Annotated in this window: 53 protein-coding genes, 2 tRNA genes and 1 pseudogene; 41 read left to right on the top strand and 15 right to left on the bottom strand. The window is 65.4% G+C overall.

Annotated features, from left to right (window positions below; genetic code table 11):
- Positions 1-150: 150 nt before the first annotated feature.
- The 4 genes from rpoZ to FM113_RS11885 all read left to right on the top strand — a co-directional run bounded on the left by rpoZ (position 151) and on the right by FM113_RS11885 (position 5,694).
- On the top strand, positions 151-417 hold the full coding sequence (gene rpoZ, locus FM113_RS11900; protein ID WP_087014960.1) for a DNA-directed RNA polymerase subunit omega: 267 nt from the start codon (positions 151-153) through the stop codon (positions 415-417).
- 121 nt (positions 418-538) lie between these two features.
- Positions 539-1,729: a methionine adenosyltransferase gene (gene metK, locus FM113_RS11895; RefSeq protein WP_087014958.1), complete on the top strand. Its 1,191-nt coding sequence runs from the start codon at positions 539-541 to the stop codon at positions 1,727-1,729.
- A 6-nt stretch (positions 1,730-1,735) separates the two neighbouring features.
- Complete coding sequence (locus FM113_RS18495) at positions 1,736-4,192, top strand: hypothetical protein (RefSeq protein ID WP_254908991.1); 2,457 nt, start codon at positions 1,736-1,738, stop codon at positions 4,190-4,192.
- A gap of 38 nt (positions 4,193-4,230) precedes the next feature.
- Positions 4,231-5,694, top strand: coding sequence for a sodium:alanine symporter family protein (locus FM113_RS11885; protein WP_087014956.1), 1,464 nt, complete (start codon positions 4,231-4,233; stop codon positions 5,692-5,694).
- A gap of 64 nt (positions 5,695-5,758) precedes the next feature.
- On the opposite strand, the gene trpB (FM113_RS11880) is transcribed toward FM113_RS11885, so the two are convergent.
- Positions 5,759-6,988, bottom strand: a complete 1,230-nt coding sequence (gene trpB / locus FM113_RS11880; protein ID WP_087014954.1) for a tryptophan synthase subunit beta — start codon at positions 6,986-6,988, stop codon at positions 5,759-5,761.
- 178 nt (positions 6,989-7,166) lie between these two features.
- On the opposite strand from trpB (FM113_RS11880), the gene FM113_RS11875 reads away from it, so the two are divergent.
- The 18 genes from FM113_RS11875 to FM113_RS11790 all read left to right on the top strand — a co-directional run bounded on the left by FM113_RS11875 (position 7,167) and on the right by FM113_RS11790 (position 26,933).
- Positions 7,167-8,573, top strand: coding sequence for an SWIM zinc finger family protein (locus tag FM113_RS11875; RefSeq protein WP_254908990.1), 1,407 nt, complete (start codon positions 7,167-7,169; stop codon positions 8,571-8,573).
- Positions 8,570-12,013, top strand: a complete 3,444-nt coding sequence (locus FM113_RS11870) for a hypothetical protein (protein WP_087014952.1) — start codon at positions 8,570-8,572, stop codon at positions 12,011-12,013. The genes FM113_RS11875 and FM113_RS11870 overlap by 4 nt, the downstream gene beginning before the upstream one ends.
- Before the next feature lie 12 nt (positions 12,014-12,025).
- Positions 12,026-12,943, top strand: coding sequence for a methionyl-tRNA formyltransferase (locus FM113_RS11865; protein WP_087014950.1), 918 nt, complete (start codon positions 12,026-12,028; stop codon positions 12,941-12,943).
- Positions 12,940-14,502, top strand: a complete 1,563-nt coding sequence (locus FM113_RS11860; RefSeq protein ID WP_176387198.1) for an RsmB/NOP family class I SAM-dependent RNA methyltransferase — start codon at positions 12,940-12,942, stop codon at positions 14,500-14,502. Before FM113_RS11865 ends, FM113_RS11860 begins: the two co-directional genes overlap by 4 nt.
- Positions 14,503-15,207: 705 nt before the next feature.
- On the top strand, positions 15,208-15,870 hold the full coding sequence (gene rpe / locus FM113_RS11855; RefSeq protein WP_087014948.1) for a ribulose-phosphate 3-epimerase: 663 nt from the start codon (positions 15,208-15,210) through the stop codon (positions 15,868-15,870).
- Between the two features lie 87 nt (positions 15,871-15,957).
- Positions 15,958-16,221 carry a phosphoribosyl-ATP diphosphatase gene (locus FM113_RS11850; RefSeq protein ID WP_087014946.1) on the top strand — a complete coding sequence of 88 codons (264 nt, stop codon included), beginning with the start codon at positions 15,958-15,960 and terminating at the stop codon, positions 16,219-16,221.
- Between the two features lie 98 nt (positions 16,222-16,319).
- Positions 16,320-17,162: an ATP phosphoribosyltransferase gene (gene hisG, locus FM113_RS11845; RefSeq protein ID WP_087014970.1), complete on the top strand. Its 843-nt coding sequence runs from the start codon at positions 16,320-16,322 to the stop codon at positions 17,160-17,162.
- Positions 17,163-17,176: 14 nt separating this feature from the next.
- Entirely contained in the window at positions 17,177-17,965 is a 789-nt protein-coding gene (gene hisF, locus FM113_RS11840; protein WP_087014945.1) for an imidazole glycerol phosphate synthase subunit HisF, read from the top strand.
- A 3-nt stretch (positions 17,966-17,968) separates the two neighbouring features.
- The gene (gene hisI, locus FM113_RS11835) at positions 17,969-18,334 is read left to right on the top strand and encodes a phosphoribosyl-AMP cyclohydrolase (RefSeq protein ID WP_087014943.1); all 366 of its coding nucleotides are present in this window, start codon (positions 17,969-17,971) and stop codon (positions 18,332-18,334) included.
- 59 nt (positions 18,335-18,393) lie between these two features.
- A complete protein-coding gene (locus FM113_RS11830; protein ID WP_087014941.1) occupies positions 18,394-19,977 on the top strand; it encodes an anthranilate synthase component I in 1,584 nt (527 codons plus the stop codon).
- On the top strand, positions 19,967-20,548 hold the full coding sequence (locus tag FM113_RS11825) for a Trp biosynthesis-associated membrane protein (protein ID WP_087014939.1): 582 nt from the start codon (positions 19,967-19,969) through the stop codon (positions 20,546-20,548). Before FM113_RS11830 ends, FM113_RS11825 begins: the two co-directional genes overlap by 11 nt.
- Positions 20,549-20,582: 34 nt before the next feature.
- The gene (locus FM113_RS11820) at positions 20,583-20,816 is read left to right on the top strand and encodes a DUF6704 family protein (protein WP_087014937.1); all 234 of its coding nucleotides are present in this window, start codon (positions 20,583-20,585) and stop codon (positions 20,814-20,816) included.
- 1 nt (position 20,817) lies between these two features.
- The gene (gene trpC / locus FM113_RS11815) at positions 20,818-21,588 is read left to right on the top strand and encodes an indole-3-glycerol phosphate synthase TrpC (protein WP_087014935.1); all 771 of its coding nucleotides are present in this window, start codon (positions 20,818-20,820) and stop codon (positions 21,586-21,588) included.
- 14 nt (positions 21,589-21,602) lie between these two features.
- On the top strand, positions 21,603-22,874 hold the full coding sequence (gene trpB, locus FM113_RS11810) for a tryptophan synthase subunit beta (RefSeq protein ID WP_087014933.1): 1,272 nt from the start codon (positions 21,603-21,605) through the stop codon (positions 22,872-22,874).
- Entirely contained in the window at positions 22,871-23,671 is an 801-nt protein-coding gene (trpA, locus tag FM113_RS11805) for a tryptophan synthase subunit alpha (protein ID WP_087014931.1), read from the top strand. Before trpB (FM113_RS11810) ends, trpA begins: the two co-directional genes overlap by 4 nt.
- Positions 23,672-23,750: 79 nt before the next feature.
- On the top strand, positions 23,751-24,734 hold the full coding sequence (gene lgt / locus FM113_RS11800) for a prolipoprotein diacylglyceryl transferase (RefSeq protein ID WP_087014929.1): 984 nt from the start codon (positions 23,751-23,753) through the stop codon (positions 24,732-24,734).
- A gap of 16 nt (positions 24,735-24,750) precedes the next feature.
- Positions 24,751-26,220 (top strand): pyruvate kinase, encoded by a 1,470-nt coding sequence (gene pyk / locus FM113_RS11795; protein WP_087014927.1) that lies wholly within the window; start codon positions 24,751-24,753, stop codon positions 26,218-26,220.
- Between the two features lie 155 nt (positions 26,221-26,375).
- Positions 26,376-26,933 (top strand): hypothetical protein, encoded by a 558-nt coding sequence (locus FM113_RS11790; protein ID WP_087014925.1) that lies wholly within the window; start codon positions 26,376-26,378, stop codon positions 26,931-26,933.
- An 81-nt stretch (positions 26,934-27,014) separates the two neighbouring features.
- Here the strand turns inward: FM113_RS11790 and FM113_RS11785 are convergent, their stop codons facing one another.
- Positions 27,015-28,127, bottom strand: a complete 1,113-nt coding sequence (locus FM113_RS11785) for an acyl-CoA desaturase (RefSeq protein WP_087014923.1) — start codon at positions 28,125-28,127, stop codon at positions 27,015-27,017.
- A gap of 193 nt (positions 28,128-28,320) precedes the next feature.
- On the opposite strand from FM113_RS11785, the gene FM113_RS11780 reads away from it, so the two are divergent.
- From FM113_RS11780 to FM113_RS11770, 3 genes are all read left to right on the top strand, one after another.
- Positions 28,321-28,554 carry a hypothetical protein gene (locus FM113_RS11780; RefSeq protein WP_087014921.1) on the top strand — a complete coding sequence of 78 codons (234 nt, stop codon included), beginning with the start codon at positions 28,321-28,323 and terminating at the stop codon, positions 28,552-28,554.
- Complete coding sequence (locus FM113_RS11775) at positions 28,547-28,816, top strand: hypothetical protein (protein ID WP_087014919.1); 270 nt, start codon at positions 28,547-28,549, stop codon at positions 28,814-28,816. The genes FM113_RS11780 and FM113_RS11775 overlap by 8 nt, the downstream gene beginning before the upstream one ends.
- 70 nt (positions 28,817-28,886) lie before the next feature.
- A complete protein-coding gene (locus FM113_RS11770) occupies positions 28,887-29,198 on the top strand; it encodes a hypothetical protein (RefSeq protein ID WP_087014916.1) in 312 nt (103 codons plus the stop codon).
- A 90-nt stretch (positions 29,199-29,288) separates the two neighbouring features.
- Here the strand turns inward: FM113_RS11770 and FM113_RS11765 are convergent.
- Positions 29,289-29,373: transfer RNA gene (locus FM113_RS11765), tRNA-Leu, on the bottom strand.
- 171 nt (positions 29,374-29,544) lie between these two features.
- Here FM113_RS11765 and FM113_RS11760 point away from each other — a divergent pair.
- Entirely contained in the window at positions 29,545-30,153 is a 609-nt protein-coding gene (locus tag FM113_RS11760) for an ANTAR domain-containing response regulator (RefSeq protein ID WP_087014914.1), read from the top strand.
- 70 nt (positions 30,154-30,223) lie between these two features.
- Here the strand turns inward: FM113_RS11760 and FM113_RS11755 are convergent, their stop codons facing one another.
- Positions 30,224-30,673, bottom strand: a complete 450-nt coding sequence (locus FM113_RS11755; RefSeq protein WP_087014913.1) for a hotdog fold thioesterase — start codon at positions 30,671-30,673, stop codon at positions 30,224-30,226.
- Positions 30,674-30,798: 125 nt separating this feature from the next.
- Between FM113_RS11755 and polA the strand changes: the two genes are divergently transcribed.
- From polA to rpsA, 3 genes are all read left to right on the top strand, one after another.
- On the top strand, positions 30,799-33,423 hold the full coding sequence (gene polA / locus FM113_RS11750; RefSeq protein ID WP_176387200.1) for a DNA polymerase I: 2,625 nt from the start codon (positions 30,799-30,801) through the stop codon (positions 33,421-33,423).
- Positions 33,424-33,526: 103 nt separating this feature from the next.
- Positions 33,527-34,597 (top strand): helix-turn-helix domain-containing protein, encoded by a 1,071-nt coding sequence (locus tag FM113_RS11745; RefSeq protein ID WP_087014909.1) that lies wholly within the window; start codon positions 33,527-33,529, stop codon positions 34,595-34,597.
- 139 nt (positions 34,598-34,736) lie between these two features.
- Positions 34,737-36,185 carry a 30S ribosomal protein S1 gene (gene rpsA, locus FM113_RS11740; protein ID WP_087014968.1) on the top strand — a complete coding sequence of 483 codons (1,449 nt, stop codon included), beginning with the start codon at positions 34,737-34,739 and terminating at the stop codon, positions 36,183-36,185.
- 133 nt (positions 36,186-36,318) lie between these two features.
- Here the strand turns inward: rpsA and FM113_RS11735 are convergent, their stop codons facing one another.
- Positions 36,319-36,924 (bottom strand): DUF4126 domain-containing protein, encoded by a 606-nt coding sequence (locus FM113_RS11735; RefSeq protein WP_087014907.1) that lies wholly within the window; start codon positions 36,922-36,924, stop codon positions 36,319-36,321.
- Positions 36,925-36,971: 47 nt separating this feature from the next.
- Here FM113_RS11735 and coaE point away from each other — a divergent pair, with 47 nt between their 5' ends.
- The gene (coaE, locus tag FM113_RS11730) at positions 36,972-37,583 is read left to right on the top strand and encodes a dephospho-CoA kinase (protein ID WP_087014905.1); all 612 of its coding nucleotides are present in this window, start codon (positions 36,972-36,974) and stop codon (positions 37,581-37,583) included.
- Between the two features lie 17 nt (positions 37,584-37,600).
- Here coaE and FM113_RS11725 read toward each other — a convergent pair whose 3' ends face one another.
- A complete protein-coding gene (locus FM113_RS11725; RefSeq protein WP_087014903.1) occupies positions 37,601-38,212 on the bottom strand; it encodes a vitamin K epoxide reductase family protein in 612 nt (203 codons plus the stop codon).
- 316 nt (positions 38,213-38,528) lie between these two features.
- Here FM113_RS11725 and FM113_RS11720 point away from each other — a divergent pair, with 316 nt between their 5' ends.
- From FM113_RS11720 to FM113_RS11670, 11 genes are all read left to right on the top strand, one after another.
- On the top strand, positions 38,529-40,940 hold the full coding sequence (locus tag FM113_RS11720; protein ID WP_087014902.1) for an Rne/Rng family ribonuclease: 2,412 nt from the start codon (positions 38,529-38,531) through the stop codon (positions 40,938-40,940).
- Positions 40,941-41,085: 145 nt separating this feature from the next.
- Positions 41,086-41,394, top strand: coding sequence for a 50S ribosomal protein L21 (gene rplU, locus FM113_RS11715; RefSeq protein WP_087014901.1), 309 nt, complete (start codon positions 41,086-41,088; stop codon positions 41,392-41,394).
- 33 nt (positions 41,395-41,427) lie between these two features.
- On the top strand, positions 41,428-41,682 hold the full coding sequence (gene rpmA, locus FM113_RS11710) for a 50S ribosomal protein L27 (RefSeq protein WP_087014899.1): 255 nt from the start codon (positions 41,428-41,430) through the stop codon (positions 41,680-41,682).
- Positions 41,683-41,751: 69 nt separating this feature from the next.
- Positions 41,752-43,257: a GTPase ObgE gene (obgE, locus tag FM113_RS11705; protein ID WP_087014897.1), complete on the top strand. Its 1,506-nt coding sequence runs from the start codon at positions 41,752-41,754 to the stop codon at positions 43,255-43,257.
- Positions 43,254-44,048, top strand: coding sequence for a glutamate 5-kinase (gene proB, locus FM113_RS11700; RefSeq protein WP_087014894.1), 795 nt, complete (start codon positions 43,254-43,256; stop codon positions 44,046-44,048). Before obgE ends, proB begins: the two co-directional genes overlap by 4 nt.
- Before the next feature lie 17 nt (positions 44,049-44,065).
- Positions 44,066-45,319, top strand: a complete 1,254-nt coding sequence (locus FM113_RS11695) for a glutamate-5-semialdehyde dehydrogenase (RefSeq protein WP_087014892.1) — start codon at positions 44,066-44,068, stop codon at positions 45,317-45,319.
- A gap of 57 nt (positions 45,320-45,376) precedes the next feature.
- A complete protein-coding gene (locus tag FM113_RS11690; RefSeq protein WP_087014890.1) occupies positions 45,377-45,586 on the top strand; it encodes a hypothetical protein in 210 nt (69 codons plus the stop codon).
- On the top strand, positions 45,567-46,211 hold the full coding sequence (nadD, locus tag FM113_RS11685) for a nicotinate-nucleotide adenylyltransferase (protein ID WP_087014888.1): 645 nt from the start codon (positions 45,567-45,569) through the stop codon (positions 46,209-46,211). Before FM113_RS11690 ends, nadD begins: the two co-directional genes overlap by 20 nt.
- Positions 46,204-47,793 carry a hypothetical protein gene (locus FM113_RS11680; protein ID WP_087014886.1) on the top strand — a complete coding sequence of 530 codons (1,590 nt, stop codon included), beginning with the start codon at positions 46,204-46,206 and terminating at the stop codon, positions 47,791-47,793. The genes nadD and FM113_RS11680 overlap by 8 nt, the downstream gene beginning before the upstream one ends.
- Positions 47,794-47,819: 26 nt before the next feature.
- Positions 47,820-48,254 carry a ribosome silencing factor gene (rsfS, locus tag FM113_RS11675; RefSeq protein WP_369676697.1) on the top strand — a complete coding sequence of 145 codons (435 nt, stop codon included), beginning with the start codon at positions 47,820-47,822 and terminating at the stop codon, positions 48,252-48,254.
- A gap of 102 nt (positions 48,255-48,356) precedes the next feature.
- Positions 48,357-48,432, top strand: a tRNA-Ala gene (locus tag FM113_RS11670).
- Positions 48,433-49,102: 670 nt separating this feature from the next.
- Here the strand turns inward: FM113_RS11670 and FM113_RS18630 are convergent.
- The 9 genes and pseudogenes from FM113_RS18630 to FM113_RS11620 all read right to left on the bottom strand — a co-directional run.
- A pseudogene (locus FM113_RS18630) lies at positions 49,103-50,224 on the bottom strand (recombinase family protein); the annotation flags it as partial.
- A 103-nt stretch (positions 50,225-50,327) separates the two neighbouring features.
- A complete protein-coding gene (locus FM113_RS11655; RefSeq protein WP_140393356.1) occupies positions 50,328-51,185 on the bottom strand; it encodes a hypothetical protein in 858 nt (285 codons plus the stop codon).
- A gap of 57 nt (positions 51,186-51,242) precedes the next feature.
- The gene (locus FM113_RS11650) at positions 51,243-51,719 is read right to left on the bottom strand and encodes a hypothetical protein (protein WP_087014879.1); all 477 of its coding nucleotides are present in this window, start codon (positions 51,717-51,719) and stop codon (positions 51,243-51,245) included.
- A gap of 69 nt (positions 51,720-51,788) precedes the next feature.
- Positions 51,789-52,559, bottom strand: coding sequence for a replication-relaxation family protein (locus tag FM113_RS11645; RefSeq protein ID WP_087014877.1), 771 nt, complete (start codon positions 52,557-52,559; stop codon positions 51,789-51,791).
- Between the two features lie 195 nt (positions 52,560-52,754).
- Positions 52,755-54,935, bottom strand: coding sequence for a type IV secretory system conjugative DNA transfer family protein (locus FM113_RS11640; RefSeq protein WP_140393355.1), 2,181 nt, complete (start codon positions 54,933-54,935; stop codon positions 52,755-52,757).
- Between the two features lie 236 nt (positions 54,936-55,171).
- Positions 55,172-55,375: a hypothetical protein gene (locus tag FM113_RS11635; protein WP_087014873.1), complete on the bottom strand. Its 204-nt coding sequence runs from the start codon at positions 55,373-55,375 to the stop codon at positions 55,172-55,174.
- Positions 55,376-55,387: 12 nt separating this feature from the next.
- The gene (locus FM113_RS11630) at positions 55,388-56,095 is read right to left on the bottom strand and encodes an MT-A70 family methyltransferase (protein ID WP_087014871.1); all 708 of its coding nucleotides are present in this window, start codon (positions 56,093-56,095) and stop codon (positions 55,388-55,390) included.
- Positions 56,096-56,394: 299 nt separating this feature from the next.
- On the bottom strand, positions 56,395-56,682 hold the full coding sequence (locus FM113_RS11625) for a hypothetical protein (protein WP_087014869.1): 288 nt from the start codon (positions 56,680-56,682) through the stop codon (positions 56,395-56,397).
- A 3-nt stretch (positions 56,683-56,685) separates the two neighbouring features.
- Complete coding sequence (locus tag FM113_RS11620) at positions 56,686-56,988, bottom strand: hypothetical protein (RefSeq protein ID WP_087014867.1); 303 nt, start codon at positions 56,986-56,988, stop codon at positions 56,686-56,688.
- Between the last annotated feature and the right edge of the window lie 241 nt (positions 56,989-57,229).

The raw sequence follows: 57,229 nt of genomic DNA, 5'->3' as shown, positions 1-57,229 counted from the left end.
GGCGGGCGGGCTTTGCGGGCAGGCTTGTCGGGCAGGCTTGGCGCGCGGGATCGTGGCCTTGCGGCCGTCGGGCGCGCGGCCCGCGGCCCGGGTGCAGCAATTTCAGCGAACCTCAGCTAGGATAGGGAGGTCAACCGGAGGAGTGTTTTCATGGCAAATGTCAACGGCATCATCGACCCGCCCATCGACGATCTGCTCGAAAAGGTGGATTCGAAGTATGCGCTGGTGATCTTCGCCTCGCAGCGTGCTCGTCAGATCAACGATTACTACACGGATCTGCACGACGGCAACCTGTTCGATAACGTCGGGCCGCTCGTCGACTCGTCTGTCGACGACAAGCCGCTGTCGATCGCACTGCACGAGGTCGTCGAGGGCAAGCTCTCGATGACCAAGCGTGCCGCGGAGGACGCAGCGTAATCTTCTGCTGCTTTCGCAGCTGTGTCGGTGGCGTCGGATACCCTGAAGGGACCGGCGCCACCGGTGTTTTCGGGGTGCGCCCCAGTTTCTCAATTACTTCCTACGCTCAAGGAGTCCCATCGTGTCGCTGCGTCAGTTCACCTCGGAGTCGGTCACCGAAGGCCACCCCGACAAGATCTGCGACCGCATTTCTGATTCCATCCTCGACGCGATGCTTGCGCAGGATCCCGGCGCGCGCGTCGCCGTCGAAACGCTCGTGACGACGGGACTCGTGCACGTCGCTGGCGAGGTATCGACGAGCGGCTATGTTGAGATCCCGCAGATCGTTCGCGACGCGGTGCGCGAGATCGGCTACACGAGCTCCGAGATGGGCTTCGACGGCTCCTCCTGTGGTGTGTCCGTGTCGATCGGCCAGCAGTCGCCCGACATCGCGGACGGTGTGGACAGCTCGCTTGAGCTGCGCACGGGCGCACTTGACGACGAGCTCAGCCGCCAAGGTGCGGGCGATCAGGGCATCATGTTTGGCTTCGCCACCGACGAAACTCCGGAACTGCAGCCGCTGCCGAGCTGGATCTCGCACCGTCTTGCCGAGCGCCTCACTGAGGTGCGCCGTGCGGGCATCATCCCAGAGCTCCGTCCCGACGGTAAGACGCAGGTCACGATCGGCTACGACGGGGATCGTCCGGCGAGCATCGAGGCGGTTGTCGTCTCTACGCAGCATCACCAGAGCATCAGCCAGCCCGCCCTGCGTGAGGCCGTGGAGCGGGAAATCATCCGACCTGTGCTCGAGCGTGTTGACTTGCCGAGCGCGCAGGCTGAGCTGTTCATTAACCCTGCCGGCCCGTTCGTGGTTGGTGGCCCGATGGGCGACGCCGGGCTCACCGGACGCAAGATCATCATCGACACCTACGGCGGTGCGAGCCGTCACGGTGGCGGTGCGTTCAGCGGCAAGGACCCGTCGAAGGTGGATCGCTCCGCCGCGTACGCGATGCGCTGGGTCGCGAAGCACGTAGTGCGGGCCGGGCTCGCGAAGCGCGCCGAGCTGCAAGTGGCCTACGCCATTGGTCGGGCACACCCGGTCGGGCTCTACGTTGAGACCTTCGGCACCGAGACCGTGCCGCGCGAGCGCATCGAGGCGGCCGTGCGTGAGGTCTTCGACCTGCGCCCGCTCGCGATCATCCGCGATCTCCAGTTGCTGCGGCCGATCTACGCGCAGACCAGTGCCTATGGACACTTCGGTCGCGAACTTCCCGACTTCACCTGGGAGGCCACGCCCCGCGTCGCGGAGCTGCAGGCCGCCGCCGGCGTCTAGGTGCGCGTGGGCTCCGCGTTCGAGCGCGCAGAGGGCGCAAACGGGCGCGCCGTCGCGCGTGTCCTGCTTGACTCGGCGCTGCCGCAGCTCGATCATCTCTTCGACTACGCGATCCCCACGGAGCTGGCCCACGACATACGCGTTGGCCAGCGCGTCCGCGTGCCCTTCCGCAACCGAGAGCGGAAGTCATTCGGCTACGTTATTGAGTTCGTGGAACGCAGTGAGTTCGGGGGTGAACTCGCACCGATTGCGGACCTCGTGACCACCGTGCCGCAGCTCACACCGGAGGTGTGGCAGCTCGCCCGCGCCGTGGCGGATCGGGCTGGGGGATCCGCGGGCGACATCCTGCGTCTCGCGATCCCGACGCGCCAGGTGCGGGTTGAGAAACAGCATCTTGCCGCCGCTGAGACTATGGCTGAAGCTGAAGCTGAAGCTGAAGCAGGGGCTGAAGCAGGGGCTGAAGCTGAGAATGAAGAGCTTGCCGGGGCCGAAGTCGGTGTGACGGCTGGCGCGGCTGAGGGCCGTGGCGCACGAGTCGTGGCGCTTGCCGCCGAAACTTCTGCGCCGGTGCCGGTGCCGGTGCCGGTGCCGGTGCCGGTTCCGGTTCCGGTGGCAGTGGCGGAGGCCGCCGAGCCCGAGCCCCAGCCCGGGCCGGAGTCCGAGCCGGCGTCGGCGGGAGTCGTTGGGGACGCAGTCCCGGACGGCGTCGCTGATGCTGATGCTGATGCTGATGCTGATGCTGATGCTGAGGCGAATGCAAATGCTGATGCATCAATCAGTGCCGGTGCTGGTGCGGTAGCCTTCGCTGGCGCTCCGGCTGGCGCTCCTGCTGGCGCTACGGCTGACGCCGCCGGTGACTCCCTGGGGGCGCGCGATTCCCGTCGGGGAACCGATCCCGCGGCGGCTGTTGCCGCCGAACTCATCGCGGGCGCACGCCTCGCTTTCACCGCCTCACACGGGCCGGAGCGCCTGCACACGGGCGAGTGGGTGGGCAGCTGGGCCGCACAGCTGGCCCGCACGGCGATCGCTGTGCACACGCTCGGGCGGAGCGCGATCCTGGTCACACCCGACTACCGCGATCTCGACCAGCTGCGGGATGCGCTGGCCGCGCTCGGCCACGAAGACGCGGTCCGCGTCGACTCCCGGCAGTCCAACGGCGAGCGTTACGCGAGCTTCTTGCGCGCGCTCGACGGCGTGCCGCGGATCATTCTAGGGAACCGCTCGGCGGTGTACGCCCCGGCCCACAACCTCGGCGCGATCCTGTTCTGGGATGACGGTGATCCGGTGCTCGCCGAACCACTAACCCCCTACGTGCACGCCCGGGATGCGGCGCTCGTGCGCGCCGAGCAGTCGGGGGCTGGCCTGTTTTTCATGGGGCACGCGCGGAGCTCCGAGGTGCAGCGGCTCGTGGAGCTCGGGTACGTGCGGGATCAGGAGTTCCCGCCGCGCCGCACGCGGGTGATCCACGCGGACTCCTCGATCGCCCCGGATGCCTTCGCGGGGCGGGTACCGGAGTTTGCGGCGCGCACGATCCGGGAGGGCCTGCGCAGTGGCCCCGTGCTTGTACAGGTAGCGACGGCAGGGTACGCCCCGGTCGCTGTGTGCGGTGACTGCGGAGATCTGGCCCGGTGCCTCGCCTGCGCCGGCCCGATCGGCTTCCGCGTCGTGGGGCGGGCCTCCTGCCGCTGGTGCGGCACCTACGCGAGTGACTGGCGTTGCGGCACTTGCGAGGGCGAGCGGCTGCGTGAACGCGGCATGGGGTCCGCGCGTACCGTTGAGCAGTTTGAGCGGCAGTTCTCCGGCGCCCGAGTGATTCTGAGCGACGGCGAGCATCCGCGCGAGCGTGTCGATGGTCGTCCGGCCCTCGTCGTGGCTACACGCGGTGCAGAACCCCTCGCGGCGGGTGGCTACCGCGCGGTGATCCTCCTCGACTCGGAGCGGCTACTCAGCCTCGAGACGCTTCGCGCGGGGGAGGATTGCCTGCGCTGGTGGGAAAACGCCGCCGCGCTGGCGGCACCCGATGGGCTCTGTCTGATGGCGTCCGGTGGCGGTCCCGTTGTGCAAGCGTTTGTGCTCGGTCAGGGGTCCGCGTGGCTGCGGAGCGAACTGCGTGACCGGCACGCGCTCCGATACCCGCCCGCTGTACGTGTGGCAAGCGTGAGCGGGGGACCGGACGAGGTCGAGCGCGCACTGAAGCAGATCGCGGAGCTCCCCGGGGTCGATTTCCTCGGGCCCACGTCGATCCCGCCCGGCGGTGCCGCGCGCACGCCAGCGGGGCTGGTTCGTGCGATCGTCCGCTTTGAGTACGGTCAGGGCGGGGAAGTAGCGCGTCGGTTGCGCGGCGCGCTTGTCGCCGACGCGGCTGGGGCGTCTTCTCGCACCCGGAGTAAGAGCGCCCCGGGCCGGGCGCGCCCCGAGGCGCTGCGTCTCCGATTCGACGATCGCGGCGTGTTCGACGGCTGATCTGGGGTTCCGGGCCGATCCTGGCATACGCTGTGCGCATGGATGGACTCAACGAGCTTGTGCTCGCGGCGGGGGATCGACTCTGGACGTGGGCCGTGTTGCCCGTCTTGGTGGCGCTCGGCCTGTACTTCACGATCCGATCCGGCGTGGTGCAGTTCCGGTGGTTCCCCGAGATGCTGCGGACACTCACAAATAAGACACCGACACACGCGGACGGCACGCCGCAGTCGGTCTCCGCGTTCCAAGCGTTCACGATTTCGGCGGCGTCCCGAGTGGGCGTCGGGAACATTGCGGGTGTCGGGACCGCCATCGCGATTGGTGGCCCCGGCGCGGTGTTCTGGATGTGGACGATGGCGTTTATCGGCGGGGCGTCGAGCTTTGTCGAGTCGACGTTGGGGCAGCTGTTCAAGGTGAGGGATCCGCACGGATTCCGCGGCGGCCCCGCCTACTACATGTTGCACGGACTACGCTCGCGCTGGATGGGCACCCTGTTCGCCGGCATCCTCATTGTGTGCTTCCCGTTCGCGTTCTCCTCGCTGCAGGCCAACACGATCAGCGCGACACTGCTCACGAGCGTCAGCGCTGGCTCGGGAAGTGCCGGCTGGATCACGCTGGGCGTGGGGATCGTGCTTGCGATCCTGACCGCGCTTGTGGTGTTCGGCGGGGTGCGCCGGATCGCGAGCGTCACGCAGGCCGTCGTGCCCGCGATGGCGCTCGCCTATCTGCTGCTCGGGCTTGTCATCGTGTTCCTGCACATCGAGCAACTGCCGGCAGTGTTCGCGTCGATCTACACGCAGGCGTTTGGCTTCAACGAGGTCGTAGGAGCCGCGTTCGGCATGATCCTGATGACGGGCATCAAGCGCGGCATGTTCTCGAACGAGGCCGGCCTCGGCTCCGCCCCCAACGCCGGGGCGAGCGCAGCGGTCACGCACCCGGTGAAGCAGGGCCTGGTACAGACCCTCGGCGTGTACTTCGATACGTTCCTGATCTGCTCGATCACGGCGTTCATCATCCTGGTGACGGGGCCGGATCTCGCGAACGCGACGCGGGGGATCGGCCTCACACAGGAGGCCATCGTCGGCACGCTCGGGCCGTGGTCGAACATTCTGCTCAGCGTGATTATCTTCCTGCTCGCGTTCAGCTCGATCCTCGGGAACTACTACTACGGGGAGTCGAATATCGAGTTCATCTCGACAAGCACCCGGGTGCTGTTTGGGTACCGCGTGCTTGCGGTGCTCGCAATCTTCGTGGGTGCGATCGCATCAGCGGATCTCATCTGGAACACCGCCGACGCGATCATGGGGGTCATGGCGCTGGTCAACCTCGTGGCGATCGGTCTGCTGTCGGGTCTCGTGTTCCGGCTCATGCAGGACTACTCCGCGCAGCGCCGAGCTGGGCGAGACCCGGTGTTCACACGCGCGCTGATGCCCGATGTCTCCGGCATCTCATGCTGGGAAGACGAGCAGAGCGTGACCGGGCAGATCGCCGTCGAAAAGCGCTGACTTCGCGGTGCCGGATCCCGCGCCCGGATCCGGCACCGCGATCCGGCACCGCCTATGTTCGCGGCTACGCTCCGCGCAACCGCTCCGCGACGAAGTCGACGTCCTTGTCGCCGCGGCCCGAGAGGTTCGCGATGATCACGGCGTCCCGCGGCAGCGTCGGAGCGAGGCGCATCACGTGGGCGAGCGCGTGCGAGGACTCGAGCGCCGGGATAATGCCCTCGGTGCGGGTGAGGAGCTGGAACGCCTCAAGCGTCTCCGCGTCGCTCGCGGTGACGTATTCAGCCCGCCCCATTTGCGCGAGGTGCGCGTGCTGCGGGCCTACGCCCGGGTAGTCGATGCCGGACGCGATGGAGTGGACCGGAGCGGGCTCCCCGTTCGCATCCTGCAGCACCTTCGTGTGCATGCCGTGCAGGGTGCCCGGCGTGCCGAGCGTCATCGTAGCTGCGTGGCGATCCCCGTCGAGGCCCTCGCCCGCGGGCTCCACGCCGATGATGCGCACGGACTCATCGGCGAGGAACGCGTCGAAGAGCCCCATCGCGTTAGATCCGCCTCCGACGGCGGCAACCAGCGCGTCGGGCAGCTTACCCTCGGCGTCGAGGATCTGGGCTCGTGCCTCGCGCCCCACGACCGACTGGAAATCACGCACCATCGAGGGATACGGGTGGGGGCCCACCACCGAGCCGATCGCGAAAAAGTACTCGTCGGGGGCCGATGCGTACACGCCAAACGCGGAATCCACGGCCTCCTTGAGGGACTGCCCGCCCTCCTCGACTGCTACGACCTTCGCGCCGAGAAGCTCCATGCGCACCACGTTCGGATGCTGCTTGGCCACGTCGATCGCACCCATGTGGATTTCGCACTTCAGTCCGAGCAGCGTGGCCGCCGTGGCGAGCGCCACCCCGTGCTGCCCCGCGCCGGTTTCCGCGATCAGCGTGGACTTGCCCATTCGCTTCGCCAGCAGCGCCTCACCCAGGCAGTGGTTGATCTTGTGCGCGCCCGTGTGGTTGAGATCCTCGCGCTTCAGGTAGACCCGAGCTCCGCCGAGCTCACGTGTCAGGTTCTCCGCGAAGTAGAGCAGTGAGGGCCGACCCACGTACTTCGAGAGGAGTGCCTGGAGCTCATCGTGGAATGCGGGATCCGCGGTCGCCTCGGCGTAGGCCGTGGCGACCTCCGCGATCGGCTCGACGAGGAACGGGGGGAGGGCCGCGCCGCCGAACTCGCCGAAGTACCCGGCCGCGTCAGCGCGGTAGGGGGAAGCCGGGTGCTCGGTCGGGAGGGAAGCGGTCTGTGTCATGTCGGGTCCTTCGTGCTGGGCCTCTCGCAGACACAAAAACACCGCCTACGAGGAGGCGGTGTCGGGGTGCATGCAAATGCGTGAAGAGTGACCGCCCTAGGCGGCCCACCACTGATTCACGAAATGCATGAGGCGAGTGTAGCACCCCGCTGCATCGATCGTGTCGGAGGTGCTCGTTATGATCGACACGATGACCGCGCAGCCAGCTTCCGTCCGGGGATTCTCGAGCGAGACCCACGCGCTGCAGCGTGCCGACGGCGGACTTGCGTTGGCGCTCGCGCCCGGACTTACCGACGCGGGGTGGGATCCGGATCCACAGTTCTTCTCGGGCTTTGCCACGCAGCCACTTGTGCTCGCACGCGGTCTGCTCGCCCTCGCTGATGTGACCGCTACTCGGTACTTCCAGTACGTGCCGACGACGATGCGTGACCCCGTTCTGAGCGCGCACGGGGATCGGCTGCGCGTGGAGACATTCTCCGCGTGCAACGGGGTGTACGCCCGCCTGGACCTGCTGGCGAGCGGCTTTGACGGCGGGGAGATCGCCCGAGGCACCACAAACGTGGACCTGGGTGCGGGATCCCGTGCCGTGCTGGCCGCGGTGCGGCGTGCCGAACTGCTGCATCTGTCTGTCGGAGGTGCCGGGCTCACGCTCGCTACCCCGGCACAGCAGAACCACGAACGGCCCGTGGTGATGCCGGATCGGTGGGTCCGGGCACTCGGAAACGTCGCAGAACTGCACCGGCGGCTCACGCCTCGGATTGATCTCAACGCGGTCGAGGCACGCGGGTTCCTCGCCGCCGTTCCCGCAGCGACGGCGAGCGGCCGCACCGTGTGGCTGGCCCGCGCCCGCGACGGGATTCGCGTGAGCGGCCGTCCCGCCGCGGGCGCCGTGGGCATCGCGGGCCTGCACCGGCTGAGCGCGGCAAAGCGGCTGCTGCCGCATGTGACCGGACTCACTGTGTACGGCGACGACTCCTCCGGTGCCAGCGCAGTGGAGATCCAGCTACCGGCCGCCCGGCTCAGTCTGGGGCTCACGGCCGAACCGTGGCGCGGGCACTCCGGCGAGGGCGCGCTGCTCTCCGCTCTCGCGGGGCCGGAGGTGTCTTTCGACGCGGAGCGCATCGCCGAGCTGCTCGCGTTCGAACCCCGACTCGACATCCCGCTGCTCGCACGGCGCAGCGAGCTGACGGAGGCACGGGTGCGGGGCGCGGTTGCGGTGCTCGCCGCCGGTGGCCGGGTGGGGTGGGATCTCGCCGACGGCGCCTACTTTCACCGGGAGGTCCCGACATACGCCGCGACCGCCTCACGAGATCAGCCGCGACTCGCGGCCGCCCGCACGCTTGTCGCGCTGCGCCGGGTGGTGCGCGGGGAACGCGGCACCGACGCCGCAGAGACATGGACCGTACTGGGAGTCGCGCCCGGTACCGAATCCGTGGTGCGTCGCCGCGGCGGCACACTGAGCTGCAGCTGTGCCTGGGGGCTGCGCCACGGGGCGGGCCGTGGCCCCTGCAAACACGAGCTCGCGGTCACGCTCTCGCTGACCCAGCCGCTCACACAGCCGCTTACCCAACCGGAGGATTCATGAGCCAGATCACCACGCCAGACACTCCGGCCGCGCTCGCGCGAACCCTTGATGTGTTCGCCGAGCTGGGGTGGGTGGCGCAGCCCGCTGACGCCGCCGCTGGCCTGCCGCTCGGAACGCCCGAGCAGCGCCGGATCGCGCTCGCCGGGCTGCGCACGGGGGAGTGGGGCGTGTTTGAGGCAACGAGTCCGCAGAGCTATGGCTGGCGGAGCTGGTTGGGGGCAGACATCGATGCGGGCCTGCTTGCGCTGTTCGCGATCCGGCTCGGCGTCACGGTGCGGCGCGCGCTTGCCGTGCTGCCCGGAGGGGAACGACTCCCCGAAGTCTCCGTTGTCGAAGCGGTCTGCGACCGTGGTGACGCCTACGCGACTGAGTTCGTGACGCTGGCATCAACGGGTGCTGGTCGGCTGTGGGTGGATGCGACGTCGCGCTTCGCGGGAATCACTGTGCGCCTGGTGCACCGCCTGAAACTGCCGGTGCCGCAGCGGCTCGACTACCTGCGAGACTGGGCCGTGTATGCCCTGGGTTCCCCCGGGAACGACGGCTGGCTGCAGCCGCGCCAACGGCCCGCGATCGATCTCACGGAGCTCGCCCCGCGCTTCACCGAGCACGCCACGGTGGCGGTCGCTGCCGGACTCAGCGTCACCGGGCCATTCGGCCAACTCATGCACGCTGCACTCGAGCGCGGCTGGCTTGACGACAACGCGGCTCGGGAGCTCGCCTTCGCGGGCCTCGACGCGGCGCAGCGCCCGGGAGATCGAAAGGTCTGGACGGCGCTGCTCACCGACAGTCTCGGCCTGACCGCGCCGGATCGCGTCGCCGCGCTGCGGGATCGGGCCGACGCGCTTGTCTCCGCGATCGCCACGGGTGACGCCGCACTGATCGAAGCGTTTGGCCCGCCGCTCATTGCTCACGGCGACGAGCAGACCGTCGCCGACGTGCTCCAATTGGGGCTGGGAGCTCGGACAAAGAAGGCGCGCCGCGCACTGCTCGCCGCGGCCGCCGCGCGACCGCGGCCCGCGGCAGCCGCGGAACTCGCGCCGCTCATCTCTACGATTGCCACGGGTTCCGACGCACCGCTCGCCCGGGCCGCACGCACGGTCCTCACCGCCTGGGGGATCGACAGCGACACCACCCGGGAACGAGGACCGCTGGGGGATGACACCCCAGTGCGTGGCGTGTGGCTGCCGACGCCGCCGCTGTGGGATGTGCCGCGCTTCGAAATCGGTGAGGTCAGCTCCGGGGCACTCACCGCAGCCGCCGCCGCGCTGAGCGGTGCCCCGGAGAGTTCCCTGAGCGACCCCGCGGCCGAGCGGTTGCTGGCGCTCGCGAACCGCGTGGCGCGGACGGACGCGACGGCCGCCCGGGTAGCGCTGCGCGGGGTCCGCCCACAGTGGGTGCCCGGCCTGCGCGGAATTGCGGAGTGGGTCGCTGAGCAGCCGATCCCCATGCTCGACAGGCCTCCGCGCAGCGACATTCCTGGCTCCAGCGCTACCGTGTACCAGCCCGTCCCCGCCCGCGACGCCGCCGTACTGCAGCAACTCGGATCGGTGCCGTCGTTGCTCTCCACACCCAGTTGGGACGATCTCCGCGTGGACCCCGCCGACCTCGTTGCGCGATTGCGTGACTACGGTGCGGCGGGCGCACGCGCGATCGAAGCGGACGTGCTGCTTGCATTGCTGAGGCTCGACCTCGGACGGGTCACCCCCGAAATCTCAGCAGAGCTCGCCCAGAACCGCGTCCCCGTGATCGGGCAGGACGGTGCGATGCTTGCCACACCGGCTGGACCCGCGGTACTGCGCTACATCGCAGACCCGCTCCAGGAGCCCGACCGAGTGCTGGACTCGCAACGGCACTGGTGGGCCCCGGGCGCGCTCACCCTTCCGGCATCGCTGGCGGAGTTTCCTCCGCGGCTGCGCACCGACACGGTCCATAGCGGGCTCAGCCTGGACGCCTGGCCGGGTGGTGGCGACACCGCAGGATGGGGCATCGAACACTCCGAGCTCGCCGGCCTTGGCCGTGATCTTGGCGTGCTCGTGACCCGTTCCGTCCCGCTCACCCCCGGTCTCGCCGTGAACCTCCTGGCGGCCCAGCGCGGCTTCCACGAGCGCGCAGTTGTCGACGGGGCTCAGGCCGTGCGGGACGCCTGGGCCCGCGGCATCCTGATCCCTGGGGTGGCGGATCCCGCGCGGCTCGATTGGCAGGAGACGCCTGGCAAGCTTGCCGCGTTCGCGGCGGCCTGCGCCGAGCTTGCCGATGAGGGGCTGCTTGCCGTCGTGTGGCCGTTGCTCGATGCCCTCGTCGCCCGCTCGCTCCGCGCACCCCGATTGCTCGCGGGCACGCCTGAGCTTGTGACGTATCTGGGGGAACTCCTCCCCGCCGTCCGGCTCGCTGTCGCAGCTGGCCTCGCGCCCGGGCATTCACTCGCGCTGCTCGGAACACGCGCGCTCGCGGCCGCCCCCGGGAATTCCCGCGCGGTCGGGCTCGCCCGGAAGATCGTGGCCGAGTTACCGGAGGACACCGAGCCTGCGCCGCCTGCCACACCCGGTACCGCGCACGAGTCCGCGCCTCGTGCTGCCGTGGCACACCTGAGCGATGCAGCGTTCGAGGAGGCATGGCCGTTGCGTCGGGGCGGGGGCCCAGCGATCGACGATGGTGCCGCCGTAACGGCGCGCTGGCACGATCCGAAAGCGTCGACGCGCTTCCTTGACATTGGGCTCGCCTTCCCCGCAGGCCGGCTTGCCGACTCGAGTCACGGGGACCGAGTGTTCCGCACCCGCACGTCCTGGTTCTATGACCTCGAACACGAGGGGCAGTGCGGCATGACCGAGGGCCCCGACACTCCGATCCAGCACGACGCTCGTGCCTGGCTGCGCTGGGATCCGGCCTCCGCCGGCGGAGCCGGTGCGATGGTTGTCGCCGAACACCGCAACTGGCTCGACGGCACAAACGGCCCGCTCCGTCGGGACGGGGCGGTGCCGCCACTCACCGCAGGGATGGTCGCGGTGATGCTGGGAAGCATGAATCACGACAACGGGCACGCGTTCACCGTCAGGGAAGCCGTGCGCTCCGAGTTGTTCGGCGCTGCCACGGTGCGGCTCGCCGTGGCGAGGCTGCTCCAGAACGCGGACTATTCGCCGGTGAAGCTCGTCGGGCTGATCGAGAGTGACCCGGACACACTCACCACACTGTGGCCCGCGCTCACGGAGTCCGTTCGGATCGCGGCTGCGGCAACGGGGACGCCGCCGCGCTGGCTGAACCGGGTGCTCGACGTTGCACTCGGCCGGGCGGAAATCCTCCGCGCAGCCGCTGACCGCGGACACCTCCCGGCGGACGCAGCGACCTGGCCCGGGCTCTCCGAGCTCGCGACTCGGACCGGCTCGCAGGCAGCGTTCCGAAAGGCGCGAGAATTGCGCGCGGAACTCGACCTGGCGGTGAGGTGAGATAATAGGAGGATGCGCATCGTCTTCGCCGGAACTCCCGAGTTCGCCGTTCCCAGCCTGCAGGCGCTCGCCGCCGCGGAGCACGAAGTTGTCGGGGTGATCACGCGGGAAGATGCCCCGCTTGGACGCAAACGAGTGCTCACCCCCTCGCCGGTCGCGGTGGCGGCCGAAGAACTCGGAATCCCCATCCTCAAAGCGAACCGACTCGACGACGCGGCGACAGCCTGGGTCGCGGAACGCGCACCCGAACTGGGGGTGATCGTTGCCTACGGTGGCCTCGTCCGCGAACCGCTGTTGAGTCTCCCGGCTCACGGCTGGATTAACCTGCACTTCTCTGATCTCCCGCGGTGGCGCGGGGCCGCACCTGTGCAGCGCGCACTGGAAGCGGGGGAGCACACCCTCGGCGTGACTGTGTTCCGGCTCGTCGCCGCGCTCGATGCGGGCGACGTGCTCACCCGAGACTCCCGAGAGTTCCCGCCCGGGACGTCGGCGGGCGCGGCGCTCACCGAACTGTCCGATTTCGGCACGGCTGCGGTCCTCGCAGCTGTGCAGCTGCTTGCGGCGGACCCCGCCGCAGGGCAGGCACAGACGGGGACTGAGACGTACGCGCACAAGCTGAGCCGCGAAGATGGGCGGCTCGACCTGACGCGACCCGCCGATGCCGTGCTTGCCCACTGGGCCGGGGTCACCCCGGAACCCGGAGCCTACGTCACACACGATGAGCAGCCGATCAAGCTGCTGGAGCTTGCGCCGCGCAGCGAGACCGATGACACGCACGCACCCGGCACCGTCACACTTACGGGCAGTGTCGCGGTCCTCGCGACCGGCGCCGGATCGCTGGAGCTCCGCCGCGTGCAGCCAGCCGGAAAGCCCGGCATGGACGCGGCCGCCTGGTTACGCGGCCGTGGGGGACAGGCGGTGCTCGCATGAGCCCGGCAGCTCAGGGCGGGGAACGCTCGCAGGGTGGTCAGCGTTCTCAGGGCGGGCAGCGCTCGCAGGGCGGTCAGAACTCGCAGGGCGGGCGCGGACGTCGGCCGGGCAATCGCCCGCAGCGGGCTCCCCGCGCACACATTTCTGCCGCGCGGCTTGTCGCCTACGACGTGCTGCGCGACGTTGACGAGCGGGAGGCCTACGCAAACCTCGCGCTTCCCAGCCGCATCCGTGACGCGGAGCTTGACGGTCGTGACGCCGGCCTCGCCACGGAACTTGTGGCGGGCGCGCTGCGCTGGCGCGGCCGCTACGACCGCATTATTGAACTTGCCGCGGGGCGCGCCATCGCGGACATCGACTCACGCACCCGCAACGTGCTGCGCCTGGGTGTGCACCAGCTGCTCGGCATGCGCACCGCCGCGCACGCCGCGGTGAATGAAAGCGTGGAGCTGCAGCGGCGGGTCGGGAATCAGAACGCTGCGGGCTTCGTGAACGGCGTGCTGCGCGCCGTCGGCCGGCGCACCCCGGAAGAGTGGGACGCGGAGATCACCGAAACCGCCCGCACCGCCGACGATGCGCTCGCAACACGCACCTCGCACCCCACCTGGGTGCTGCGGGCGCTGCGCGATGCGCTTCGGAAAGAAGGGCGCGAGCAGGAACTCGAAGAACTGCTCGCCGCCGACAACGACGCCCCGCGGGTAAGTCTCGCGGTACTGCCGGGGTCCGGAGTGCTCCCGGCAGAGCTCGCCGATGATCTCGCCGATGATCTTGCCGAGAACGACGCAGAGCCCAACGGCCCCACGCTGAGTGCCACCGGGCCGTCGCCGCTCGGGCTCGAACTCTCGGGCGGCGACCCGGGGCGCGCGATCGCCGAGCTCGACGCCCCCGAGGGTCGTGTGCGGGTGCAAGACCAAGGCTCCCAGCTCGCGGCCCTCGCGCTGACCCGCTCGCGACCGGTGCGCGCCGGAGAGCGCTGGCTCGATCTCTGCGCCGGGCCTGGCGGGAAGACCGCGGTCCTCGGCGCTGAAGCGCTCGTGGGCGGGGCAACGGTCCGCGCCAATGAGGTCTCCGAACACCGCGCCGAGCTTGTGCGCCGTTCTGTGGCAGGGGTCGCGGAGGCCGTGGAAGTCGTATCTCACGACGGCCGCGAAGACGCCGCGTACGGCGGCGAGACCTTCGACAGGATCCTCGTCGACGCGCCCTGCACCGGGCTCGGTGCGCTCCGCCGTCGCCCGGAGGCGCGCTGGCGCAAACAGCCGTCCGACCTTCCAGAGCTCACCGCACTGCAGGCCGAGCTTCTCGATGCCGCGGTTGCGCACCTGGCACCGGGCGGCACGCTAGCCTACGTCACATGCTCACCGCACCTCGCCGAGACCCGTATTGCCGTGGAGCGGCTGCTGCAGCGCTCACCCGGGCTCATCGAGCTTGACGCGCGGGAGGCCCTGCGAGACGTGGCGCGGGGAGACATCGACATCGCGGGTGACGCGCTCAGCGCCCAGCTCTGGCCGCACCGCCACGGCACCGACGCGATGTTCGTGGCCCTCTTCCAGCGCGCGTAGCCCGGGCCGGGCTTTGCTCAGGCCACCACCGCGAACCACCGCCGAGAACGCAATCTCGCTCGTTGATGGAGCTTGCCACGTGCGTAAGTGAAGTTTTGGCGTGGGATGTGCCTGGATGAGTGTGAGTGCCTGGATGAGTGTGAGTGCCTGGATTGAGTGGGGGATTGGCAGGGTGTGGGCATTGACCCACCCTGCCCAGCCCGCGTCCTTCGCCCAGAACGCAATCTCGCACCTTTTTTGGGTCATTGAGGTGCGTGAATGCGGACTCGGTGAGGGTTTTGGTGGTGTGTGCATGAGTCAAGACAGAAAACTCCTGGCGAGCAGGTCGTCTGGCGCGTTGTGATGCCTTGCAGAGTGCGAGAGTGCGAGAGTGCGAGAGTGCGAGAGTGCGAGAGCGAGGTTCCGGCACCGGCGGGGTAGGCGAGTAGGGTGGCGCGGTGTGGGCAGGAACGGGCTGTGGGCACAGGGCGGCCGGCTCAGGCTAGGGGAATCACACCGCCTCACCAAGCCAAACATCACTCTGCTCTCATCAGCCTGCTCTCCTCACTCTGCTCTCATCAGCCTGCGCTCCTCACCCTTCCTGGCCCCTCCTCGTCCTTGCCCGCATGCACTGTCGCTGAGAACGCAATCGCGCACCTTTCGGAGGCGGATGAGGTGCCAAATTGCGGGGTCGGCGCAAGACTGGGGCGCGCGTAGAATGGGAACGTGACCGCGCAGCGCATTAACCCCAGCATTCTGTCCGCCGACTTCGTGAACCTTCAGGCCGAGCTTGAGGCGATCCGCACGGCGGATCTCGTCCACGTCGACGTCATGGACAACCACTTCGTACCGAACCTCACGATGGGCCCGCCGATCGTGGAGCGCATCCAGGCAGTGTCCCCGGTCCCGCTCGACGTGCACCTCATGATCGCCGACGCCGACCGCTGGGCGCCGGGCTACGCTGAGCTCGGCGCGTACTCCGTCACCTTCCACGCCGAAGCGGCGGCCGATCCGGTCGCCCTCGCCCGCAAGATCCGCGACATCGGTGCCCGCGCCGGCATCGCGCTCAAGCCCGGCACCGACCCCGAACCCTACTTGGAGTTGCTGCCCGAGTTCGATCAGGTCCTGGTCATGACTGTCGAGCCCGGCTTCGGTGGCCAGTCGTTCATGGCAGACATGATGCCGAAGCTGCAGCGGTTCGCCGAGGCGAAGTCTCGGCTCGGCCTCGACCTGTGGCTGCAGGTGGATGGCGGGATCACGAAGGACACGATCGGGATCGCCGCAGAAGCTGGGGCCGACACATTTGTGGCTGGATCGGCGGTGTATGGCGGGGTCCCCGAGGACCGCATCGCGGAGCTCCGAGTGGCCGCGGCGAAGCACACACACTAGCTCGCCGCGCCCGGCGGGAGAGGGCCATGTGCCCATCCGGCCGGTGGCCGTGCGCGCGGCCGGACAGAAACGCGGTAGTGTGGTCCTGTGAAGTCGTTTGACGATCTGTTCGCGGAACTCAGCGCGAAGGCCATCTCCCGCCCCGAGGGGAGCGACACTGTCGCGCGCCTCGACGCCGGTATCCACTCGATCGGGAAGAAGATCGTGGAGGAGGCCGCCGAGGTCTGGATGGCCGCGGAGCACGAGTCCGACGCCGAGTGCGCTGAGGAAATTAGCCAGCTGCTCTACCACTTGCAGGTGCTCATGCTCGCTAAGGGTTTGACCCTCGAGGACGTGTACACGCATCTGTAGCGTCGGTGCCCTTTCGCGCGCCGACGCTTGCCGCTGACCTCACCATCACCCGGCACGCTGCAGATTCGGCTGCCACCACGGAAGGAATCCCTCCACTCATGCTTCGCATCGCCGTCCCCAACAAGGGATCGCTGTCAGAGATCGCCGCCGACATGCTGACGGAGGCGGGCTATTCGGGCCGCCGCGACAGCCGCAAGCTTGTCCACGCGGACACCCGCAATGATGTCGAGTTTTTCTACCTGCGCCCCCGTGACATCGCGACCTATGTGGGCTCCGGTGCCCTCGATGTCGGCATCACTGGCCGGGATCTGCTGCTCGACTCGGGTTCCGCCGCGACGGAGATCGAGACGCTTGAATTTGGCGACTCCACGTTCCGTTTCGCGGCGCCCGCCGGGGGCGAACTCTCGGAGCTGGAACACCTCGCCGGGAAGCGGATCGCGACGAGTTACCCGCAGCTTGTTGACGACTTCCTGCGCGCGCGCGGGATCGTCTCCTCGCTCGTCAAGCTCGACGGTGCCGTCGAGTCGGCGGTGCAACTGGGTGTTGCCGACGCCGTGGCGGATGTGGTGTCGACAGGTGCGACGCTGCGTGCGGCCGGCCTGGAAATCTTCGGCCCGGTCATCCTCGAGTCGACCGCGGTGCTGATCGGCGGCCCAAACGAACACCCCGGGATCGAGCGACTGTTGCGCCGCCTCCGCGGTGTGCTCGTGGCCCGCAAGTATGTGCTGATGGACTACGACCTGCCCGCGGACCAGCTTGAGGCTGCGTCCCAGGTGGCCGGTGGCATGGAGTCGCCGACGGTGTCGCCGCTGAAGGACGAGGCCTGGGTGGCCGTCCGTGTGATGGTGCGTGCGGATGAGGCGAACACGATCATGGACGAGCTGTACGACCTGGGTGCGCGCGCAATTCTGGTGACGCCGATCCACGCTGCACGGCTGTAACGGGGGAGCGGATCATGACTCTCGCAACTCGGGTGATCCCCTGTCTTGACGTCGCCGCAGGCCGCGTCGTGAAGGGCGTGAACTTTCTGAACCTGCGTGATGCAGGGGACCCGGTCGAGCTCGCCGCGCGCTACGCAGAGCAGGGCGCCGATGAGCTCACGTTCCTCGATGTCACCGCCACGGTCGACGATCGGTCCACAACCTACGACGTGGTCCAGCGCACCGCCGAGCAGGTTTTTATCCCGCTGACAGTCGGCGGCGGGGTGCGCAGCGCTGAGGACGTGGCGCGCCTGCTTGGCGTCGGTGCGGACAAAGTCGGAATCAACAGCGGGGCAATTGCGCGTCCCGAGGTGATCGGCGAGATCGCGGATCGCTTCGGCGCGCAGGTGCTTGTGCTGTCGCTCGACGTGAAGCGGAGCGATCGCATGCCCTCCGGCTTTGTGGTGACCACCCACGGTGGCAAACGCGAAACCGACCTCGACGCGATCGCCTGGTGCAAGGAAGCGGTGGAACGCGGGGCCGGCGAATTGCTCGTGAACTCGATGGACGCCGACGGCACACAGGAGGGCTTCGACCTGGAGCTCACGGCACTGGTTCGCGCCGTCTCCGATGTTCCCGTCATCGCGTCTGGCGGCGCGGGCAAGCTCGAACACTTCGCGCCCGCCGTGGCGGCTGGGGCCGACGCGGTGCTCGCCGCCTCGGTATTCCACTACAACACCTTCACGATCGGTGAGGTGAAGCGGGCGCTCGCTGATGCGGGCCACACCGTGCGCCTGACCGGCGACACAGCGACGGGAGCGTAAACCGTGACCACAAACTCGGTTCCCGCGGAAATTCGCTTCGATGAAAGTGGACTGCTCCCGGCGATCATTCAGGACGACGCCTCCGGCGAGGTGCTGATGCTCGCCTGGATGGACCACGAGGCGCTGCAGCGCACGCTGACCACGGGACGGGTGACCTTCTGGTCTCGCTCCCGGGGAGAGTACTGGCGCAAGGGCGACACCTCCGGTCACCGCCAGTATGTCCGAAGCGTTGCGATGGACTGCGACGGCGACACGTTGCTCGTCCGCGTCGAGCAGCTCGGTGCGGCCTGCCACACGGGAACGCGCAGCTGCTTCACCGGCCGCGAGATCCCGGCGATCGTCGGTGACTCTGCGGCACCGGACGCCTGATCCGCATCACCTGAACGCTCGGGTGCGTTAGGGCCCGCCTCGCCCGATAGGCTGAGACGGTGACCCTGACGACCACTCGCGCAGCGTTTGACGCCGCGCGCACCACCCACGCTGTGATCCCCGTCTGCCGCGAGGTGTTCGCTGACGCGGATACTCCGGTCAGCATCTACCGAAAGGTCGCCGGATCGCGCGCCGGCACCTTCTTGCTGGAATCCGCGGAGCAGGGCGGCGTGTGGACGCGCTTCAGCTTCGTGGGGGCCGGCAGCTTCGGCGTGCTGAGCGAGCGCGATGGCCGTGCCCACTGGGTCCCCGGTTCCGCTGCGGAGGTCTCCGAGGAGCGCCTGCTCCCAGGCGGCCTGGGGCATCTCGCACCCGTTGCCGCACTGCAGGCTGTGTACGAGCGCTGGCGCGCCCCGCAGGTGGCCGGTCTGCCGCCCCTCGCGAGCGGCTTCGTCGGGTACCTCGGCTGGGACACGGTCCGGGAGTTCGAGCGCCTCGAGCACGGCCCGACACACGGTCCTGGGCTGCCGACGCAGGGTCTCAGTTTTGTGTCTGAGCTCGTGGTGATTGATCACCGTGAGGGCAGCGTGGTGCTGCTCGCCAACGTGCTCAATGACGCCGCGCACGCGGATGGAGCGCCGGATCATGCCGCGACGACTGCCGACGCCCAGTGGGCTGACGCGCAGGCCCGGCTTGACGCGCTCCAGGCCGCACTTGCGGCCCCGATTGCCTCGCCGCTGGGTGTGCTCGACCGCGACGCGATGCCGGATCCGGCCCGCCTCACCACGACGCCAGAGTTTATGGCCGCGGTCGATGTCGCGAAGCGCCACATCGTGGACGGTGATGTGTTCCAGGTTGTGCCCTCACAGCGCTTCGACCAGGAGTGCAGCGCGGCGCCGCTCGATGTATACCGTGTGCTGCGCCACCTGAACCCGAGCCCGTATTTGTACCTGCTGCAGCTCGAGGACGCTGACGGCCAGCCGTTCGCCGTTGTCGGATCGAGTCCCGAAGCGCTCGTCACCGTCCAGGAGGACGGCCACGTGCGCACCCACCCGATCGCGGGTTCCCGGCCCCGCGGCGCGACGGTTGAAGAAGACCAGCTGCATGAGCGCGAACTGCTCGCGGACGAAAAGGAACGCGCTGAGCATCTGATGCTTGTGGATCTCGCCCGGAATGATCTGCTGCGCGCCTGCGAGCCGTCCTCCGTGGAAGTCACCGAGTTCATGCGCGTGGAACGCTACAGCCACATCATGCATATCGTGTCAACAGTTGAGGGCCAGTCGCGGCCGGATCAGAGCCCGATTGATGTGTTCCGTGCCACGTTCCCTGCCGGAACGCTCTCGGGTGCTCCGAAGCCGCGTGCACTCGAGATTATTGACGCCCTGGAGCCCGTCCGTCGCGGTGTGTACGGTGGCGTGGTCGGCTACTTCGGCCTCGGGGGTGCCGCGGATCTCGCAATTGCGATCCGTACCGCCACGATCAAAGATGGCGTGGCGATGGTGCAGGCCGGTGCGGGAATTGTTGCGGACTCGGTGCCCGAGTCCGAGGACGCGGAGTGCCGCAGTAAGGCCGCCGCTCCACTGCGCGCCATTGCCATCGCGAACACGCTGCATGATCTGAAGGGGGCGCACGATGCGCGCTAAGTTGCTGTCGCTCGGAGGTATCGCGGTGGCCGGCGGTGTGGGCCTGATGGCCGGCGCCCAGCCCTGGGTGTCGTTTATGTTGGACGGGACCCACGAGCTTGTTCCGGTCACCGGGCACGAGGTCAACCCCGCCCTGTCCCCGGTTGCAATCGCACTGGTCGCAGCGGCGCTGGCGTTGACAATCGCGGGTCCGGTGTTCCGGCGGGTGCTCGGTGGCCTCGTTGTCCTTCTCGGGGCCGGGCTTGTTGCACTCACTGCGGGGGTGATTGCGAACCCGCTCGCCGCCGTGACTGGCAAGATCACTGAGCTCACCGGAATCACCGGGGGTGCTGCGACAAATGCCGTGGTGTGGAGTCAGCTCTCGACGTGGGCGTGGGTCAGCGTCTTCGCTGGTGTCGCCGCCGCGGTAATCGGTCTTCTTGTCGTGGTCTTCGGGGGTCGCTGGGTGACCGGCGGTCGGAAGTATGACACCGGCGGTGCAGCGAGCAAACGCGCCGACGGCGGAACCGATCGGATCTCGGACTGGGACGCGCTGAGCGACGGCGACGACCCGACCGCAGAAATCCGCTAGGCTTGACCTGTACAACCCCGTTCAGAGGAGATTCATGAGTACCCAGCACGGAGACCCCGGTCACGGTGATTCGCCAGCCGCATGGACGGCGGTCGTAGTGATGCTGCTTGGCGTTGCCGCCGGCACCGTCTTCTTCTTCCTGCACAACGCCACCATGGTGTGGGTGTGCGCCGGCATCGTCCTCGTGGGCGCAGTGTTGGGCTGGGTCCTTGCGAAGGCCGGTTACGGCGTCAACGGGCCCAAGTTCACACCCAAGCCGCACGAGTAGAGTGCTCGAGCAACTGCTCGCGGGTTCCCTCGAGGACGCGCAGGCTCGCCAGGAGCTTCGGCCTACCGCTCAGGTGGAGGCCGAAGCTCTTCGGCGTCCCCCCGCCCTTGACGCGCTCGCGGCGCTCGCCCCCGCTGACCACATGAAGGTCATCGCTGAGGTGAAGCGCGCGAGCCCCTCGCGCGGCCACCTCGCCGAGATCCCTGAGCCCCAGACGCTCGCCGCTCAGTACGAGGCGGGCGGCGCAAGCGTGGTGAGCGTGCTCACCGAGGAACGGAAGTTCAAGGGCTCGCTCGCTGACCTGGACGCGGTCCGTAAGGCCGTGAGTATCCCGGTGCTCCGCAAGGAGTTCATCGGGGACGAGTACCAGGTCCTCGAGGCACGTGCCGCGGGCGCTGATCTTGTGCTGCTCATCGTTGCTGCGTTGCCGCAGGATCGGCTTGCGGCCCTGTACACGATGGTGCGCGAACTCGGCATGACGCCGCTCGTTGAGGCACACTCCGCCGATGAGGTGACGCGCGCAGTTGATCTGGGCTCGCAGCTGATCGGTGTGAACGCGCGTGATCTGCGGACTTTTGAACTTGATCGTGATTTGTTCGGCCGTGTGGCCGATCAGATCCCCGCTGGCGTGGTCCGTGTGGCCGAGTCTGCGGTGCTGGGCGTCGCTGACGTGCAGCACTACCGCGAGGCCGGTGCCGATGCCGTGCTTGTGGGTGAAGCGCTCGTCACCAGCGACCCCGTCGCGACGCTGCAGTCGTATCTCAGCGTCTGACCCTGAGGAACTCCATGACACACCTGCCCGAGCCCGCATCGACGCCCGCTGAGGCCTCGGGCGGGCACGTCACGTCCCTGCGCGATCAGCACGGCCCCTTCTTCGGCGACTTCGGTGGCCGGTTCATGCCGGAATCCCTGATCGCCGCCATCGATGAACTGACTGTCGCCTACGAGGCGGCGCAGGCGGATCCCGTGTTCCGCGCCGAACTCGTCGAGCTCCTCGAATCGTATGCGGGCAGGCCGTCGCCGATCACTGAGGTGCCGCGGTTTGCCGCGCACGCGGGCGGCGCACGGATCTTCTTGAAGCGGGAAGACCTGAACCATACGGGCTCCCACAAGATCAATAACGTGCTCGGCCAGGCGCTGCTGACGCAGCGACTCGGCAAGCGCCGGGTCATCGCCGAGACCGGCGCGGGGCAGCACGGTGTTGCGACCGCGACCGCCGCAGCACTCTTCGGGCTGGAATGCACAATCTACATGGGCGAGGTCGACACCGAGCGCCAGGCGCTCAATGTTGCACGCATGCGCCTTTTGGGTGCGGAAGTGATCCCGGTGCGCACCGGTTCCCGAACGCTGAAGGATGCGATCAACGAGGCCTACCGTGACTGGGTCGCAACCGTGGATCACACAAACTACATCTTCGGCACGGCCGCTGGCCCGCACCCGTTCCCCGCGATGGTGCGCGACTTCCAGAAGATCATCTCGGAGGAGGCGCGCGCGCAGCTCCTCGAGCGTGTGGGGCGACTGCCCGACGCGGTCGTGGCCTGTGTGGGCGGGGGATCGAACGCGATCGGCATGTTCGACGCGTTCCTCGACGATGCTGACGTCCGGATTTACGGCGTTGAGGCCGCGGGCGACGGCGTCGACACCCCCCGGCACGCAGCATCGATCGAACGGGGACGCCCCGGGATCCTGCACGGTGCGCGCACGTTTGTGCTGCAAGACGATGACGGTCAGACGATCGAGTCGCATTCGATCTCGGCCGGGCTCGATTATCCGGGCGTCGGACCTGAGCATGCCTGGCTCGCGGACATCGGCCGCGCGGAGTACATTCCCGCCACCGACGACGAGGCCATGCAGGCGCTGCGCTTGCTCAGTCGCACCGAGGGCATTATTCCCGCGATCGAGTCGGCCCACGCACTCGCGGGCGCACTGCGCCTCGGCCGAGAGCTCGGGCCCGACGCGGTGATTGCCGTCAGCCTTTCTGGGCGCGGCGACAAGGACATGGCTACGGCGGGCCGCTACTTCGGCCTGTTCGACAACGAGGCGGAGATCCAGGAATGAGCGTCACCACCCAGTCTCGCGTCGCGGAGACGATTCGTGCGGCGAATGCGGAGCGGCGCGGTGCGCTGATCGGCTACCTGCCCGTCGGGTTCCCCGATCTGGACACAAGCGTCGAGGCCGCCATCGCGATGGTGCACGCCGGCGTCGACGTACTCGAGTTCGGCGTTCCCTACTCCGATCCTGTGATGGACGGTGCAATCATCCAGGAAGCCACGCAGACCGCGCTGGCTGGTGGGTTCCGACTCGCACACGTGTTTGACGCAGTCCGCCGGGTGCGCGACGCTGTCGATGTTCCGGTGCTCATCATGACCTACTGGAACCCCGTCATGCAGTACGGTGTGGACCGCTTCGCGGCGGATCTCGCCGCTGCCGGCGGTGCCGGGCTCATCACGCCGGACATCACGCCGGAGGCTGCAGCCGACTGGATCGAGACGAGCGATCGGCACGGTCTCGACCGCGTGTTTCTCGCCGCTCCAAGCTCGAGCGATGAGCGCCTCGCGCTGGTGGCCGCCTCGACAACTGGCTTCGTGTACACAGTCTCCACAATGGGGATCACGGGCGAACGCGCTGAGCTCGATGCTGCGGCTCGTGGCCTGACCGCGCGGCTTCGCGCGCAGGGAGCCGAACTCGCCTGTGTTGGCATTGGGATCTCGACCGCGGAGCAGGTTGCTGCCGCGCTCGACTACGCCGATGGCGCGATCGTCGGCACCGCGTTTGTGCGTGCGCTCCGCGACGGTGGAGTTCCGCAGCTCGCGGAAACCGTGCGCCAGATCGCCGCGGGAACCGCTGCCCGCTAGAATGACCTTGACGGCCGCGCCTCCGGCGCGGCACCACCCGTAGCTTCCCGCGGCGCTGCCGCAGGCGAAAGAGGAGTGAATGATTCTCCCACTGAGCATCCCGAGCCCTGAGATGCAGTTCCTTCAGATCGGTCCGTTGCGGATCTATTTCTACGCGCTCTGCATCATTGTGGGGATCGTGCTCGCCGCGATCTGGACCGCGCGCCGGATCGGCGAGCGCGGCGGCGAACGCGGCGCGGTGTTCGACTTCCTCGTGTGGTCGCTGGTGCTCGGTATCGTCGGGGCTCGCCTGTACCACGTTGTCACACACTGGGGCGACTACTTTGGCGCCGGCAAAAACCCGCTCGAGATCCTCGCATTCTGGAACGGCGGCATCGCTATCTTCGGCGCCCTGATCGGCGGCGGCATTGGTGTGCTCATTGCCTCGAAGATCTCCGGGATCCGGTTCTGGTCATTCGCGGACGCGCTTGTCCCGGGCCTCCTGCTCGCGCAGGCGGTGGGTCGCCTCGGCAACTGGTTCAACCATGAGCTCTTCGGCGGGCCGACGACCCTGCCCTGGGGCCTCGAGATCGAATCCAGCAACGCCGCTTTCCCGATTGGCCTGCCCGAGGGCACCCTGTTCCACCCGACCTTCCTCTACGAGGCGCTGTGGAACATCCTTGGCATCATCGTCCTGCTCGCGATCGAGCGCAAGTGGCGCCCGCGCTGGGGCATGTTCTTCGCGATGTACCTCGTCTGGTACGGCATCGGCCGCGCCTTTACCGAGTCGCTCCGCGTTGATCCGAGCCTGCTCTTCCTGGGCATCCGTACGAACGTGCTCGCCGCGCTGCTCGCAATTGTTGTCGGCATCGTTGTCTACATCGTGCAGCGTCGTCGCCACGTCGGCATTGAGACCTCGGTGTACCTGCCGGGCCGGAGCAACCCGCTCGACTCGGTCCTGAGTGACACCGCAAATCCTGAGGAGTTTTACCACGTGCTCGATCACGGGGACACGCCGGCCGGGGCAATTGCCGCCGAGTCCGCCGCCCCCGCGAGCGCCGCAGTGCCTTCGAAGTCCGAATAACCAACAAGGAGTGTAGATGCGCCACGCCAAGATCGTTGCCACATGGGGCCCCGCGGTCTCCAGCTACGACCACACGCTCGAACTGATTCGGGCCGGTGTCAATGTCGCCCGGCTCAACATGTCGCACGGAACCTACAACGTGCACGAGGGAATCTACCGGAACATTCGGCGCGCTGAGATCGAGGTCGGACGCCCGATCGCGGTGCTCGCGGACCTGCAGGGACCGAAGATCCGGCTGGGGAAGTTCGAGGGCGGTCCGTACCAGCTTGAAGTGGGCGACGAATTCGCGATCACGACGCGTGACGTCGTGGGTACCCGCGAACTGGCGGGCACGACGCACAAGGGCCTTCCCGGCGACGTGAAGCCCGGGGACCCGCTCCTCGTGGACGACGGCAAGGTGGGTCTGCGCGCAGTGCGGGTGACCGAGGATACCGTGTATACCACGGTTGAGATCCCCGGCGCCGTGTCGAACAACAAGGGAATCAACCTGCCCGGCGTCGCGGTCAACGTTCCGGCGCTGTCCGAGAAGGACGAGCAGGATCTCCGCTGGGCGCTTGCGCTCGGTGCCGACTACATTGCCCTCTCCTTCGTGCGTGACGCTGCAGACATCACCCGCGTCCACGAAATCATGGACGAGGAGGGCACGCGGCTCCCGGTGATCGCGAAGATCGAGAAGCCGCAGGCTGTTGAGAACCTCGAAGAGATCGTCGCGGCGTTCGACGGCATCATGGTGGCCCGTGGAGACCTGGGCGTCGAGATGCCGCTCGAGCGTGTCCCCGTGGTGCAGGCCGAGGCGGTCGCGCTTGCGCGGCGCAACGCGAAGCCCGTCATCGTGGCCACGCAGGTGCTCGAATCGATGATCGAGAACCCGCGCCCCACCCGTGCAGAGGCCTCCGACTGCGCCAACGCGGTGCTCGACGGTGCCGATGCGGTGATGCTTTCCGGCGAGACAAGCGTGGGTGCGTATCCCGTCGAGGCGGTGGCAACCATGGCCCGCATCATTGAGGCCACCGAAGAACACGCGCTCGATCGAATCGAGCCGCTGGGCGCTGAACCCCGCAGCCAGGGCGGCGCGCTGACCCTCGCCGCCTCCGAGGTTGCCGACTTCATCGGTGCTCGCTATATCTGCGTGTTCACGGAGTCCGGCGATACCGTGCGACGCATGTCGCGCCTACGCCGGCCGATCCCGATCCTCGGCTTCACTCCCGATCCCGGCACGCGTCGGCGCATGGAGCTCACCTGGGGTGCTCGCAGCTACGAGGTGCCACGCGTCGACAGCACGGATGAGATGTTCGCGCAGGCTGACGAGCTCCTGCTCGAAAAGTCGCGCGCGAAGATCGGCGAGAAGGTTGTCATCATCGCCGGATCCCCTCCCGGGATTGTCGGCACCACAAACACGCTTCGGATCCACCGCATGGGGGAGACAAGCGGGCAGTTGCCCGAGGCGGGGCCGCGCAAGCACACCCTTCAGGGCGAAGGCGCGTAGTGTTCGGGCGTGCTGCAGCCGGGGTCGGGCGACCGACCCCGGCTTGGCGGGCTCACCGCCTCGGGAACTCGCTCGGGCGCGTTGGAGCCGCCACAGTCCTCGCTTCGGCGTTACTCGGCGTCACTGCGTGTGCGCCGGAGCCGGGGGAGGAGGCGGTGACGCCGAAGCCCACCACGAGCGCTCCGAGCACTGTGGCACCGACGACCACGCCTCCGACGACCGCAGTCGCAGATCCATTTGCTGCCCCCATCACGTTCCCCGCGTGCGCTGACTTGGTGTCGGCTGAGCAGGCGCGGGAACTGAGCGGGCAGGAAAGCTTCACGCTGTTCGATGACGATGTGACGGCGATGCTCGCGCAGCAGGCGAAAGACATGATCTTCGGGCCCGCGACGCTCACCGCGCTCGGGCTGGCGGATCCGCTGATGCGCTGCAGCTGGGGGATTCCCAGTAGCTCAGCGAGTACGACGCTGCTGATTGGTGTGCTCCCTGAAACGGCCCGGACCGAGTTCCGTGCCGCGCTCGATGCGTCGGACTTTGCGCAGGACACTGTCGGCGACGTCGCGCGGTACACGCTGGTGACGCCCGGCGGGATTGCCACCGTGGTGCAGCGGAACAGCTTCATCGGCGACCTCTGGGTGGCCGAGGTGGGAACCGCGGGCGGGGAATTCGCAACGCCCGCGATCGAGGCGATTCGGGCTGCGAATACGCCGTAGTCCGCTGAGCCCGTACACGCAGAACGGCTCGGTTCCCCACGGGGAATCGAGCCGTTCTGCGTGTGTCGAGATGTCGGCCGGCTAGCGTGCCCGCCCGTGCTGCGCTGCGATCGGGCAATCGAAGGGGTCCCGCGCCGCGAGTCCCACGCGGTTGAGGTACTGAATCACGATGCCATAGGACTGCAGCAGCGAGGTCTCCGCGTAGGGGACATTCAGGGTGCGGCAGTGCTCTTTCACGATCTGGCTAGCCTGCGCGAGGTGTGGGCGCGCCATGCTCGGGAACAGGTGATGCTCAATCTGATAGTTCAGGCCGCCCATAAGCCAGGTCGCCCACCAGCCGCCGCGAATGTTCCGGGACGTGCGGACCTGCTTCGTGAAGAAATCGAGGCGAGCATCGTGTGCAATGACGGGCATGCCCTTGTGGTTCGGGGCGAACGAGGCCCCCATGTACACGCCAAACACCGCGAACATGACGCCGAGGAAGGCAAATGCCTTGCCCAGCGGCAGCAGCACGAACACGGGGGTGAGGAAAAGTACAAAACGGCCGATGATGAGCGAGAGTTCGATCCAGCGACCCTTCACTGGCTCGCGGCTGCACAGGTGCTTGATGCCGTGCAGGTGCAGATTGAGGCCCTCGAGCGTGAGGAGCGGGAAGAAGAGCCAGCCCTGACGCTTGGTGATTGCGCGGATGAAGCCGCGTGACTCTGCAGCGCGTTCCTCCACAAACGAAATCGTGTCCGTCTCGATGTCCGGATCCTTGCCAATGCGGTTCGGGTTCTGGTGGTGGCGGGAGTGCTTCGAGTCCCACCAGGAATAGCTCATGCCGATGAACCCCATCAGGCCACGCGCCAGCCGATCGTTTGCCGGCCCGGTCGCGAGGATCACCCGGTGTGCCGCCTCGTGTGCAACGAAGCCGATCTGGGTCAGGACGATGGCCAGTGCCCCCGCGATGAGGAGCTGGAACCAGCTATCGCCTAGCAGGATGAACCCCGTGACGACGCCGCCCATCGCGAGCGTGATCCCGACACCGACGAGCGCGTAGAAGCCCGGTGCGCGGCGCAACAGGCCGGACTCCTTGGCGATCTGCGACACCTCCCGATACGCCTTCGCAACCGGAGGGAAATCTCCGGTCTTTGCCCGCGTCAGTCGCAGTGGTCCGAGCCCGGAGAGCGCGGGGGAAGAGGTCGTCGTCATCGTACGGCCACCGTTCTGTTGGCGAGTCCGTGACGAACTCGGCAGCACAGCCAAGGGCGGTTGCCGATCGCTAGGTCGAGCCTATCCAGGCGGACATGCGAAGTCGGGTATGCGGAGCCGGATTCAAGGGTGACTGTGAGGTGAACTGACACGCACGGTCCTCGCTTGGGTGAGACGGGCGTACCCTTGACGTATGAGCACGCAGAAGAACCGATTCCTCACCGCAAGCACTGCCTGGATGGTCGGGGGCGTTATTTTGGGTGGCGGGATCGGGACCGCGATTGGCATCGCACTGGGGCTCGTCGGCATGGGCATGGGAGTCGGCATCGCGATTGGTGCGGTCGTGGGGTTCATCGGTGGAATGCCGCGCGGTGAGGACGAGGCTGAGGCTGAGGCTGAGGCTGAGTTATCGTTGCCCCATGAATGATGTGGTTCCGGCGAGTACCTTCTGGTTCACTCTTGCTCTGATTAACGCGGGGCTCGCCGAGCAGAAGGGTCGCTCGCGCTTGGCCTGGTTTGTCGTGAGCCTGTTCTTTGGCCCGATCGCTACGGGGTTGATCGTCGTGTGGGAACGCCCGGACTCGACCGCCGAGACGTGGGGTGACACCTTTGCGCGCTACGGAGCAGCGAAGCGGGCTGAACGTCGTGCAAAGCAGGCTGCGAAGGACGCCTCCGGTTCGCGCATCTAAAACAGTGGACAGTGACCAATATTGGTGTATGGTCTGAATACGCAGCCGTTGCGTATTCGAGGGGGAATCCATGACCACAGAACCGGGCACTCACGCCAGCGCCGAAGCGTTCGACACGAGGGCCGCAACATCTGCACTGACCTCGGGTATCGCAAGCATCGTGCTCCTTGTGTTGTTTTTCACCCCCTGGTTTGGGGCCTACCTCTGCTACGCAAGCATCGCCCTGGGGGTGCTGAGTATTGTGGCCGGCAGTATCGCGCTCAAGCGACACCAGCCGAAGGGCCTCGCGGTGACGGGCCTGCTGCTCGGCGCGGTCAGCGCCGTGGTCGGTATCGGGCTTGTCCTGTTTGCGCTTGTGTTCGTCGGTGCGATCCAGATCTAAGCTCCAAACGTGAGGCTGGAAACTCTTGGCCCACACGCACGAAGGCCCCGACTCCCCAGTGTTTCGTAGGGGAGTCGGGGCCTTCGTTATTGGTGCCGGATGCGGGACTTGAACCCGCACGTCTTTCGACAACGCATTTTGAGTGCGCCGCGTCTGCCAATTCCGCCAATCCGGCTAGCCGTGCTGCCGCCGGGCCGTGAGGCGTCCGAGCGACAGAAACTACCCTAGCGCAGCCTGGGGGCTCCGCGTGCACGAACGCGCCGCCACGCCCGCGCAGATGCCTTTGCTGTGCAGAACCGCCGATGAATTCAGGGAAACGTGGTGCCGAATGTCGTAAGCTGAAGGGGTGAATGACCAAAGCACTGCATCGAACACCCCGCGCCGCGTTGTCGTTGCGGAAGACGAGTCCCTGATCCGCCTCGACATTGTCGAGACGCTGCGCGACAACGGCTTTGACGTGGTCGGTGAGGCCGGCGATGGCGAGACCGCGGTCAAGCTTGTCGAGGAGCTCCGTCCCGACCTCGTCGTTATGGACGTCAAGATGCCCCAGCTCGACGGAATTTCCGCGGCCGAACGCATCAACAAGCAGCAGCTCGCCCCCGTCGTGCTGCTCACGGCGTTCAGCCAGCGCGAGCTCGTGGAGCGCGCCAGCGAGGCTGGAGCCCTGGCATACGTGGTGAAGCCCTTCACCCCGGCCGACCTGCTCCCCGCGATCGAGATCGCGCTCTCCCGCTTCCAGCAGATCGTCACGCTCGAGAACGAGGTTGCCGACCTCGCCGAGCGCTTCGAGACGCGAAAGCTCGTGGACCGCGCCAAGGGCATCCTGAACGACAAGATGGGCCTCAGCGAGCCCGATGCGTTCCGCTGGATCCAGAAGGCGTCGATGGATCGCCGCCTCACCATGCAGGACGTGGCAAAGACGATCATCGACCAGCTCGGTACCAAGAAGGACTAAGCCAGGTCACGAGAAAACGCCCCGGATCCATTATGGATCCGGGGCGTTTTCGTGTTCGTGCCGCGGGACGCTAGCCCGAGATCCGCTTGTAGAAGTTCGTGATGCGCACGGTCGAGCAGCGCTGGCCCTGATCATTCGTAATCACGATCTCATGGACGGCGACGCTCCGGCCCAGCTTGATGGGCGTGCACACGCCGGTCACCTTTCCGGTGCGAGCCGAGCCCGTGTGCGTCGCGTTGATGTCGAGACCAACAGCGACGTGCCCCTCGGGGGCAACGAGGTTCGCGTGCATGGAACCTAGTGTCTCGCCGAGCACGACGTAGGCCCCGCCGTGCATCAGCATGATCGGCTGCGTGTTTCCCTCCACGGGCATGACGGCGACCGCTCGCTCGGCGGTGAACTCTGTGAATTCGACACCCATTGTGGTGGCAAGGGCACCGATGCCGCGCTCGCGCAAGTAGTCGAGCTGATCCGCGGGGACGGCAACCGATTCGGGGGTGGGCGCGGCGTGTTGGGTCATAGTGGCGAGGTGGCCTTCCGGGTCAAACAGTGTCGGGTCGCACGCGCCCGCACAAACTCGACAGTGTGAACGTCGGTGGTGACTTGTAGGCTGGGCGTGTGTCGAATACGCCTCAGCCTACCCTCATGATCATCGACGGCCACTCGCTGGCCTTCCGGGCCTTTTACGCGCTCCCGGTCGACAGTTTCCAGACCCAGACGGGGCAGCACACGAACGCCATTCACGGCTTCATCGCGATGCTGATCAACCTCCTCAGCAACGAAACCCCGGACGCACTCGTTGTCGCGTTCGACATTTCGCGGCACTCCTTCCGCACGGAGGAGTACCCCGAATACAAGGGCACGCGGGGCGAGACCCCCGTGGAGTTCAAGGGGCAGATTCCGCTACTGCAGGAGGCACTGCACACCATGGGTATTCGTACCCTGGAGAAGGAAGGCTACGAGGCGGATGACATTCTTGCGACGCTCTCGACCCGCGCTGCGCACGCGGGCTACCGCGTTCTTGTGGTGAGCGGCGACCGCGACACTATTCAGCTCGTCGACGATCGTGTCACGCTGCTCTACCCTTCGAAGCAGGGCGTGAGTGAGCTCACCCGCTATGACGCAGAAAAGGTCATGGAACGCTACGGGGTGCGACCCGAGCAGTACCCCGAGATTGCGGCGCTCGTCGGGGAGACGAGCGACAATCTGCCGGGGATCCCGCGCGTCGGCGAAAAGACCGCGGTGAAGTGGATCAACCAGTTCGGCTCGCTCGAGGAGATCCTGCGCCGTCAGGACGAGATCGGTGGCAAGGTCGGTGAGAGCCTGCGCGAGAACGCCCATCTGGCAGAACGCAACCGGCGACTCAACCGGCTTGTGCGCGACGTGGAACTCGATGTTGAGCTCGACGACCTCAAGCGCGGCGAGATCGACATGGCTGCCGTGCAGGAGATGTTCGCGAAGCTCGAGTTCCGTACACTCCTGCAGCGTGTCGGCAAGCTCGCGGGCGCTGAAGTGCCGACGGGCGGCGCAACGTCCGCTGCGACGCCGCTTGCACCCGAGCGGCCCGCCGCCAAGTTGTTGATTGATGAGGAGCTGGGGGACTGGCTTGCGAAGGCTGATACTCCGGCAATCGTGATCCAGCACAGCGACGCGGGCTTTGAGGTTGGCGCGGCCACCCCCGAGTCAACTGTCCGTTTCCAGTGGATCCCGGGCGGGCGCGATTACTCCCAGTTTGAGGAGTGGCTCGCCTCCGACGCCCCGAAGGTGTTCTTCGACGCGAAGCGCCAGATCCGCGCGGCTGACGCGGCAGGGGTGCGCATCGGAGGAATCACGGGGGATCTGTTGCTCGCCGCGTACCTGCTGCGCCCGGCAACCCCCGAGAAATCGATCGCCGAGGCTGTGTTCCGGTTCCTGGGCGAACAGGTTCCTGAAGGTGACCCGAACCAGCTTGTCCCGGAGGAGGGGAGCGCGGCGGACGCTGCAGCTCTTGCTTGGTATGTGGTGCGCGCACACACGGCTGCGGTGAGCCGTTTCCCGGATCGCACCGGCGAGATCTATGCCGACATTGAGTTGCCGCTTGTCGCGGTGCTCGCGGACCTTGAGGAGCGCGGCGTCGAGATTGATCTGCCGCTCTTTGAAGCTCACCACGCGGAGCTGACCGAGCGCGTCACCAGCCTGGAGCAGGAAGCCTTCGCGGCAATCGGGCACGAGGTGAATTTGTCTTCGCCGAAGCAGCTCCAGGTTGTGCTGTTTGAAGAGCTGGACATGCCGAAGACGCGTAAGACGAAGAGCGGCTACACCACCGACGCCGCCGCGCTCGCCGACCTGCAGCAGAAGAGCCCGCACCCGTTCTTGGGTGCCCTGCTCGCGCATCGCGACGCGAACAAGCTGCGGCAGATGGTCGAGACGCTGATCAAGGCGGTGCAGCCGGACGGTCGGATCCACACGACCCTGGTGCAGACGGGCTCGAGCACTGGGCGTCTCGCCTCCACGGACCCGAACCTGCAGAATATCCCTGTACGTTCCGAAGAGGGCCGCCGGATCCGTGAGGGCTTTATCCACTCGGCCGATTTCGAGACGCTGATGACGGCCGACTACTCGCAGATCGAGATGCGGATCATGGCGCACCTCTCGGGTGACGAAGGCCTCATCGAAGCCTTCAACGCGGGGGAGGACCTCCACCGCTTCGTGGGCTCACGGATCTTCGGGGTGCCGCCGGAGGAAGTCACGAACGAGATGCGCGCAAAGGTGAAGGCGATGTCGTACGGTCTGGCCTATGGCCTGTCCGCGTTCGGTCTCTCGAAGCAGCTCGGCATCTCGGCCGCAGAGGCCAAGCAGTTGATGACGGATTACTTCGAGCGCTTCGGCGGGGTGCGTGACTACCTGCGCTCCGTGGTGGATCAGGCGAAGCGGGACACGTTCACCGAGACGATCTTTGGCCGCCGCCGGCCGTTCCCGGATCTCGCGAGCCCCAACCGGATCCTGCGCGAAAACGCAGAACGCGCGGCGCTGAATGCGCCGATCCAGGGCTCGGCAGCCGACATCATCAAGATCGCCATGATCGGGGTCGAGCGCCGGATGCGTGCAGCCGATTTGCGTTCGCGCATGCTGCTGCAGATCCACGATGAGCTCATGTTCGAGGTGGCCGCCGGCGAGTGGGATCAGCTCGAGGCCATCGTGCGCGAGGAGATGGCCGGCGCCGCTGAGCTCGACGTGCCGCTCGAAGTGCAGGTGGGGCACGGCACGAACTGGAACGCCGCGGCCCACTAGTGGAGCCGAAGAACCGCGTGATTCCGCGACTGGCCGAACGGTCGAGTCCCGGAATCACGCGGTTCTTCGCGTTCCAGCCCACCCGTTCTGCTGAGATAGATCCATGACCTCCGATATTTCCAAACGCGACCTCGGCCGCTTCGTGACTGAGCGCCGCCGCGCCCTCGGCATCACCCAGCGCGAGCTTGCGACCCGCCTGCACGTCACCGAGTCCGCGGTGTCCAAATGGGAGCGCGGACTCTCCTATCCCGACATCACGCTTGTGCAGGCGCTGGCGGCGGAGCTCGGCGTGACCGGCAACGAACTGATCAGCGCAAGCGAGGACCATGAAGGACGGGCCGTGCAGCGCGACGCCCGTGCCTACCGGGGCTGGCGCTCCGCGATTCTCTGGAGCACCGGCATCGCCTACGCCGTCACCCTGCTGAGCTGCTTCATCGTGAACCTCTCGGTGTCACACACGCTCAGCTGGTTCTGGATCGTGCTCGCCGCTGTGGCTGTCGCGTTCTCGCTCACCACCCTCCCGCTGCTTCCGATCCCGCAGCGCGGGTGGAGCGCGCTGGGAGGCGCAACGGTGAGTCTCGGTGCCTTGCTCTTCATCGTGCGCGTCCAACACGCTCCAGGGGCCTGGATCTGGATCGTCTTCGCCGCGGTACTGTTCGGGCTCGTGTGCGTGTTCGCGCCGATCCTGCTTCGCTCAGCAGGGCTCCCCGCGCCCGTCAGTCGGCACCTCACGGTGTTGGCCCTCGTCATCGACACCGTCGCGCTCGCCCTGCTGCTCGGGGTGATCGCTCTGGCAACGGGAAGGCCCGAGCTGTGGGCACATCCGATGCTGCCGCTCGCCGGGATCGGGTGTCTGCTCGTGTGGGCGATCGCACTGACGATTCGGTACCTCCCGGCATCCGGCTGGATCCGTGCGGCGACAGTGTCGCTGTTTCTCGGTGTGGCAACCCCCGGCACCAACTGGGCAGTGAACCGTGTGCTCGGTGAACACTGGAGCTGGGCGCCGGACCTGCTGCGCTGGGACGATACGACCCTCGAACCGAACATCCTCCTCCTCATCGCTCTGGGCGGGTTGGCTGTTGCGGTGGCCTGCCTGATTGCCGCCGCGGTGTCCGGAACGGCAGCGAAACGCCGCGAATCACGGCTTGCTCACGGGTCAAATACCGAGGTATGATGAACCGTCACATTTGTGGCGACTCAACCATGTCCACATGCGAGTCGAGCGCCTCACCCTCCGCGAGAGTCATCTCACGGAAACCGGGGAATCACGCGCGTCTCGCCTGAATATCCTGTCCATTCTGGAGACCAATTACATGACGAACGCAACGACCACGAGTAAGCAGGTCGCAGTAAACGACATCGGCTCTGCCGAAGACTTCCTTGCAGCGGTCGAACTGACCATTAAGTCCTTCAACGACGGAGACCTCATCGAGGGTACCGTTGTGAAGATTGACCGCGACGAGGTTCTCCTCGACGTCGGGTTCAAGACCGAGGGTGTGATCCCCTCGCGCGAGCTTTCCATCAAGCACGACGTCGATCCGGATGAGGTCGTCCAGGTCGGCGACTCGGTCGAGGCGCTCGTTCTCCAGAAGGAGGACAAGGAAGGTCGCCTGATCCTGTCGAAGAAGCGCGCTCAGTACGAGCGTGCTTGGGGCGACGTGGAGAAGATCAAGGAGAACGAGGGCGTCGTTACCGGCACCGTCATCGAGGTCGTCAAGGGCGGCCTCATTGTTGACATCGGGCTCCGTGGCTTCCTCCCCGCTTCGCTCATCGAGCTGCGCCGCGTGCGCGACCTCACCCCGTACCTGGGTCAGGAGATCGAAGCAAAGATCCTCGAGCTCGACAAGAACCGCAACAACGTGGTCCTGTCGCGCCGTGCGCTCCTCGAAGAGACGCAGTCCGCAACGCGCTCCTCGTTCCTCGCCGAGCTCAAGCCCGGCCAGGTTCGCAAGGGTGTCATCTCCTCGATCGTCAACTTCGGTGCGTTCGTTGACCTGGGCGGCGTTGACGGCCTCGTGCACGTCTCCGAGCTCTCCTGGAAGCACATCGAGCACGCCTCCGACGTCGTCGAGGTGGGCCAGGAAGTCACCGTCGAGGTGCTCTCTGTCGAGCTGGATCGCGAGCGCGTGTCGCTGTCGCTGAAGGCTACGCAGGAGGACCCCTGGCAGGTCTTCGCACGCACCCACGCGATCGGTCAGATCGCCCCGGGTGTTGTCACGAAGCTCGTTCCGTTCGGCGCGTTCGTTCGCGTTGCAGACGGCATCGAGGGCCTCGTGCACATCTCCGAGCTGTCGGGTCAGCACGTTGAGCTTGCTGAGCAGGTCGTTTCGGCCGGCCAGGAAGTCTTCGTCAAGATCATCGACATCGATCTCGATCGCCGCCGCATCTCGCTCAGCCTCAAGCAGGCGAACGATGGCGTCGATCCCGAGGGCACCGAGTTCGACCCCGCACTCTACGGTATGACCACCGAGTACGACGAGGCCGGCGAGTACAAGTACCCCGAGGGCTTCGATCCGGAGACGCAGGAGTGGAAGGAAGGCTTCGAGTCGCAGCGCGAGAAGTGGGAGCTGGAGTACGCAGCCGCACAGGAGCGTTGGGAAGCACACAAGAAGCAGGTTGCTGCCTCGCTCACCGAGATCATCGCGGCTCCGGCTGCGTCGGAGACCGGCGGATCGACCTTCTCCAGCGACTCGGCTTCGGCCGGTGCGCTCGCTGACGACGCAGCACTCGCTGCGCTGAAGGCACAGCTCGAGGGTAACTAACCCTGAAGCAGTTCGCAGGCCCGGTCACCGTTTCGGTGGCCGGGCCTGCGGCGTTTCGGTGCGCGTGCGCGGGCACGTCCTCCCCACCCAAGGGTGAGTTTCTGGGGCTTCACGCACGCGAAGCCCCAGAAACTCACCCTTCGATGAGCGTGGGGCGTGCGGCACGCTCGCGGAGAGCGCGGCGCAGGCGGCGCACGAGCCAGACCACGATGACCACGAGCAGGACGAGGGCGAGTACGGGCACGACCACGGCGAGGAGCGTGAGTGCCACTGCGCCAAGATCCTCGAAGAAGCTCGCGACGGCGGCACCGGCACCGGCGGTCAGCACGTTCAGGACGGGCCGGGCCACGGCCTTCAAGATGTGGGGGATCAGCGCGATCCCGATCCCGAGCACAAACGGCCAGATCTGGCCGGACGACACAAACACGGCCGGATCCTGCACGGCCACGGTATCGCTCGCGGCGCCCGCGGCGAACACCATTCCGCCGGAAGCGGGGCGGACGACGCTCTGGAGCACATCGTTCACTGTGTCGAGTGCGGGAACTTTGTCCACGAGTATCTCAATCACAAGCAGCACGCCGAGGATCCCCAGCGACCACTCGTTCTCGATCCAGCCCCAGCCCGCGGGGAGCTGCACAAGCTCGGTGAAGCGAGAGAGAAGCCCGAGCCCAAGCAGCGGAATATACGCGTTCAGCCCCGCAGAAGCGGCGAGCGTCGCGCCGGTGATGAGTTCGAGCATGTCTCTCCTCGCGTGGCAGGGTGGCTCTCTGACGCTACGCTAACACCATGACGGTAATTGCACTGACCGGCGGAATTGCCTCCGGCAAATCGACGATCGGGCGCCGGCTTGCTGAGCTCGGGGCCACGCGCATCGACGCGGATCAGCTCGCGCGTGACGCGGTTGCGCCGGGCACTCCTGGGCTTGCGCGGGTGGCGCACCGATTCGGCGCGGATCGGGTGCTGACTGTGACGGGGGAACTTGACCGGGCGGCGCTGGGAGCAATCGTGTTCCAGGACGCCGCAGCGCTGCAGGATCTCAACGCGATTGTGCACCCCGAGGTTGCTCGGTTGTTCGCCGCTGCGGTCGCCAATGCCCAGGCCGCGGACCAGCGGAGCATCATTGTGTACGAGATTCCGCTGCTCGCCGAGACGGGCCGCGCGGGGGAGTTCGACACTGTTGTGGTCGCAGACGCGCCGGAGGAGCAGCGCGTAGCACGAATGGTTGAACTGCGCGGAATGTCCGAGGCGGACGCCCGGCGTCGGATTGCACAGCAGGCAAGCGCGCAGCAGCGGCGGGCGATCGCGGACGTGATCATTGATACTTCGGGGAGCGAAGCCGACACGCTCGCGCAGGTTGACGCGCTGTGGGCGCGGATCGCGGAGGAGAGCCGGGCGTAGCGCACGGCCGCCGGGCGCTACGCCCGGGCAATCTCCGCAAACCAGTCGAGCTGCAGCTGCGCGATAAACGCGATCACGAGCACGGTCACCAGGATCATGACCCACGACCAGGACGCGAGCTGCTGGAAGAGTTGTCGAGTGCGCTCTGATGCGGGGATGTCGCCCGCCGCTGTGGGGCGGAACGCGCTCACCCACCAGAGCGGGATCGTGACTGCCCACACGACCATGCACCACGGGCAGAGCGTCCCCAGACTAAACACACTCTGTGTGAACAGCCAGATGACAAACACAAAGGCTCCGAGCAGTCCGAGCTGGTACACCCGCCAGAACCACGGCGCGAAGGTGGCCCCGGCGAGGAGCGCAACACCCACGAAGATCGGAGCCATGAACCCGGCAACGCCGATGATTGTGTTGCTGAATCCGAACAGTGAACCCTGCCAGGAGTCCATGTTGGGTCCGCATGTCACGAGGATACTGACCGCACAGTTCGGCACGTAGCCGGGCTGGGCGAGCGTCTTGATGTACTCGGTGAGCAGTTCCCACGACGCGAAGAGGCCGATAGCCCCCGCGATGATTGTGAAGAGTGCGAAGCCGACGGGGCGCTTCGCGGTGCGAGGTTCAAGGCTCATATCGCCGATCCTACTGCGACTGCCTGCGTGCCCAGGTGTGAGTGGCGTGAGTTCCGTAGCCGGGTGGAAAGCTTGGCCCGCCGCGGCACGGTTTCTGCGGTTTTTCAGTGGACCGTGACATAATGAAGTGCGGTGTACGGACCCTGGAACGGGTCCGACACGCACAGTCTTATGGCGACCGTTGGTTGTCACCGGTCCAAGAGCGACCGAGCGCGGGTGGTTGACACCCGCGGAGAACCGCACGCACGGCACCCCCGTGCGACGAAGAATTGCCGGAGCAAGTCAGGCTTTCTCCGGGCATAAGGAGACACCAGCAATGGTGAAAGACACCACACCAGAACAGAACGATGAATCGCCGCAGCTCGCTGAGGCCCTCGACACTTCAGAGGCCACTGCGGAGCTCGAAGCTGCCGAGGCCGACTCGGTGCGCGATGCAGATCCCGTCACCGAAGCGGCGCCCGCCGGCCCGCAGCTCGTGCTGCCGCTCGCGGATATGACGCCCGCCGAGCGCTTCCGGGCGACGACGCGGCTCATATTCCTTGCTCCCGACGTGCCGCCGATCCCGCCTCGTCCCCGACGCAGTGAGCTCCGCCCGAGCGAGCTGCGCCAGCTCGACGACATTCTGGACCAGCGGTTCGAAGCCGAAGCGCCCAGCGAGGAACGTGAGCAGGGCTCGCAGTCACGGCGCACCCGTCGCCGTTCCGGCGGCTCAGAGGTGCACGCCGAAGAAGAGGCGCCACGGCGTCAGCCCCGTCAGGCCCCGGTGATCACCGAACCACAGCGCATCAAGGGATCGACCCGGCTCGAGGCAAAGAAGCAGCGCCGCCGGGATGGTCGCGACGCTGGACGGCGTCGCGTGGTCATCACCGAGTCCGAGTTCCTGGCCCGCCGCGAGTCCGTCGATCGCGAGATGATCGTCCGCACCACCGCGGACCGTGTGCAGATCGGCGTGCTTGAGGACAAGGTTCTCGTGGAGCACTATGTCGCGCGCTCCAGCGAAAGCTCGCTCATCGGCAACGTGTACCTGGGCCGTGTCCAGAACGTCCTGCCGAGCATGGAAGCGGCGTTCGTGGACATTGGCCGCGGCCGCAACGCTGTCCTCTACTCTGGCGAAGTTGATTGGTCGGAGTTCGAGGGCGGCAACACGGCGCGCAAGATCGAAAATGCGCTGAAGCCGGGCGACCAGATCCTGGTGCAGGTCACCAAGGACCCCGTGGGTCACAAGGGTGCCCGCCTCACGAGCCAGATTTCCCTGCCTGGGCGATTCCTTGTCTACGTGCCCGGCGGTGCCATGAACGGCATCTCGCGCAAGCTCCCGGATACGGAGCGCGCGCGCCTGAAGAAGATTCTGAAAGAGGTGCTCCCGAGCGGTGCCGGCGTGATCGTCCGTACCGCGGCCGAGGGTGCCACCGAGGATCAGCTGACGCACGACGTGCAGCGGCTGACCCGCCAGTGGGAATCCATCCAGAAGCGCGTGGCGAAGGGTGGCGGCCCAGTACTGCTGCACTCGGAGCCCGACATGCTGATCAAGATCATCCGCGATGTGTTCAACGAGGACTTCCAGCGGCTGCTGATCTCGGGCCAGGACACGTACACCGTGATCGAGAACTACCTCGCACAGGTGGCCCCTGACCTGCTCACCCGCGTGGAGCACTTCGACGGTGACCGTGATGTATTCGACGAGTACCGGGTCACGGAGCAGATCGCGAAAGCACTGGATCGCAAGGTGTGGCTGCCCTCCGGCGGTTCGCTGGTGATCGACCGCACCGAGGCGATGACCGTCGTCGACGTGAATACCGGCAAGTTCGTTGGCTCCGGGGGAAACCTCGAGGAGACTGTCACGAAAAACAACCTCGAGGCCGCCGAGGAGATCGTGCGCCAGTTGCGCCTGCGTGACATCGGCGGGATCATCGTTGTCGACTTCATCGACATGGTGCTCGAGTCCAACCGCGACCTCGTGCTGCGCCGCATGGTGGAGTGCCTGAGCCGCGATCGCACGAAGCACCAGGTTGCCGAGGTGACCTCGCTTGGGCTCGTGCAGATGACGCGAAAGAAGCTCGGCCTCGGCCTACTCGAGTCCTTCAGCGAACCATGCGACGTGTGCGCCGGGCGGGGCGTCATTGTGCACCACGAGCCTGTGTCGCGGCACCGGAGTGAGGCACCCGTGCGCAGTTCGAAGCGCGGTCGCGGCCAGCAGCAGCATCAGGCACCACAGCCGGAAGCGAAGTCGCAGGCACACGCAATCTCCGACGGTGCCAAGAACATGCTCGCGCAGGTCGCCGCGTCGACGCTTCCCGCAAAGGATGAGGCTCACGATGAGGAAGTCCCCGCCGCTGAGGCGTCGGGATCCACGAGTGCTGCCGCGCCGGCAGGCCGCCGCGGATCGCGGGCCACGGGCCGAGTCTCGGCGCGCCCGTCGCGGCAGTCTGATGCGGATCAGCAGGAGAGTGCACCTCGCTCAGGTGCAGGATCGAGCTTCGGAAGTGGCGCGGGATCGCCGGCGGCTGCAAGCGCGCCCGCGGCAGGCGGCAACCTCCTCGACTCTGTGCTCAACGCGCTCCCAGACGCGCCGAGCGCGGGCACCGGGCGCGCCCGGAGCCGCCGCGTCTCGACCGCTCCGCTTCGCGGCGGCAGCGAGTCGCGTGCGGATGAGGCACAGGCGGCGCAGCTCGCTCTGGCCGAGGCGCTGGAAGCCACGGTGCGCCGGAAAGAGTCGGATCAGGCATGACACGCGGGACCGCCTATTTGACCAGTGGGCGGTCATCGAGATATTATTGAGTGTTGGCGCTGCTCTGGCGGCGACACCTCAGACTTCGAAGTCCGGCACGGCCGCGCTTCGACACGCAGGACAATCCTCAAGAAAAGGGTGACAAGTGGTTTACGCAGTAGTGCGCACAAGCGGCCGTCAGGAGAAGGTCGAGGTTGGCTCGATCATTACCGTCAATCGTGTAGCAGGGGACGCAAAGGGCAAGCTTGAGCTTCCCGCCGTTCTGCTCGTCGACGGTGAGAAGATCACGACCGACTCGGCAGCGCTTGCCAAGGTGAAGGTTACGGCTGAGGTCCTCGACGACCTGCGCGGCCCGAAGATCGTCATCCAGCGCTACAAGAACAAGACCGGCTACAAGAAGCGCCAGGGGCACCGTCAGGATCTGACCCGCCTCAAGGTCACCGGCATCAAGTAACTTTTCCAGGCACTACCGAAGGAGTAGAGACTCATGGCATCCAAAAAGGGCGTGGGCTCCAGCAAGAACGGTCGCGATTCGAACGCGCAGCGCCTCGGCGTGAAGCGTTTCGGTGGCCAGCAGGTCAACGCGGGCGAGATCATCGTCCGTCAGCGCGGAACTCGGTTCCACCCCGGCGCAAACGTCGGGCGCGGCAAGGACGACACTCTGTTCGCACTTGCAGCAGGGGCAGTCGAGTTTGGCGCGAAGGGCGGCCGCAAGGTCGTCAACATCGTTTCCGCAGCCTAACTTAGGCTTTTCGACGGCGAGGCGGGCTTCGGCTCGCCTTTTGCCGTATCTACCGAAGGATTTCTCAGCATGGTGACATTCGTTGACCAGGTGCAGGTGCACCTCCAGTCCGGTCGTGGGGGAAACGGGTGTGTTTCAGTCCGGCGTGAGAAGTTCAAGCCACTCGCGGGCCCAGACGGCGGGGCGGGTGGGAACGGCGGCGACGTCGTGATCCTCGCGGATCCGCAGGTGACGACCCTGCTGGAGTACCACCGCCGGCCCCACCGGGTCGCAGAGAACGGCGGCTACGGTGCTGGCGGCTACCGCGCGGGGACGACCGCGGAGGACCTGATCCTCCCGGTTCCCGTGGGAACTGTCGTGAAGGACGCTGACGGGGAGACCCTCATCGACCTGAACGAGCCCGGCATGAGCATCGTTGCCGCGAAGGGCGGCATCGGCGGGCTCGGGAACAATGCGCTCGCCAGTGCGAAACGCGTGGCCCCGGGCTTCGCGTTGCTCGGCACCGATGGCTGGTCGGGTTCGATCACCCTCGAGCTGAAGACAATCGCTGACGTTGCGTTCGTCGGCTACCCCTCCGCGGGCAAGTCGAGCCTCATCGCGGCGATGAGCGCGGCGAAGCCGAAGATCGCCGACTACCCGTTCACCACGCTGCACCCGAACCTCGGTGTCGTGCAGGCTGGCGACTCGCGGTTCACCGTCGCCGACGTACCTGGTCTCATTGAGGGTGCGAGCGAGGGGAAAGGGCTCGGCCTCGATTTCCTCCGCCACGTTGAGCGCTGCAGTGCGCTCCTGCATGTGCTGGATTGCGCGACGCTGGAGCCTGGCCGCGACCCGCTCTCCGATCTCGAGATCATTAAGGGTGAGCTCGGCGCATACCCGGTTCCCGAGGGACAGGTTCCGCTGCTCGAACGGCCGCAGCTCATTGCGTTGAACAAGATCGATGTTCCCGAGGCACGCGAGCTCGCCGAGTTCGTGCGTCCGGAACTCGAAGCGCAGGGCTATCGCGTATTCGAGATCTCTACGGTGTCCCGCGAGGGGCTGCGCGAACTCGGCTTTGCCCTGGCGGAACTCGTCGAGGAAGCGCGCGCGACCAAGCTTGCCGAAACCCCGGAACAGCCGCGCATCGTTCTGAAGCCCAAGGCTGTGAACGACGGCGGCTTCCGGATCGTCAAGGAGGGTGGCAGCTACGGCACGATCTTCCGGATCCTGGGCGAGAAGCCCGAGCGCTGGGTGGCCCAGACTGACTTCCAGAACGATGAAGCGGTGGGGTATCTCGCGGACCGGCTGCAGAAGCTCCGCATCGACGACGCCCTGATCAAGGCTGGCGCGGTCGCGGGCGACGCGGTCGTGATTGGCCCCGGATCCGGCGTCGTCTTCGACTGGGAGCCGACGGTCACCAGCGCCGCCGAGGTGCAGATGGGCGTGCGCGGCAGCGACGCGCGGCTTGAGCCGAACGAACGCCGCACCAACAAGGAGCGGCGCACCGACTACCACGTGCTCATGGACGCCAAGGCTGAAGCCCGCGCCGAACTCGAGCGTGAACGCGAATCGGGGATGTGGAGCGAAGAGTCGTGAGCGTCGGCGCCGAGCTGCTCGCGGCACGACGCGTCGTCGTGAAGGTCGGCTCGTCGTCCGTGAGCGGCGACAACGCCGTGCAGATCCCGACGCTTGTCACCTCGCTCGCGAGGCTGCACGCCGCGGGAGCCGAGGTGATCCTTGTCTCCAGTGGCGCGATCGCCACCGGGGTGCCGTTCCTGAACTTGGCCGAGCGGCCCGAGGACCTTGCGACACAGCAAGCAGCTGCGGCGGTGGGGCAGAACATCCTGGTGAACCGGTACCAGCGCGCGCTGAGCAGCCATGAAATCATTGCTGGCCAGGTGCTGCTCACGGCGCACGACATCGACAACCCGACCCACCGCGGTAACGCGCGGCGAGCGATCGAGCGGCTCCTGCAGCTCGGGATCCTCCCGATCATCAACGAAAATGACACCGTTGCGACGCACGAGATTCGCTTTGGTGACAATGACCGTTTGGCCGCGCTTGTTGCACGGCTGATCGGCGCGGACCGCCTCGTGCTGCTTTCTGATGTCGACTCCCTGTACACCGCACCGCCGACAGTTGTCGGCGCGCAACGGATCCCGCACGTGCCGTATGGTGACGATCTTGCGGGCATCGAGATCGGTGCCGCGCAGTCTGGCTGGGGCACCGGGGGAGCCGCGACCAAGGTACAGGCCGCGCGGCTTGCTGCGGACGCGGGCGCACACGTCCTCCTCACCGAGACGCGTCTGTTCCCCGCGGTGCTTGACGGCACTGATCATGGCACGCGCTTCGACGGTCGTCCGGCGGAGGCCACAGACGGAGACTGAGCCGCTAAGCTGAGGTCATGTCCCACGCAGATCTTTTCCTCGCCAAGCTCGAGCGTGCCCGCGTCGCTGCGCAGTCGCTCGCCACAGTGACCACCGCGCAGAAGAACGCCGGTCTGGAAGCGATTGCTCGCGCTCTGGAGAGCAGCGTCCCAGAAATTGTGGCGGAGAACGCGAAGGATCTTGCGCTCGGGGCCCAGAACGATATTGGCGAGGGGCTGCTCGACAGGTTGCGGCTTGACGAGGCGCGGCTGCGTGGCCTCGCGGAGGCCGTGCGAGCGGTCATTGCGCTGCCGGATCCGGTGGGTGAGGTGCTACGTGGCTCGACACTCGCAAACGGGATCAAGATCAACCAGGTCCGCGTGCCGTTTGGCGTCGTCGGTGCGATCTACGAGGCGCGACCCAACGTGACGATTGACATCGCTGCGCTCGCGCTGAAGAGCGGGAACGGCGCGGTCCTCCGAGGCGGCACCGCTGCGGAAAACAGCAACCGAGTGCTGGTGGCCCTGATCCAGCGCGCCCTGCACAGCGTTGGCTTGAACGGGGAGGCCGTCCAGACGATCGACGAGTTCGGGCGCGAGGGGGCGTCGCGGCTCATGCGTGCCCGCGGCTACATCGACGTGCTGATCCCGCGGGGGAGTGCCGGACTCATCTCGACGGTTGTGCAGGAATCGACAGTTCCCGTGATCGAAACCGGTTCGGGTGTCGTGCACGTGTTCGTCGATGCGAGTGCCGACGAGGAAATGGCCGTCGGTATCATCACGAACGCAAAGACGCACCGGCCGAGTGTCTGTAACGCCGCGGAAACGCTGCTCGTGCACCGCGATGCGGCTGAACGGATGCTCCCGCGACTCGCGCGAGCGTTGCAGGACGGCGGCGTCGAGCTGAGCGGCGACGAGGCCGCGCGTGCGGCTGCTGAGGGCATTGCTCCCGCAACCGAGGAAACCTGGTCCACCGAACACCTCGCGCTCGCTATGGGAGTTCGCATCGTGGCGTCGTTGGACGAGGCGCTCGATCACATTGCGCGCTACTCCACGAAGCACACCGAAGCTATTGTCACGCAGGACTACGCGAATTCCGAGCGGTTCCTCGCTGAAGTCGACTCTGCCGTCGTGATGGTGAACGCCTCGACCCGCTTCACCGATGGCGGGGAGTTCGGCTTCGGGGCCGAGGTCGGAATCTCCACGCAGAAGCTGCATGCGCGTGGCCCGATGGGTCTCTCCGAACTCACGAGCACAAAGTGGCTGGTGCGTGGCGGCGGCCAGATTCGGTAACCCAACGCGGTACACTGGGAGACAGTATTTACATCCGTCACGAATGCAGGGGTTTTCATGTCACTTCTCGCCACGATGGCCGTCGCCGCTGAAGCGGGCCACCACGTCGTAAACGAGCTGCCGTTCCCGGCACCCGTCTACGGTGTCATCGCCTTCGTCGTCTTCACGGCTCTCGCCGCGGTGACGTTCTCATTCCGCGATGTGGCAAACCGCCACTCGCAGAAGGCTGAGGCATACGCACGCGAGCATGGCGCTCAGCAGCACTAGTTTTCCCCTGCCCGATACGGCAACGGCTCGCCGTCGCCGTATCGGGGTGATGGGTGGGACATTTGATCCGATCCATCACGGGCACCTCGTCGCCGCAAGCGAAGTGGCTCACCACTTCGAGCTCGACGAGGTCATTTTCGTACCCACCGGACGCCCCTGGCAGAAGAGCAACGTCTCGCCCAGCGAGCACCGCTATCTGATGACGGTCATCGCCACCGCCTCGAATCCGCGCTTCGCGGTGAGTCGCGTGGATATCGACCGATCCGGCCCCACCTATACAGTTGACACGCTCCGCGACCTGCGCGAACAGTACCCCGATGCGGACTTGTTCTTCATTTCCGGAGCCGACGCGGTTGAGCAGATCGTGAGCTGGAAGGACGTCGATCAGCTCTGGGAGCTCGCGCACTTTATCGCGGTATCGCGCCCGGGCCACGAACTGTCGCTTTCAGGATTGTCTGGGAAACACGTAAGCTTATTGGAAGTTCCCGCATTGGCGATCTCGTCAACTGACTGTCGTTCGCGGGTAGCCAGGGGATATCCGGTGTGGTACCTCGTGCCGGACGGTGTCGTGCAGTACATTGCAAAGCACGAGTTGTACACCGAGGAAGCGACTGAGGATGACTGAGCAGGACGAACAACGACCGCTAACGCGGCGTGAGCTGCGTCTGCGGGAGATGGGTGAGACCGGCGCGCTTGACCTCTCCGAGGTTCAGGCAGTCGAAGCCGACACCCCCGTTCCCGCGGCGCAGCCTGAAGCGCAGTCGGTTGAGATTGAGATCTCCCCGCTGCATGAAGACGGCACCCCTCGGAGCCGGCGCGAGATGCGCCAGCTCCGCGAAGAGGCGCTCGCTGCGCAGGCCGAGCAGGCAACCCCCGTTGCCGCCGAGCCGGGCGCAACAGCTGAGCCAGCAATAGCGGAAGAGCCGGCCGGGGCCGCCGAGGCTGAAGCGACCGCGCCCGAAGCGACCGAACCTGAGGCCACCGAGCCCGCCGCACCCCTCACCGGGGAGATTGACTTCGACTCACTGATTTCGCCTCCTACGGAGCCGTTCACGGTGGACGAGTTGCGTCAGGCTGAACAGTCGGCTGAGGCAGAAGCTGCCGAGCTTGCCGAGCCGTCAGTCGAAGACACCGCGCCGAGCGCGCCCGCGGAGAGCGGGGACGAAGCCGAGGCCGTCAACGAGGTCGAGGCCGCGATCGACGACGCCGATGAGGCTGCGGCACCCGCGAAGCCGAAGCGACGCTTTCCTTGGAAGAAGAACCGTGCCGAAGACGAGGACGGTTCTGCTGCCGAGGCCGGTTCTGCTGACGAGGACGAGGCCGCGGCTGAGGCGGCTCAGGATGCGGCCGCGACCACCGACGAGTCGGATCCTGCCCCCGAGGCGGTATCGGACGGCGAGACAGTCGAGGCTCCCGCAGATGCGGCTCCGACCGAGGTCATCACCGGAGTTGTTGTTGAGGAGGCACCGGCAGCCGCTGGCCCCGAGACAATCGAGGTTCGTCCCGAGCCCGCCACTGTGGCGACGCCGATCGCTGACGTGGTTGTGCCCAGCGATGACGCGCCCGACGTATTGCCCGTCGCGCCGCAGGCTCCCGGTGACGAGCCCGAGGTTGCTCCCGTGCCAGCCGAACCGGTGAGCGCGAAGCCCGCATACTCGTTCCCCGACATTGCTCCCCCGGAGGAGTGGCGATCGGTCTTCGACGATCCCGCAACGCGTACCCAGCCGGGTTCCGCGGGCCCCGAGGCCGGCGGGGACTTTGACGACCTGATCTCCCGTGCTGTCGCGCAGGAAGGGGCGACCGCGAGCTCGAACACGTCGGCGCTGATCCTGCCCGCGATGCCCGAGGATACGGGCGGCCTGACGGGCCCGCTCGGCGGCACTGGTGAGCTGTATGTCACTGGCTCGCTGAAGCTGCCCAAGTCGCTGGGGGAGACCGGCGGCCACTCCTCGCTGCACGACTCCATCGAGTTCGACCCCATCACCGGGGCCGCCACCGAAGACCCGCAGACCACCGGCCAGGGTCCCGCGCCCGTGTCGGCACGCCACGCCGTGAGCGCCCGCATGGACTCCAGCATTCCCGTCGTCGCGAAACCCACCAAGGAACGCAGTAAGCTTCCTCTGGTACTCTCGCTCACCGGCGGTGGCTTGCTTGTCGCTGTTGTGGCCCTGGGCGTCTGGGGCGCGAGCAACGGGATGTTCGGCTAACCCGAACCCCACCCGTTCCATGACCAATCAAAGGAACTGAACTGAACACGCAGACCACTCCGCGGCGGGACTTTCTCGCCGACCTCGCGATCGCGGTACGTGCCGCCGACAAGCTCGGTGCCACGGCACCTGTTGCACTCGAGGTCACTGAACACTTCGGCCTCGCCGACGCGTTCCTCATTCTCACCGGCAGCGTTGAGCGCAACGTGCAGGCGATCTCCGACGCGATCGAAGACGCCCTGAACGAGGCCGGCGTCCGTACGATCCGGCGCGAAGGTCGCGGAAGCGGCCGCTGGGTCCTCCTCGACTTCGGCGATGTGATGGTGCACATCTTCCACCAGGAAGAGCGCGACTTCTACCAGCTCGAACGCCTCTGGCAGGACAGCCCCGTTATCGACATCACCGGCATGATCGAGGTACCCGCCGTGGCGAGTGCCGAAGCCGCTGGCGGCGACGAATAACGGCACATTCGAGGCACGCCCGGGATCGCGCGATTTGCGTCCGCCCCCGGGCCGTGCGGTAGAGTAGAGGAGTTGTCGGGGGAGCATTCCTCCGACTTCCACGGGTCTGTGGCGCAGTTGGTAGCGCACCTGCATGGCATGCAGGGGGTCAGGGGTTCGAATCCCCTCAGATCCACCACCGTGCTCTTAATAGAAATAATGGGGCATTGAATAAGATTCATGTCTGTTAAATCTAGATGCCCCTCCGCTTGATGCAGAGGGGCATTGGATTTTTTCGTCTGGGTCCCTAATGTGCTCTTAATTGAACCAATGACCTGGTAGTCGTTCTCCTCGAACTCTGAAGAGTTGGAAATGGCGGTGCGGAAGCCGTCCGCGCCGAGGAAAGCGAATGCGCTCGCGTATTCAGGGATAGCGTGCCAGCTACCGTCTTCCTCTTCGTAATGCACGAGGACGCGCTCAAAGAAGACTTGGTTCATGAGACGACGGACATTCCCGGGAGCCTTGCGGTAGTTGTCTGCTAGATCACGAGAGATCTCAAGCGCAAGGTCGATGACCGTATCACCTTTCTTCTTTGCTGCAAGGTGAGGTTCAAGTTTTCGACGTACTGAGGTCATTTCTCCTTCGAGCTTTGCTTGCTCCTTCTTGAGTACCTCCACAGAGATTGCCTCGTTGTAGTGAGCCTCGAGGAGTTTCTGTTGCTTGCGTTCGATCGTCTGCTTCGTGGTCTCAAGCGATGCGCGTTCTTCGTCATCCTTGAGTTGAAGCTCCTTCAGATCGCGTCGAAGTAGGCTGGCAAATCTATCAAGAAAGGCGGCATTGACACTGATGCGACGATACAGCCGCTCGATAAGCTGTTCCGCGACTGACACCTGGATAGAGCGTAGATTGCATCTCGTACGTCTTGCATGCCGACCGGTGCAAGAGAAGTACTCGTATCGTTCGCCGCTTTTACTTGCTTTGGTCTTCTGGATCATGAGCCGCGAGTCACAGTGTCCACAAAACAATGTCGACTTCAGGTAATGCGCGTGTTTGCGTGATCGCTCTCCGCTCAGGCGGGATCCCATGATTGTCTGCACGGTGTCGAAAGTTATCTTGTCGATCAGTGGCGAATGTTTACCGGGGTACTGAACACCTTTGAACGTCACGACTCCTGTATAAAAGGGGTTCGACAAAATATTGTGCAGTTGCCTTGCTCCGACCGGGCCTTCTGCCATCTTCGGAGTTGGCACGGTCGTGAGGCCTCTGCGATTCAACTCCTCGGCCAGTGTCTTCACTGTCCAGCCGTCTCGCGCATACGTCTCAAATGCCCACCGCACGAGATCCGCGCGCTTTTTATCTACTGCAATTGTTCTAGCTTCAGCGCCGTTCTCGAAAGTACGAACATTGAGATACCCCAGCGGGGCGCGACTCACGCTGCCACCGGCTTTCACCTTTTCATTCATGCCTTTGAGTACTTCGTTTGCAAGGTTGCGTGAGTAGAACTCGGCGATGCTCGACATGATGCCATGGAGCAACATGCCGCCTGGGGTCTGATCAATGTTCTCGCTTGTCGAGACAAGTCGGATGTTGTGCTGTTGGAACTTTGAATTGAGCTTGACGTCATCTGCCCGATTGCGCGCAAGTCGGTCGAGCTTGTGGACGATGACGTAATCGATCTGCTCGCCTTCTTCTTCCAGGTACCGGAGCATTTCTTTCAGGGCAGGACGGTTCGTTGACGTACCGGATACGCCGCGCTCGACGAACTCCTTAACAACCATCGCGCCCATCGATTGGGCCTTTTTCTTGTTGGCGTCTCTCTGCGCGGGGATGGAGAAGCCCTCCTCGCGGCCTCCGCGCTCGGCCTGTTCCCGAGTGGAAACACGGAGATACGAGACGGCGCGTTTGGGGGCGAAGCTCTGGGTGAGCGCTGCGAATGGATCGAGGGCTGTTGGCGGTGCAGCGGTGGCTGCTCCTGTGGTGAATGGTGACATACTCATGTCTCCATTGACGCTTCTTTCGTAAGAAGAGTCCAGCCCATTTTCAGGCGGAATCATGCGGTTTTCCACAGGTTCGCCGTGCTCTTCAGGTGACCCCTTATTTGTAGAAGACATAGACGCGATCCTCTCGCTCCACCAGATCCACCATGTCCTGCACTTGCTCACGAAGCACTTCGAGGTCTGGGGTCAGGTAGTCGTAGTACAGGCCTCGTTCTGAGACGAAGTCCTCAATCTCGCGTTCCCGCTCGTCAAGATCGCAGACTGACCTGAGTGCTGCTTCTTCGTGACGAAACACGGCGATGAGTGAGTTGTGAAAGCCCTCCATAATGTCGCCAGACATTGCGTTCACGTTTGGGAGGGACAAGTACGCCTGAAGTCCAGGGTCGCGATCGAGCTTGTGATCAGTGAGTACCTCCTGCAGCTCCATGATCGTGCTGCCGTCGTAGCAGCCGGGTACCTGGACGGTCATCTCGAGCTCGCCCACGCGCACTTCGGTTGGGACGAGGAGTTCCTCGAGCGTCAGTGGATATGGCTCCCGGTAGCTGATCGTCTGAGCGCTCGGGTGCGCGGTGCGGATCAGGTGGGTGCCGAGCCAGTCGATCTGCTCCACCACCCATGCGGGAGCATCTGGGTTCGAATAGAGCGCTAGGTACTCGTCACGCATGGCCGCATAATCTGCTTCGCCGGTGCGTCCAAACGCTGCGAGGGCGCTCGAGCGGTCGAGTGCTCGTCCGAGGACGTGCGCGATGCAGCGTGCGGTGCCGTGCTCTATCAAGGTCTTGTATTCGGAGGCTTTGGCGATGCCGTCAGCGATGTGGTCACCGAAGCGGTGGGATGCGACTTCGACTCTGCGCCAGTCGGGTGTCATGCGAGACGGTGCGAGGTGCGCTTCGCCAAGCTCACGGCGCTCTGGCATTGCTTGTTCTGTGGGTTGAGGTTGGAAATGTTCGTTCATGATGTGCCTCCTTTCTGAAGGTCGATAAGTTCAATTCGCTGATGCAGTGATGAGGGGCTATGCCTCGTCATCGCTCGTTTCGAAGCAGTCAGCTTTTGGTGGTTTGACTCCGGGCTTCGTATAGACGTGGATCACGGGCATGCCCTCGATAACCTGATGGCCAGCGTCAGCAATGATCCGGTAGTAGCGACTGAGGTAGTCGTAGATCGCTTTATGATCGAGGGCGATGATCCCGATTGGGAATCTGCCTTGGGATGCTGCGATCCGGATCGTTTGTTCCCAGCCGAGTCGTTTGACGCTCTCGTCAATAAACGCTTCGGGGCTGGAGTAGCTGCCGATGTATCGGTCGCTGAACTCTTCGATCAGGGCAGGTACGTCGTGCTCGAAGGCGGCTCGTTCGTCTTCGGTGAGGGCATGCCTGCTGTAGATCAGTGCGGCGTCTTGGATGTACGAGTCATCGTTGAGACGGCAGCTCTTGTTCGTAGTGGTTTCGTGCTCGCCGGATGGCTGAGCGGGGTGTTGTTCGGGTGTCATGGGGCACCTCCTTTCAGGGTTGAGTTGGTTCTCCAAGGCATCGGCTTTCGCCGAGCATTGGCCGGTGGGTTATGCGGTACTTGGCCCGTCTCGAATCAGCGGAAGAAGCTCGTTCGGGGTGACCACGATGAAGAGCTCACGCTGCAGTTTCGGCTCGCTATCCATGGCTCGAACGAGTTGTGCTTTGCGCTTCTCGTACGGCACTATCCAGACGACGAAGGGGTAGATTCCGTCGGTGCGTTTCTGCTCCGTGCCACTTCTGCGATGGTGAATGAACTGCCAGCATTTGCCGATCACCCGACCCGGATTTTCTGTCGCTCGGTCTACCTCCAGGAAGTAGCGGTCGACATATTCAGGGCTGGTAACGGTGACGGATAGGTCGGGTTTCAGCGTGGTGGTGACGCCGTGTTCGTTCAGATAACGTCGCCAACACTCTGGCTCATTTCTCACCTCGACCTGCAGCTCCGGATGCTGCACGCTGAGTTCGTTCAGGAGGATGTTCATCTCCGCGACGGCGAGCGTGTGCTCGAGAAACGTCGTCGAATAGTGGTGCGGTCTGAGTCTGGATCTGCTGCCCGTCAGATGCCGCATCCCCTTGGTCGTGAGCGTCCAGATCGTGACGGTCGAGCCGCCTTGCCAGCCTCCAATTCGTCGCTCCAATCGTGTGAGGAACTGCCGATCATGCAGCGTCCAGAGGTGCCTGAGCGTCTGCCGTTTAGCTGAGCGCAGGCTGCCATATTCGGTGATCGTCAGCCTCACGAGTTGGTGCGTGGTGAGGAAGCGATGCTCACGGATCAGCTTCAGCAGCTGCTCGTAAATGGGATGGTCGTGGTCAAACATGAGCGTTCTCCTTTCGTATCGGTGCAGCTGCTGGGCTACCTCCTGGCTCGGGCTGCCGGGTGACCCCACACTTGGGGTCAGTCACTGCCACGAGCGTTCGTGCTTTGGCGGAACCTTGCGCTTCTTGGGGTGTGTTCAGGGGCGCGAATCGTCTTCCGAAACGTCTCGAGGATCTGGGCTGGAATCTGATCGTGTTCATCGTTTCGCCCTCCCGATGCCGCCGCTCGCTTCGGCTGCATCGTCGAGGTTGCTCTGCTCGATGAGGGCGAGAATGCGCCGCTCTGTCTCCTCCGCACTCACGCCATACCGGTCATGTGAAGCGGCGTAGACGATCGATGGATCAATGACCGTGGCGCTTGGTGGTCGGGTCTTGATCGTCACCCAACCGGTCGCTTCACCGCCTTGAAGCACGTTCGAGTAGGCGTGGTATTTCGGCAGCTGCATCAGATCTTGTGCCACGAGTTGTGGGATCTGTTTGGCTGTGGTTTGCGCGTCGTAGCCGTTCATTCCGAAGTAGATTTTGTTCCTCGCGTTCGCGTTCATGGCCTCACGCATCGCTGGATCGAGCTGGTTGAAATACTGGTGCGCCATCGTGAATGCACCACCGAGCGAGCGAGCTTGTGCGAGCGCATCGGAGAGGTCGCCGGGGATGCCAGCGATGAAGTCGTGCACCTCGTCAATGAAGATTTCGACGATGTGACGACGCTCTTTCGGCACCGACTGCCGGGCTAAAAGCGCTGACCATAACTGCCCAATAAGCAGCGCCCCGATGAGCCGCGATGCGTCCGCTCCGAGCAGCCCTCGGTTGAGGTTCACCACCACGATGCGACGCTTCGAGATGATGTCGGTGACGTTGAACTTTGGCTGCGATTGACCGAGCATCGCCCTGAGTCCTGGCCGCAGAATGATCTGGCGGAGCTTGTTCAAGACTGGTGCGATTTCGACAGCTTGTGCCTCTGGTTTCTTGGCTTCGTATTGACGCCAGAAGCTCTCCGTGCCGAGGGGGTCCTTCTGGCCTTTGAGTACCTTCTTTCGAAACGACGGGTTTGTCAGCAACGGCTGCAGCCAGAGCAGATTCGCTTCCGGCACTCGAGCAAGCGTGAGAAACGAAGCCGAGAGAATATCTGCGGTTCGGATACCCCAGTACTCCTTGAAGAGCAACTCAAACAGCGCCACTAACGCGTCGGCTCGAAGGTGCGCGAACCGGGCGGGGCCTTGCAACTGGGAGAACCCCACCGGGTCAGTGTTCGTGGGATCGATCACGACGACGTCATCGATCCGGTCAGCCGGTACGCGCGCCAGCACATCGGTGGCGAGGTCACCCTTCGGATCGATGATGAGGCTACCTCGGCCAGCGCGCATGCTGTCCTCGATCAGGCCGAGCATCACTGTCGACTTCGCAGAACCGGTCGGGCCTACGAGCTGCGTGTGGAACACAGCGTCACGGATAGGGAGCGCGAACTTCTCTTCAGGCCCCGGTGCTGCTGTCACTCCAATGACTCGACTGTCGCGCACGAGGTTCTTCTGCGGTGCGAGTAGCTTCGGATGCAGCGACCCCAGTAACGGTAGCGGTGGTTCACCGGTGGGCCAGGCAGTGAACGCCATCAGTTCGGACGAGCGCAGGGCGAGCGGCCACCGCCACGGTGTTCTGGCTTCGTGGAGTTTCAGCGGATGGCTGGCGGTGAGTCTCAATCTGACTTCGTTGGTTTCGACGGTGCGCAGTGATCCGAAGACTTGGCGGATGAGGAACTGGGTACGAACCCGCGTCCCCATCGCGCCGATGCGTAGGTTGGCGTGGAAGCCATGCCGTTCACGCACCTCAGTTGAAGGTTTTGCTGTCAGGTGTTTCGGGGCAGGTGTGCCGAGGAGCAGGTCGAGCCAAGGCCGATGGCTTTCGGGATGCCAGTAACTCGGCGACAGGCGCCTTCCGAGCAGGAGTTGGAGTACGACCCGCTCACCGTCCTGAAGCTGGCTCACCGTGCCGTACAGCGCCCGAACCGCCGCCGTTACGCGATCCGGGTGACTACTGAGTGGCCTACCACCGGAAACAGTGACCTGAGCGGCATCGTCCATCTCAGCGCGTACCCGTCGAGGTGTCGTCACCCGCACCGGAGCGTGGGATACCAGCGCGTCTTTAATCGCGGGGATCCGGTGCGCTTCTGCACCCAGCAACCAGCGCGCGCCGTTGTGATCTGCTCGGAACTCGAGCACGATCTGCCCAAGCTCTGGGGCGGTGGCGAACCGTTCAAGGACGGCAGCAACGTTCGATGGAGCGAGGACATCGCTCCAGGTGAGCTCACGCCATTCGAGGGTTTTCGGTCGGCCTCCGCGCCGCTGCAATGTTGCTGGCTTCGTTGGTTTACTGCTGCTACTCATGATGCTCACCCTCCTCATGCGTATTGCTGTGCGTCTTGGTATGGACGACTTGTCCGGTTTCGTCAAGGTACATCGCAAGCAGCAACAGAGCTCGTGCGAACGCTTCCTCGTCAAACGTTTGCTTCCATACCGGCACGACTCGGAATCCCGCCTGGTAGTCGCTACCTTTTGGTCTGCCTGGTCGACGTCGAGATTGCTTACTCATGGTCGACCCCGCGTTCTGGCCGGGTGGTGACCTACTCGTCCCAGGGGTTCCTGAACCTGTGCCACAGCCTGATGCCGATGATCACGATGGCGACGATCCCGACGATGAGAAACACCCACCACAGCTCCCGGAGCATCGAGATCGTCAGGTTCAACAGAATGACTGCGCCGAACAGGTATGCGCTCCCGCGTAGCAGCCTCGCCATCATCGAGGTCGGCTTCATATCTTCGGACATGCTTCACCCCTCTCATCGCTTTGACTCCGTGGTCGATGTTTCGTCGCCGCTTACGAGGCCTGCGCCTGCCGGATGGTCGCCGGGTACTGGGTAGCCCCACTTCACCAGCGAAATGAGCGACGGTTCGCTCGAGGGAATCTCGTTGCCCCAGATGTCCCAGTTCAGCCGCGACGGGGCGGGACGACGAGCAAACAGCTCGAGCATCTTCGTGTCCTCATTCGCGCCGACAAGACGTTCAACCATGAGGTGCAGCTCTTGCGGCTTCGTACTGTGCGATTGCAGCGCGTGGAACCCCCAGTTGGGCTGGGACTTGAACGCCACCCTGGTGCCTTTGCCACGCATGCCGAGGAGCATCAGCTCACCGGCATTACGGAACGTGTTGCCGAGCGTGAAGCGACCCTTGGCCCAAAAGTAGAAGTTCTTATAGTCATATCCCCAGGCTTTGAGTACCTCGAGGCCGAGCGGCACGGTGGCGGCGGTGACCCAGAGGAAGCAGAAACTGTTCTCGGCGGCGATCTCTCGCACGGCTGATCCGAGGCCGAGGAGCCGTTTGTCGCTCATAACCGGGTAGTGGTCTTCGGCGGCGGCATAGCCTTTCGAGTTTCCGCTCCGACGCTGATGCAACCCCCAAGGGGGATCGGTGTAGACCACCGTGTAAGTACCGGGTTTTGGTGCCCGGTTCTCATCGAGATGGTCGCGTGGCTGGTCTGTTTTTGGCATGGCTGTAGCTCCTTTTCTGCCCGTGCCGGATCGATCCGGCTAAGCACTGCTGATATTTCGCTCGCTCCGCTTACTCACCGGCCTCTTCAGAAACGAGGCGGGAAGCGGCGCGGCTTCTGGGGCTGTTATACCCCGCTGGGACAAGTCCCTAAAAGAGGCAACTCCTCGCGATCGACGCTCGACGCGACACCGAAGTAACAGAGGTGGAAGGTCGAAAACGGTGCGCCGAAAGTAACCGTTGTTTTAGTTGCAACAATGCGGAATCTGCTGGTGTTTTACGAGATCAGGATCTGCGCCAGCTACCTCCTGATCTCGTACGGCGGAGCGCTGTCGACGGTGTCGCACATCTGCCGGATTGCTTCGTTGCGGTTGTGGTCGAGCTCTGCGGCGAGGCTGAGGATGGTCTGCCTGAGTTCCTCGGAGGTGCGGTCGAGTTCAGCCTCGAGCGCGGACACACGTACTGCCTGGCGCTTGCGCTGCCACTCCTTGAAATTTCCCCACAGTCCAATCAAGGTGAATACGAGCAAGACGCACATCAGGATTGTGACCGGGATGAGGGCGAGGTCTGTCGGGCTATTCCAGTCCATGGTCTACAGCTCCCGGTTCAGGCGCATTCCAGCACCGATGGCGTAGCCGGAGATGATCTGCTCCATGAAGTGCGCGGTTGCCGGATTCGTCTTGATATGGAGCTCTGCCTGGTTCACCAGCACCGACACATTCGTCATGGCCACGGAGGCCAAGAACGCGTGCCCTTGTTCTTGAACGGCGGCGATCTCTGCTCGTGCCGCAGACTGTTCGATCTCGCGCTTGGTTGTCCGTGCGACCGGGGTGCTGAGGGCCTGGCCCTGCTGGGTGGTCATACCGCCGAAGAGGGCGACTTTGTTGTTTGCCATGATGCGTGTCCTTTGAGAAAGAGAAGCACCCCTCGGTTCCTGGGGTACCTCTATTCTCGAAAAGTCCTAGATTCTGCGATACGCAAAATGAGGGTAATCGGTGCCATAAAATTACCTAGTGTGCTCCCACACTGCACCGGCGCAGGAGGAAATAGATGGCTAGGAATGTTCAACCAGTTGCCCAGCGGGTCTGATGCAGGAACAGGTGACAGTTCTAGTCAGGCCGCGAGGGCCAGTTCTT

The sequence above is a fragment of the Leucobacter sp. 7(1) genome (assembly GCF_900163635.1).
Lineage (GTDB): Bacteria > Actinomycetota > Actinomycetes > Actinomycetales > Microbacteriaceae > Leucobacter.
The sequence above is the reverse complement of the archived record's forward strand: the minus strand, read 5'-3'. Positions and strand labels throughout refer to the sequence as shown.

Bases quoted from the DNA above. Each gene is read 5' to 3' on its own strand.
- FM113_RS11650 (WP_087014879.1), bottom strand. From the start codon at position 51,719: ATGACACCCGAACAACACCCCGCTCAGCCATCCGGCGAGCACGAAACC.
- lgt (WP_087014929.1), top strand. From the start codon at position 23,751: ATGATTCTCCCACTGAGCATCCCGAGCCCTGAGATGCAGTTCCTTCAG.
- FM113_RS11635 (WP_087014873.1), bottom strand. From the start codon at position 55,375: ATGTCCGAAGATATGAAGCCGACCTCGATGATGGCGAGGCTGCTACGC.
- FM113_RS11645 (WP_087014877.1), bottom strand. From the start codon at position 52,559: ATGTTTGACCACGACCATCCCATTTACGAGCAGCTGCTGAAGCTGATC.
- FM113_RS11620 (WP_087014867.1), bottom strand. From the start codon at position 56,988: ATGGCAAACAACAAAGTCGCCCTCTTCGGCGGTATGACCACCCAGCAG.
- rpoZ (WP_087014960.1), top strand. From the start codon at position 151: ATGGCAAATGTCAACGGCATCATCGACCCGCCCATCGACGATCTGCTC.
- FM113_RS11870 (WP_087014952.1), top strand. From the start codon at position 8,570: ATGAGCCAGATCACCACGCCAGACACTCCGGCCGCGCTCGCGCGAACC.
- FM113_RS11785 (WP_087014923.1), bottom strand. From the start codon at position 28,127: ATGACGACGACCTCTTCCCCCGCGCTCTCCGGGCTCGGACCACTGCGA.
- nadD (WP_087014888.1), top strand. From the start codon at position 45,567: ATGGCGCTCAGCAGCACTAGTTTTCCCCTGCCCGATACGGCAACGGCT.
- FM113_RS11725 (WP_087014903.1), bottom strand. From the start codon at position 38,212: ATGAGCCTTGAACCTCGCACCGCGAAGCGCCCCGTCGGCTTCGCACTC.
- FM113_RS11885 (WP_087014956.1), top strand. From the start codon at position 4,231: ATGGATGGACTCAACGAGCTTGTGCTCGCGGCGGGGGATCGACTCTGG.
- trpB (WP_087014933.1), top strand. From the start codon at position 21,603: ATGACACACCTGCCCGAGCCCGCATCGACGCCCGCTGAGGCCTCGGGC.
- FM113_RS11630 (WP_087014871.1), bottom strand. From the start codon at position 56,095: ATGCCAAAAACAGACCAGCCACGCGACCATCTCGATGAGAACCGGGCA.
- FM113_RS11655 (WP_140393356.1), bottom strand. From the start codon at position 51,185: ATGAACGAACATTTCCAACCTCAACCCACAGAACAAGCAATGCCAGAG.
- FM113_RS11865 (WP_087014950.1), top strand. From the start codon at position 12,026: ATGCGCATCGTCTTCGCCGGAACTCCCGAGTTCGCCGTTCCCAGCCTG.
- FM113_RS11625 (WP_087014869.1), bottom strand. From the start codon at position 56,682: ATGGACTGGAATAGCCCGACAGACCTCGCCCTCATCCCGGTCACAATC.
- obgE (WP_087014897.1), top strand. From the start codon at position 41,752: ATGGTGACATTCGTTGACCAGGTGCAGGTGCACCTCCAGTCCGGTCGT.
- FM113_RS11775 (WP_087014919.1), top strand. From the start codon at position 28,547: ATGAATGATGTGGTTCCGGCGAGTACCTTCTGGTTCACTCTTGCTCTG.
- trpB (WP_087014954.1), bottom strand. From the start codon at position 6,988: ATGACACAGACCGCTTCCCTCCCGACCGAGCACCCGGCTTCCCCCTAC.
- FM113_RS11735 (WP_087014907.1), bottom strand. From the start codon at position 36,924: ATGCTCGAACTCATCACCGGCGCGACGCTCGCCGCTTCTGCGGGGCTG.
- FM113_RS11745 (WP_087014909.1), top strand. From the start codon at position 33,527: ATGACCTCCGATATTTCCAAACGCGACCTCGGCCGCTTCGTGACTGAG.
- polA (WP_176387200.1), top strand. From the start codon at position 30,799: ATGATCATCGACGGCCACTCGCTGGCCTTCCGGGCCTTTTACGCGCTC.
- FM113_RS11820 (WP_087014937.1), top strand. From the start codon at position 20,583: ATGAGTACCCAGCACGGAGACCCCGGTCACGGTGATTCGCCAGCCGCA.
- FM113_RS11770 (WP_087014916.1), top strand. From the start codon at position 28,887: ATGACCACAGAACCGGGCACTCACGCCAGCGCCGAAGCGTTCGACACG.
- FM113_RS11860 (WP_176387198.1), top strand. From the start codon at position 12,940: ATGAGCCCGGCAGCTCAGGGCGGGGAACGCTCGCAGGGTGGTCAGCGT.
- FM113_RS11680 (WP_087014886.1), top strand. From the start codon at position 46,204: ATGACTGAGCAGGACGAACAACGACCGCTAACGCGGCGTGAGCTGCGT.
- trpA (WP_087014931.1), top strand. From the start codon at position 22,871: ATGAGCGTCACCACCCAGTCTCGCGTCGCGGAGACGATTCGTGCGGCG.
- hisF (WP_087014945.1), top strand. From the start codon at position 17,177: ATGACTCTCGCAACTCGGGTGATCCCCTGTCTTGACGTCGCCGCAGGC.
- FM113_RS11720 (WP_087014902.1), top strand. From the start codon at position 38,529: ATGGTGAAAGACACCACACCAGAACAGAACGATGAATCGCCGCAGCTC.
- coaE (WP_087014905.1), top strand. From the start codon at position 36,972: ATGACGGTAATTGCACTGACCGGCGGAATTGCCTCCGGCAAATCGACG.
- FM113_RS11825 (WP_087014939.1), top strand. From the start codon at position 19,967: ATGCGCGCTAAGTTGCTGTCGCTCGGAGGTATCGCGGTGGCCGGCGGT.
- FM113_RS11780 (WP_087014921.1), top strand. From the start codon at position 28,321: ATGAGCACGCAGAAGAACCGATTCCTCACCGCAAGCACTGCCTGGATG.
- FM113_RS11695 (WP_087014892.1), top strand. From the start codon at position 44,066: ATGTCCCACGCAGATCTTTTCCTCGCCAAGCTCGAGCGTGCCCGCGTC.
- FM113_RS11755 (WP_087014913.1), bottom strand. From the start codon at position 30,673: ATGACCCAACACGCCGCGCCCACCCCCGAATCGGTTGCCGTCCCCGCG.
- rpmA (WP_087014899.1), top strand. From the start codon at position 41,428: ATGGCATCCAAAAAGGGCGTGGGCTCCAGCAAGAACGGTCGCGATTCG.
- rpsA (WP_087014968.1), top strand. From the start codon at position 34,737: ATGACGAACGCAACGACCACGAGTAAGCAGGTCGCAGTAAACGACATC.
- hisG (WP_087014970.1), top strand. From the start codon at position 16,320: ATGCTTCGCATCGCCGTCCCCAACAAGGGATCGCTGTCAGAGATCGCC.
- FM113_RS11875 (WP_254908990.1), top strand. From the start codon at position 7,167: ATGATCGACACGATGACCGCGCAGCCAGCTTCCGTCCGGGGATTCTCG.
- pyk (WP_087014927.1), top strand. From the start codon at position 24,751: ATGCGCCACGCCAAGATCGTTGCCACATGGGGCCCCGCGGTCTCCAGC.
- FM113_RS11640 (WP_140393355.1), bottom strand. From the start codon at position 54,935: ATGAGTAGCAGCAGTAAACCAACGAAGCCAGCAACATTGCAGCGGCGC.
- FM113_RS11690 (WP_087014890.1), top strand. From the start codon at position 45,377: ATGTCACTTCTCGCCACGATGGCCGTCGCCGCTGAAGCGGGCCACCAC.